A 57,124-nucleotide genomic window follows, 5' to 3' on the forward strand; every position below is an offset into this window, starting at 1 on the left:
ACCGCCGGGCCTGCCATTTGAATGGCCGGGCCGATACCGAGAAACAGGCCGGTACCGATGGCGCCGCCGAGGGCGATTAATTGGATATGGCGGTTTTGTAATCCGCGGTGAAGCGTCGGGATAGCTTCCGACGAGGCATCCGGTTGATTCTGGCTGGATGCTGATGACGCGTTTCTCACGTCTAACCCCTGTAGCATTAATATGAAGGGGCACCTTTTAACACTTAGCGCGGCTTGTCGCAAGGCAATCAGTACCCGTGCCCCAGTAGTAAAAAGCCCCGGAAAGCATCAGCCTCCGGGGCAATACCCCTATATTTGCAATGACTTAGAAGTCGTAGCTTACCGAGAGTTTCAGGGTGCGCGGCTCGCCCTGGAACAGATAGACGCCGGTATCATCCACGCCGGACCAGTACTTCTCGTTGATCACGTTGGTTACACCAACGCGCCATACCAGGTCGTTCTGCTCCTGGTTCAGGTGCATACGGTAGCGCATGCCTAAATCCAGCGTGGTGTAGCTATCGAGCTTCTTGGTGTTGGCGGAATCCGCATACTGTGAGCCGGTATGGTTCACGCGCGCGGTTGCCGTCAGGCCGTCCACCGGTTTGATATCGTATTCGGCACCCAGCACGGCGTAGAAGCGGGAGACGCCGATAGCATCGTTGCCATCGTTGAGGCCGCCTTTCGTTTTGGTCATCTCCGGGTCAATCCATAAAGTGCTGCCGTTCAGGCGCAGGCCAAACATCGGCTCGCCGAAGACGCTCAGCTCAAGGCCGCGGTTGCGCTGTTCACCGTCCATACGGTAGTAGCCGTCACTGTCCAGTACGCCAGACGGTTTCTTAATCTGGAACAGGGACAGCGAGCCGCCCACGCGCTGGTAGTCAACCTTCACGCCCACTTCTTCCTGTTTGGAATGGGCAATACCGATGCTCTGACCAAAGTTTTTCGCCGTGTTCGGTGCGTTGCCGCCCGGCTGCAGCGCTTCAGTATGGTTGGCGTACAGCGACACCGTTTCCCACGGCTTGTAGACCACGCCGAAGGTTGGCATCCAGCGGCTTTCGGTGAAGGTGGCGGTGGTGGTTTCCAGACCAGTCTTGTTGCTGTAGTTACGAATCACCACCTTCTGATTACGCGCGGCAGCGGTAAACAGCAGGCTGTCGTCGAAGAAGCCCAATGTATCGCTGAACAGCCAGCCCTGGGTGCGGTTGCGTGCCGTGGTCAGCGGATCATGGTAGTTACCGCCAACCGAGGTATAAGCAGGCATGTTCACATCGTGGTTATTATAGATATTGACGTTTTTGTTGGTCTTAGCGCTCGACATACGCCAGGCGGTGGCGTCACTGCGCATCTGCGCCGAGTAGCCAATGTTGACTTTGTGCGACACCGCGCCGGTATCAAAGTTGCCGCGAATACCGCCCATCCCACTGAAACTATCGATGATACGGTTAGTATCCATACTACTGATGGTGGCATCGCCGTTGATATTGGTCAGCTTCGGTGCGCCGTAGGTCCCTTCCTCATGCGCATGCTGCGCGCCTAAGGCCGCGTAGGTGGTCCAGTTATCGGTCAGATCGTATTCCGCTTTGGCCATACCGAATTCGTTTTCGATATCGCTGTAGCCCCACTTCTGCCCGGTATTTTTGGTGTTGCTCGGCACCTTCGGCACCTCGCTAATGGCGGCAAAGCCAATCCCCATTTCCCCGCCGTGGAAGGTTTTTTTCTGGTAGCCAAAATCAAAAGAGGAACGGAAGCGATCGCCGCGGTAGTCCAGCCCTATCGAGGCCAGCGTGGTACGCCGATTATCGTTATCGACGCGCCCTTCCCCTTCACGATGCAGCAGGTTCACGCGTGCGCCAAACTGGTTGTCATCGCCAAAGCGACGGCCCAGATCCAGCGAGCCGCCGACCTGTGAGTCACCGGTGTAATCCACGCCAATGCGCGTGGTTGGAATATCTTCGGCCCGCTTCGGTTCTAGGTTAATCATGCCACCGACGCCGGAGCTGGCGGCCCCGTTCACCAGTGCGTTGGCCCCTTTAAAGACCTCGATGCGCTCAAGCATCTGCGTATCCATCACCTGACGCGGCACCACGCCGGACAGGCCGCCCATGGTCATGTCGTCGCCGTCGAGCTTAAAGCCGCGAATGCGGTAGGTTTCCGCAAAGTTGCCGTAACCCTGCACGGCCTGGACGCCAGCATCATTTTTGACCACATCAGCAATGGTTTTCGCCTGTTGATCCTGAACCAATTTAGAGGTGTAACCGATGACGTTAAACGGTACGTCCATCGCTTTTTGCTCGCCCAGCATCCCGATGCGACCACCGTGGGCAATTTGCCCATCAAGGTAAGCCGGGACCAGCTGTTCGCCGCCGGGGGTAAAATCACCGCTTGTCACGCCCTGTACGACCATGGTTTCGGTCTGGTTTTTCTTGGTGGTTGTATCGTCAGCGGTGGCAGCGTAGGCGGCAGGAATGACGGCGCTGATTGCCAGTGCCAGCGTCGAGAGTTTCATCGTCATGGGAGGAGTCCTTGGTATGCAATAAAAATTCACCGATGGTGCCAGCAGGCTTTTTGCAGCGTCTCGCCCCAGAATTCCCCTGTGAAACATCCCTCATTGATTACTGAGCCAGCGGCATCAAGCGGTGAATAAAAAAGAGACTGAGAACTATACTCATTATCTTTTCATGATCAAGCGTAATAAGATGTAACCGCCGCGATGGTCATGATGGCGCAGACAATTGCATGTTTCCTTCAGTGCACAAAACGCGCGTGCGGCAAGCCGCGACCTGCCGCATAATCTCGGCTACCGCTTTAAAAAGGAGCCCTTGTGCTGCTCAAAATTGTTCTCGCGATGGTCGCCTTTGCCGCCAATTCACTGTTATGCCGACTGGCGCTCAAAGGGCTGCATATGGATGCGGTGTCGTTCAGCAGCCTGCGTTTGCTCAGCGGCGCGGTGGCGCTATTTTTGCTGTTACAGCTGCCGGGGATGCGAAGAAAAGCCGAATTTAATTTGTTGAACGCCGCGCTGCTCGCCGTGTACGTTTTCGCCTTCTCACTAGCGTATGTGTCGTTAACCACCGCCGCCGGAGCGCTGCTGCTTTTCGGTACCGTCCAGGTAGTGATGAGTGGTTGGGGGCTTGCGCGCGGGGAGCGGCTAACATGGCTGAAAAGCATCGGCATGCTAGCGGCAATGGGCGGGCTGTCGCTACTGTTGTTACCGGGCGCGGGGCATCCGTCCATCGGCGCGTCTATTTTGATGATGATTTCCGGCGCGGCCTGGGCGGTGTACTGCATTACCGGGAAAAAAGTACGTGATGCCGCGGCTGCAACAGCGGGCAATTTTATGCTGGCGGTGCCGATGGCGTTGCTGATTTTTGCTTTCAGCGGCATGTCGATGAAGGCCGATATCTACGGCGTTCTGCTGGCAATTACCTCCGGCGCGTTGATGTCCGGTGGCGCGTATCTGCTCTGGTATTCACTGTTGCCGAAACTTAGCCCCACCACCGCCAGCACGCTCCAGCTGAGCGTTCCCTGCCTCGCGGCATTCGGTGGTTTGGTCTTTATGGGTGAAGCCCTCGATGGGCGGATGCTGCTGGCGATTGTTATCACCTTATCCGGGATAGGATTGGTGATTGCTGCCGACCGACGTCAATAGCGCACGCTATCGTTTTTCACCGCTGGGCGAGTTCGCTTCCCGCCACAACGACGAGAGCCGGAGCAACGTGTCGTCAATCAATGCACGCTTTTCACTACCCGGGCGCCAGAGGGTCACCATCGTCTGGCTGATGCCTTCATTGCCCACTACCGTTGGAATTGCCGACACATTCTCCCAGCGCGATGCCTGAAAATGGGTCGGTAAAAATCCCCAACCGCACCCGGCCTCAATCAAGCTGCGCAGCATCTCCAGTTCATTAGCCATAATCACATTGCCGGAAATTTGCAGCCGTCGCGCCATCGGGATATCGCTCGCCGAATGCATCACCACCTGCGGCCTCAGGGAAAGATCGAGCAGCGAACACGGACGTACAGCATCGACGAACAGGCTATCGGCGGCAAAAAAGTCCATGTCGATAGCCCCCAGCGCACGCCACTCCATTTCACTGCCCACGCTATGATTATTGGCCTGAAAGAAGCCTAAGTCCGCGTGTCCACTCGCCAGCGCCCGTTCCCCTTCCTCACGCGAGGCGCATCGCAGGCTCAGACGAATATGGCGTGTCGTCATCAGGGCGATTAAAGCCTGTAAAAAACGTCGCGGGGTAAAAGGATCGTAGGCGATGCTCAGCTCCTGGGCCTCAGTGGACGGGACCTGACGAGCAAACTGCTCAAACGCTCGCGCCTGACGCATTAGCAGGTGCGCCTGGCGATGAAGCTGTTCGCCCTGAGGTGTCAGCTGTAGCGCTCGCCCCTGGCGAACAAAAAGCGCATAGCCGAGTCCGTCCTCAAGAAGATCGATAAGATCGCGCAGCGTGGTGCGGTCTTTCTCCAATTTACCGGCGGCCTTCACCAGGCTGCCGCATTCGGCGACGGTGGTGAACGCTTCAAGCTGTGAAAATGAGTAGGACAATGATGCCACACCGGTCTCCTTTGGCTGTTGTTGTGGGGGTTTTCCCCCCATAACGCGTTTGTTATTATAGTGCGCCGATTTTTATACTCAATCCGTCCTACCTCTACGCGGTAGCGGCGAGTCTACGGGTATAACTAAAATCGAGAACACTATGAATAATAAACATAAATCCTTCCCTGCAAAGTCCTGTCTGTTAGCGAGCCTGATGGCCGCAGCCTTTATCTCCGCGCCCGCCATGGCGGCCTGTGAGGGAACAGCGTTGACCGAATGCCCCGCGCCATTTGATGCCAAACTGCCGGATACGCAAAAAATGCTGACCTGGAGCCAGGCCGAGCGCGTTGTCGGTTTTCGTAATGATTACCGCAACTACAAAGGTGATGTCTTCCGCCATGGTAAAGCAACGCCGCTGGTAGCCGCCGATAAACCGCTGACGCAGGCGAGCTATGAGGTAAACGGCAAGCAGTGGAATTTACAGGACTATCTTCAGCGGCAGAACGTCAGCGGAATGCTGGTGCTGAAAGACGGTAAGGTTGCCTTCAAATATCTGGCGGAGGGGAATACGGATACGACGCTTTGGACCTCGCGTTCAGTGGGTAAAGCGGTGGTCTCAATCCTGTTTGGCGTAGCGCTGAAAGAGGGAAAAATCCGCTCAATGGACGACCTGGTGACGCAGTATGAACCGGATCTGAAAGGCACCGCCTGGGACGGCGTCACGCTTAAGCAGTTGATTCAGCACACTTCCGGCGTGGCGTGGAACGAAGATTACACCAACCCACAGTCTGATTTTGCCAAACTGACGCAATGTGAGGCACATCCGGGGGCCTACGAGTGCGTTCGTACGCTGGTATCGGGCCTGAAACGCGCGCATCCGGCGGGCGAAGTCTGGTCTTACTCTTCCGGCGGCGCCTGGCTGCTGGGCGATGTGCTGGAACGCGCAACTGGCATGACGCTCGCTAGCTATCTGGAACAGACCATCTGGCAACCATACGGTATGGCCAACGACGGCGTATGGCATTCCTATACCAAGGGCCAGCACGACGTCGGCGCGCACGGCTTTAACGCCACGCTGGAAGATTGGGGCCGCTTTGGTGAATTCGTCCTGCACAATGGTCAGTTGCCAAACGGCAAACAGATCCTGCCGGATAACTGGGTCGCGCAATCGGCCAACTGGAATACGGCGCAAAAATCGGTATCGGCGGCACACCCTCAGGGAATTTACGGCTACCAGTGGTGGAATAATGAAGTGCCTGCCAATGCAAAAAACGTGGTGCCAACGGCCAGGGATTCGCTGAAAGGTTCGATGTGGGCGCTGGGGATTTTTGGTCAGATGATCATGGTCAACCGCGCAGAAAACCTGGTGATCGTCCAGTGGTCAACCTGGCCGCAGGCGGAGCCATCGTTCAGCGCACAGCCGCTTGAGGCCTCGCTGATGTTCAGCGCTATTGCCAAAACGCTGCGCTAAGCGCCAATTGGTACTTCCTTAGACTCCCTTTAAGGCGTCATAGACCGCAACAGGAATTCGCTGGTAACAACGCCAGAGCCGCCAACGCGCTCTGGCATTTTTCATTACGCTTTCGGCTCTACCGCGACATACATTTCAATATCCCAGTAACCGTCTTCCGCCCCGTTGTTATGGTAAATTTCAAAACAGGGTTTAGCCGCCAACCGGTGCGTTTCATCTTTCAGAACGCTATCGAAAAACTGATACCACGGCGTGGCAAAATCATGGTTTTCGACACGAGCGTGCGCCGCAGCGTACAAGCCTCCGGCCACTTCCGCCGTCATCACGCCGTCACTGTGAGCTGGCACGACAAAGTCATCGGCCACCGAAACTACCGTATCGCAGCGCAGCTTTTCCGCTGGCACTTCGTCCGGGTTGTCATAATAGACGGCAAGCCACTCCTGGGCGGGAATCTGTTGACCGTCAACCCACTTCATCAACTGCTCAAAGCCTTGTTTGACCGTCTGTTCCCACGGCCCAACCATATGAAAACCTGCGATTTTGCGCGGTTTCACCTGCTTAATCTCATAGTCCATACTGCCTCCGTTACCATACTGTAATTTCATACAGTATAATTCTTATTCTCGGGTTTAGACAAACGAACAGTGAACATTATGTGAGCAGATTCGCACTCTTGCCAGGGAGCGTATAACGAGGTGATTGCATTGGGGAAAAATTAAGAAAATGGTGCGCCCTGCAGGATTCGAACCTGCGGCCCACGACTTAGAAGGTCGTTGCTCTATCCAACTGAGCTAAGGGCGCACTGGGGGAAGTCAAAACTTCCTGATGGGGTGAAGCGCGTGGAATTATACGGTCACTGACCGATGAGTCAATCCATTTCCTCGTGAAACCTGCGTTGAATGCGGCAGTGGATAAAGTCGCGTCAACAATCGCTCAACAGTTCAGCAAAAACACTTTCCGTTGAAAACTCGCAAACGATAACTGACAGCGAGCCTCGCATCTGACAAAATATGTACATCCCCCCTTCGTGAATGACAGATGGAATATTTATCCTGATGGCAGCAAAGATTATTGACGGTAAAACGATTGCGCAGCAGGTGCGCTCTGAAGTTGCGGAAAAAGTGAAGGCTCGCGTTGCGGCCGGAAAACGCGCTCCTGGGCTGGCCGTTGTGTTGGTTGGCAGCAATCCCGCATCGCAAATTTATGTCGGCAGCAAGCGCAAAGCCTGCGAAGAGGTGGGCTTCATCTCCCGCTCTTACGATCTGCCGGAAACCACCAGCGAAGCGGAACTGCTGACGCTGATTGATACCCTGAACGCCGATAGCACCATCGACGGCATTCTGGTCCAGCTTCCGCTGCCAGCCGGCATCGATAACGTGAAAGTTCTGGAACGTATCGACCCGGATAAAGACGTAGACGGCTTCCATCCGTACAACGTGGGTCGCCTGTGCCAGCGCGCGCCGCGCCTTCGTCCGTGCACGCCGCGCGGCATCGTAACGCTGCTGGAACGCTACAACATCGACACCTATGGCCTGAACGCCGTGGTGATTGGCGCATCCAACATCGTGGGTCGTCCGATGAGCATGGAGCTGCTGCTGGCTGGCTGCACCACCACCGTCACCCACCGCTTCACCAAAAATCTGCGTCACCACGTGGAAAACGCGGATCTGCTGATTGTGGCAGTCGGTAAACCTGGTTTTATCCCCGGTGAGTGGATTAAAGAAGGTGCCATCGTGATTGATGTCGGGATTAATCGCCTCGAAAGCGGTAAAGTAGTCGGCGATGTGGTGTTTGAAGATGCCGCCGCGCGCGCGTCTTACATCACCCCGGTACCGGGCGGCGTCGGGCCAATGACCGTCGCCACCCTGATTGAAAACACCTTACAGGCGTGTGAAGAGTATCACGACGTGGAGAAGGCATAAGATGGCAACATTTTCTTTGGGTAAGCATCCGCATGTGGAACTCTGTGACTTACTGAAACTGGAAGGCTGGAGCGAAAGCGGCGCACAGGCGAAAATCGCCATTGCCGACGGTCTGGTGAAAGTTGACGGTGCGGTGGAAACCCGCAAGCGCTGCAAAATTGTCGCCGGCCAAACCGTGAATTTTGAAGGCCAGAGCGTAACCGTTACCGCCTAATCCGTACGGTAGAGCGTCTTATTACCCGGCGAAGCCCTGCAACGCCGGGTTTTTATTGGCAAAATTTCAGAATATCCCTCTGCTGCATTCCCTGCGTTTTCCGTTAATACTTTGTTTTTCCTTTCTGTTGACGGACACCCGATGCCAACGATTATCACTCATGCTGCCGTACCGCTGTGCCTTGGTTTAGGACTGGGCACGCGCGTGATTCCCCCGCGCCTACTCTTCGCTGGCGTCGCCCTGGCGATGCTGCCCGATGCTGACGTTCTCGCCTTTAAATTCGGTATTGCCTACGGCAATATTTTCGGCCATCGCGGTTTTACCCACTCGCTGCTGTTTGCCTTGGTGGTACCGCTGATTTGCGTAATCGTCGGCCGACGATGGTTCCGCGCGGGGTTACTACGCTGTTGGCTATTTTTAACGGTTTCGCTGTTGTCGCACAGCCTGCTGGATTCCATCACCACCGGAGGTAAAGGCGTCGGCTGGCTGTGGCCGTGGTCAGATGAACGATTCTTCGCACCGTGGCAGGTTATCAAGGTTGCGCCGTTTGCGCTCTCGCGCTACACCACGCCGTACGGGCATCAGGTGATTATGTCAGAGCTAATGTGGGTATGGCTGCCTGCGGTAATAGTGATGGGATTGCTGTGGTGGCGGCGTCGATAGCACGCGCAGAGAACCAGACATCGCAAAAAGCCGCCGGGCGGCCAAAGTGAAGCACATCACAATTCACAACGCCCGGAGAGCGTGTTTCCGGGCGTTCATAGCAACATCTTATTTGTAATGCATTGAATTACAGTCATTAAATATTAGCCCCATCGCGATTAATTCGATTTAAATATCAATACCGCCAGTTATCGAATTGGATTGGCAATCAACGGCTCCCCAGAATAACGCAAAACATCCCTGATTCTGGAGCCCGTATGTCACCGTCAATTCTTAACAATGCCCCCTATGAAGCGGTCGAAATCCTTCGCGCCGCAAAGCCGGGTTTTAGCCCGCGCATTGCGCTCATCCTCGGTTCAGGTCTTGGTGCGCTGGCCGATGATATGGATGATAAAACCACGCTCTCTTATGAGGATCTACCCGGCTTTCCCGTGAGCACCGTCATCGGCCACGCGGGTGAGATTGTGATGGGGACGCTGCACGGCGTGCCGCTGATCTGCATGAAAGGACGCGGCCACTTCTACGAAGGTTTAGGTATGGGCATCATGACCCAAGCGGTGCGTACCTTTAAGCTGCTTGGCTGCGAATTTATGTTCTGCACTAACGCCGCGGGCTCCCTGAATCCAGCGATTCCCGCCGGCAGCCTGGTGGCATTAAACGACCACATCAATACCATGCCGTCCACGCCGATGGTCGGCCCGAATGACGATCGTTTTGGCCCGCGTTTCTTTAGCCTGGCGAATGCCTACGATAACGCGCTGCGCGCGCAGCTGCATCAAACGGCGAAAGGTCTTGAGATCGCCCTACACGAAGGGGTCTTTATCTCCTATCCGGGGCCAAACTTCGAAACAGCGGCGGAGATCCGCATGATGCAGCGCATGGGCGGCGACGTGGTGGGTATGTCGGTGGTGCCGGAAGTGATCGCTGCGCGCCACTGTGGCCTGAAAGTGCTGGCGGTTTCCGCCATTACCAATATGGCGGAAGGACTGAGCGACGTAGAACTCTCGCACGAACAGACGCTGAAATGCGCGGCGATGGTGACCGGCGACTTTATTCGCCTGATTGGCCAATTCATCAAACAGTATGCCTAACCCCTGATTCATCGGCGGGCAGCTCGCTGCCTGCCCGGAGAGATGTTTATGTCAGACGCTTCATATTCTCGTCATAATTTAAATGCCGTCTCGTATCTGAGCTATTACTTCGTCGGCGCGCTGGTCTCCACTCTCGGCATCGTCCTCGGCCCGCTGTGCGCCGCTTTCAATAAAGATCCCAGCTTTATCGGCCAGGTCTTTACGCTGATGAACATCGGCATGTTTATCCCTATCATGCTGGGCGGCATTCTGATGCGAAAATGGGGGCTGCAAAAGCCGCTGGCGATCGCCGCCGCGCTAACGGTGCTTATCAGTGCGATTCTCTTCGTCGCCCCGACGCTCACCATGTTCAGCTTCGCCGTCGCCGGTATCGGTGCCTGCGGGGGGATTTTTATGACCATCGGCAGTTACCTGGTGGTACGTATTAATCCGGATGAAAAGAGCCGCTCCTCCAGCCTTATTTTTACCGACTTCTTTTTTAGCCTGGCCGGAGCGACGCTCTCTTTCCTGCTGGCATGGCTGTTCCGCATGGTCGCAAGCTGGGTGGCGATGTACGGGATTATGGGCGGTTTAGGGGCGTTGATGCTGGCGCTGACCCTTCGCTGCCGCTTCCCGGCAACCGAAGCCACGGCTGCGCAACAACACAGCGCGACCGCCGCGCGCGAGCCGTGGGGCACGTCAATTTACTTAATCTGTTTTGCCCTGTTCGCCTTCTTGCTGGCGGAGCCTATCTTCACCATGTGGACGCCGGGCTATCTGCAATCTCGTTTCAATATTCAACCGCAGGACGCGGCGCTGTACACCACCGTGTACTGGGTGGCGAAAGCTATAGGTCTGTTCCTCAATCAATTCACCGTGAAGTGGATGAAGCTGCGCACCTTCCTGCTCGGCTGTACCGGCATCGGGCTGATAGCCATTGTTGTCATTGCTAACAGCAGCAATACCACCTTGATTCTGCTGGCCTGCGCCATCTTCGGTTTCTTCAACTCAGGACTGTTTTCCGGTCTGATGAGCTACGGATCACTGCAGGTTAGCCAAAGTTCCCCGACGCTCATCTCCGCGTTGCTGACCTGCGGCACGGTGGGAACGCTGCTGTTCGCCAGCGTATCTTCATTGGTGAACTCGCGCTACGGCCTGCACGGCGCGCTAAATACCGCCACATTCTCTTACGCTGTCCTGCTGGTCGTTCTGGTGGTCGCCATTGTTTGTAGCCGGGCGGAACGCCTGCATTCCCCCGCAAAGGCGGCCGTTTGACAACAAAAAAGGAGGGCGGCATGATGGCCTTCCCTCCTCTTTTTCCCAAACAAACCATGACCGATGCCCTGACGAATAATCGTATTAATATCCGCGCGCTGCGCTATTTTCAGGTGCTGGCCGAAGAGCTGCATTTCGGACGTGCAGCGGCCCGGCTGAACATTTCTCAACCGCCGTTGAGCATCCAAATTAAAGAGCTGGAAGAGACGCTGGAAACCAAACTGTTTGAGCGAACCAGCCGTCGCGTGACGTTAACTCGCGCAGGCCAGGTTTTAAAAACTGAGGTAGACCGCATCCTGAATGCCACAGAACATTCACTCAACTATGTTCGGCAAATTGGTCGTAGCGCAAATCAGCACATCAGTATTGGCATTATCGGCAGCGCACTGTGGGGGACATTACTGACGCGGCTCAAAAGTTTTAAGGCGCGCTATCCTGATGTGGAGTGGAGCCTGCATGAGTTATCGCAGCATAAGCAAATTGCCGCCCTACGAGCCCGTACGATTGATATCGCGATTAACCGTAACGTACTGCCCTATGCCGAAGACCATATTCGTAATCAGCTCATCGCGCATGAATCGGTCGCGCTGGCCGTACCGGAAAACGATCCACTGTGCCAACGGGATAAGGTGCCTTTAACGGCCCTCTCCGGCAGGCCGCTTATCTCACTCGCCTTTCATCAAAGTGACTTTGCCCGCCAACTCCAGGACCACTGCGTGGAAGCCGGCTTTTATCCGCTGATCGCCCATCAGGTGAATGAGCCGCAAACGGCGTTAGCGCTGGTCAGCGCGGGAATGGGATTATCGCTGCTCCCGGAAACCTGCGGGCTGATCCACTGGCCGGGGGTGCGTTTTCTGGCGTTGGAAGAGGCCGTTCCGGCCGATCTTTATGCGTTGTGGTATGACGAACCGCTGTCAGATCTTCTTACGGAGTTTATTGCAGGACTTCAGGGGCGTTAGTGCTGGAGGGAAAGACCCTCTCCCCGATGGAGAGAGGGGAAAATCTTACTTACGGCGCCAGGTGGTGCCCTGCGGGCCATCTTCCAGCACGATACCCATCTCGTTGAGACGGTCACGCGCGGCGTCGGCTGCAGCCCAATCTTTCGCTTTACGCGCATCCAGACGCTGTTGGATAAGCGACTCAATTTCCGCCACTTCGCTATCGTCAGCCTGGGCACCGCTTTGCAGGAACACTTCGGCATCCTGCTCCAGCAGGCCCAGCACGGCGGCGAGCGTACGCAGACAGGTCGCTGCGGAGTTTGCTTCTTCGCTATTGCCCGCCTGTTTGGCGTTATTCACTTCTTTGGCTAAGTCAAACAGCACCGCGTAGGCCACCGGCGTGTTGAAATCGTCATCCATCGCTTCTTTAAAGCGCTCGACGTACTGCGTGCTACGAGCAAATTCAACGTCGGAATGCACCGTGCCGCGCAGCGCGGTATACAGACGCTCCAGCGCTGAACGAGCCTGTTTCAGGTTGTCTTCGCTGTAGTTCAGCTGGCTGCGGTAGTGGCCGGACATCAGGAAGTAACGCACGGTTTCGGCGTCGTAATATTTCAGCACGTCGCGCACGGTAAAGAAGTTGCCCAGCGATTTAGACATCTTCTCGCGGTCAACCATCACCATTCCGGAGTGCATCCAGTAATTAACGTATTCGCCATCGTGCGCGCAGGTAGACTGGGCGATTTCGTTTTCATGATGCGGGAACATCAGGTCTGAACCGCCGCCGTGAATATCAAAATGGTTGCCCAGCTGTTTGCAGTTCATCGCCGAACATTCGATATGCCAACCCGGACGGCCTGCGCCCCACGGGGACGGCCAGCTTGGTTCGCCCTCTTTCGACATTTTCCACAGCACGAAGTCCATTGGGTTACGTTTAACGTCAACCACATCAACGCGGGCCCCGGCCTGCAGCTGGTCCAGATCCTGGCGCGACAGCTTGCCGTAATCCGCATCGGTTGGGACGTCGAACATCACATCGCCATTGTCCGCAACATAGGCGTGACCTTTGGCAATCAGCCGCTCGGTGATTTCGATGATTTCAGCGATGTGGTGGGTTGCACGCGGCTCGCTGTCCGGACGCAGAATATTCAGCGCGTCGAAATCTTTGTGCATCTCAACGATCATGCGGTCGACCAGCGCGACAAAGCTCTCGCCGTTTTCGTTGGCGCGTTTGATGATTTTGTCGTCGATATCGGTGATGTTACGTACATACTTCAGCTTATAGCCGAGAAAACGCAGGTAGCGTGCAACGACGTCAAAAGAGACAAAAGTACGGCCATGGCCAATATGACAGAGATCGTAAACGGTGATACCACACACGTACATGCCGACTTCACCGGCGTGAATAGGCTTAAATTCCTCTTTTTGGCGCGTCATTGTGTTGAAGATTTTTAGCATCGAGAATTCCATGTTTACGTGTGTGAACCGGGCTTTCGCCTGAAACGGCATATTCTACCCGTAATTCAACCCGGAAGCAGCACACAATGCAAGGTGATCGATGTCGTTGGTTATGCTATAACAGGCACCTATATGCCGCTAAACTGCGGGCTAAAGCACCACTCTAATACGGAACAGGATGCAGAAATGGTTACTTTCCACACTAATCACGGCGATATCGTCATCAAAACGTTCGACGACAAAGCGCCGGAAACAGTTAAAAACTTCCTGGACTACTGCCGCGAAGGTTTCTACAACAACACGATTTTCCACCGTGTTATCAATGGCTTTATGATTCAGGGCGGCGGCTTCGAGCCGGGCATGAACCAGAAGACCACCAAAGAAGCTATCAAAAACGAAGCTAACAACGGTCTGAAAAACACCCGTGGTACGCTGGCGATGGCCCGTACTCAGGCTCCGCACTCCGCGACCGCCCAGTTCTTCATCAACGTAGCAGACAACGACTTCCTGAACTTCTCCGGCGAAAGCCTGCAGGGTTGGGGCTACTGTGTCTTCGCTGAAGTCGCAGAAGGCATGGACGTTGTTGATAAAATCAAAGCAGTCTCTACCGGTCGTAGCGGCATGCATCAGGACGTTCCTAAAGAAGACGTTATCATCGAAAGCGTGACCATCAGCGAGTAATTGGTGGCGACACTCTTTATTGCAGATTTGCATCTGCAAACAGAAGAACCGGCGATCACCGCCGGTTTTCTGCGTTTTTTAGCCGGTGAAGCACGCAGCGCCGATGCGTTGTATATTCTGGGCGACCTGTTTGAAGCCTGGATTGGCGACGACGACCCTAACCCGCTACACCGGGAAATCGCGACGGCAATCAAATCATTAGTCGATTCCGGCGTTCCCTGCTATTTCATTCACGGCAACCGTGATTTCCTCGTCGGCAAGCGTTTCGCTCGCGAGAGCGGCATGCAGTTGCTTGCCGAAGAAAAAGTCCTGCATCTCTACGGTCGCGACGTGCTGATTATGCACGGTGACACCCTGTGCACCGACGATCCCGGCTATCTGGCGTTTCGCGCCAAAGTCCACACCCCGTGGATCCAAAAATTGTTCCTTGCCCTGCCGCTGTTTATCCGTCGCCGCATCGCGCAGAAAATGCGTAACGACAGCAAAGCGGCCAACAGCAGCAAGTCGATGGCAATTATGGATGTGAACCCACAGGCGGTCGTGGCGGTGATGGAAAAACATCACGTGCAGTGGCTGATTCACGGGCATACTCATCGTCCGGATATCCATACGCTCAACGCCAACGGCGAAACGGCGCACCGCGTGGTGCTAGGTGCCTGGCATAGCCACGGTTCGATGGTTAAAGTCAGCCAGGACGACGTCGAACTTATCCCCTTCCCGTTTTAATTTTTCCACCTGACGCCCCCTTATCAGGGTGACGCAACCGTTTTCCTTGCCCATTTTCCGTGTTATTCTCTGTGGCCTCTAACGTCGTGTGCAGCACACCCACAGGAGTTTTAAGACGTATGTCTTCCCGCAATAATCCGGTACGTATCGCCATCGTGATGGGGTCCAAAAGTGACTGGGCAACCATGCAGTTCACCGCAGAAATCCTCGATATTCTGAATGTTCCTCACCACGTTGAAGTGGTTTCCGCCCACCGCACCCCCGATAAACTGTTTAGCTTCGCCGAAGAAGCCGAAAGCAATGGTTATCAGGTGATTATTGCTGGTGCCGGTGGTGCTGCGCATTTACCCGGTATGATTGCGGCTAAAACGCTGGTACCGGTGCTGGGTGTTCCGGTACAGAGCGCGGCCCTGAGCGGCGTCGATAGCCTCTATTCTATCGTGCAGATGCCGCGCGGAATTCCGGTTGGCACGCTGGCAATTGGCAAAGCAGGCGCCGCCAACGCCGCCCTGCTCGCCGCACAGATCCTCGCGCAGCACGACGCAGAACTGCATCAACGTCTGCAGGACTGGCGTAAAGCACAAACCGATGAAGTGCTGGATAATCCCGATCCGCGAGGTGCGGCATGAAACAGGTTTGCGTACTCGGCAACGGCCAGCTAGGCCGGATGTTGCGCCAGGCCGGTGAGCCATTGGGCATTGCCGTCTGGCCCGTTGGCTTAGAAGCCGACCCGGCCGCCGTGCCGTTTCAGCAGAGCGTGATTACCGCCGAAATTGAACGCTGGCCGGAAACCGCGCTGAGCCGCGAACTGGCAGAGCATAAAGCGTTTGTTAACCGCGATGTTTTCCCGATTATTGCCGATCGCCTGACGCAAAAATCGCTGTTCGATAAACTTGGCCTCGCCACCGCTCCGTGGCAGCTGCTGGCGAACGCCGGTGAGTGGCCTGCGGTCTTTGACCGTCTGGGCGAGCTGGCGATCGTGAAACGCCGCACCGGTGGCTACGATGGGCGCGGCCAGTGGCGTCTGCGCGCCGACGAAACCGCACAGCTGCCGGACGATTGCTACGGCGAGTGCATCGTTGAGCAAGGTATTAACTTCTCTGGCGAAGTGTCGCTGGTCGGCGCTCGCGCACACGATGGCAGCACCGTGTTCTATCCCCTGACCCACAACCTACATCAGGACGGTATTCTGCGCATGAGCGTGGCCTTCCCGCAGGCAGATGCTCAGCAGCAGGCGCAGGCAGAAACGATGCTTTCCGCCATTATGCAAGAGCTGAACTATGTGGGCGTGATGGCGATGGAGTGCTTCGTAACGCCTGCCGGTCTGCTGATCAACGAGCTGGCTCCGCGTGTGCACAACAGCGGCCACTGGACGCAGAACGGCGCCTCCATCAGCCAGTTCGAACTGCACCTGCGCGCCATTACCGACCTGCCGCTACCGCCGCCGGTGGTCAATAGTCCGTCAGTGATGGTTAACCTGATTGGCACCGACCTGAACTATGACTGGCTGAAGCTGCCGCTGGTGCACCTGCACTGGTATGACAAAGACGTTCGCGAGGGCCGTAAAGTGGGCCACCTGAACCTCAATGACAGCGATACCGGCCGTCTCGCCGCTACGCTGGAAGCGCTGGTTCCGCTGCTGCCAGCCGAGTACGCCAGCGGCATCGCCTGGGCGCAAACCCGGCTGAAATAGGCCTTTAGTGCCGGGGAAAGCAACTTACGCTTCCCCGGCCCCCTCCTTGAAGCGTAAAATCCCGCCGTAACCGCAATACCCCCACTTTGTTCACATAAGGATTTCCCCATGAATAATGGGACGGATTACTGCGCCATTCTGCGCGCGGAAACGCCCATCATTGACGTTCGTGCACCGGTTGAGTTCGCTCAGGGCGCAATGCCCGCCGCCGTTAACCTGCCGTTGATGACCGACGAAGAGCGCGCCGCTGTTGGCACCTGCTATAAACGCGAAGGGGCCGACGCCGCGCTGGCTCTGGGGCATAAGCTGGTTGCCGGCGACACTCGCCAGCAGCGCATTGCGGCCTGGCTGGACGCCTGCCGTGACACACCGAACGGCTACCTGTGCTGCGCTCGCGGCGGGCAGCGTTCGCATATCACGCAAAGCTGGATAAAAGAGCATGGCATCGACTATCCGCTGATCGTTGGCGGCTATAAGGCCCTGCGTCAGGCGGCGATTAAGGCGACCGAAGAACTGGTCCGCCATCCGATAATCCTTATCGGCGGCTGCACCGGTAACGGCAAAACGCCGCTGGTTCGCCAGCAGCCACAGGGAATCGATCTCGAAGGTCTGGCCCATCATCGCGGTTCCTCATTTGGCCGCACGCTCAATGCGCAGTTCTCCCAGGCTACTTTTGAGAACCACCTGGCAACGGCGCTGCTGCAAGGCGCGCATGAACAGGATCGCGTTCGCTGGGTGCTGGAAGATGAGGGCCGGATGATTGGCGCTAACCACCTGCCGGAATGCCTGCGCGAGCGCATGGCGCAGTCGCCTATCGCGGTGGTGGAAGATCCATTTGAGCTGCGCATCGAGCGGCTGCGGGAAGAGTATTTCACCCGTATGCACCACGATTTTTTCACCGCCTACGGTGAAGAACAAGGCTGGCAAGAGTACAGCGCCTATCTGCATCATGGCCTGTTCGCTATCCGCCGCCGTCTGGGGCTACAGCGCTTTGCTGAACTGACCGCCACCCTCGACGAATCACTAGCCGAGCAGCGGCGCAGCGGCTCCACCGAAGCGCATTTCGCCTGGCTGGTACCGCTGCTTAACGAGTATTACGACCCGATGTACCGCTATCAGCTGGAGAAGAAAGCCGACAAGATTGTCTTCCGTGGGACATCAGAAGACGTCGTGAGCTGGCTCTCTTCGCACCCTTAAGCCTTAAATAGCCAGCAGGCCGCAAAGTGGCGCGGAGCTATTTCTCGCATCGGCGGCTCCTGCTGCTGGCACTGCGGCATCACGTGCGGGCAGCGGCTGCAAAAACGGCAGCCGCGCAGTTCCGCCGTAGGGCTGGGGATTTCGCCTTTTAACCCGCCGTCGTCCAACTGCTGAATCCGCGGATCGGCCACCGGTACCGAGGCCAGCAGCGCCTGCGTATACGGATGCGCCGGACGCTGGTACAGCTCGCCCGCTGGCGCTACCTCCACCAACTTACCGAGATACATCACCCCAATGCGGCTGGAAATATGCCGCACCATCGACAGGTCGTGAGCGATAAACAGATAGGTCAGCCCCAGCTCCTGCTGCAGGTCCTGCAAAATGTTCACTACCTGCGCCTGCACCGACACATCCAGCGCCGACAGCGGCTCATCGCACAGCACAAACTCCGGGCGCACCGATAGCGCACGGGCAATGCTGATGCGTTGGCGCTGCCCGCCGCTGAACTCATGGGGGAAACGGGTCAGATGCTCAGGCTTAAGCCCCACTTTGTAGAGCATTTCCTCGGCGCGCTCGCGCTGGGTATGGGCATCATAGCCATGAATTTTCATCGGCTCAGCCACCAGCTGTTGTACCGTCATACCGGGGTTAAGCGACGACCACGGGTCCTGGAAAATAGCCTGCATCCGGCGGCGTAACGGCTTGAGCGTTTTCTCCGATGCCTGCGCAATATCCTGCCCGGCGAATTCAATGTCACCCGAGGTGATATCAAACAGCCGCAGAATCGACCGCCCGACCGTCGATTTACCGCAGCCGGACTCCCCCACCAGGCCGAAGGTTTCGCCCGGCTGAATATCAAAGCTGACGCCATCAACGGCTTTTACCAGCCGTTTTTGGCTGAAGATGCCGCCATTGAGGGCATAATGTTTCCGCACCTCGCGCAGACGAATTAACGGTGCCTCGCTCATGCCGATACCTCCTGTTCTGCCGATAACCAACACGCGACCCGATGGCCTGCGCCACATTGACGAAACGCCGGCTGCGCCGCGCACTGCGGCATACGCAGCGAGCAGCGTTCGGCAAACGGGCAACCCGGCGGCGGGTTCAGCAGCCCCGGCGGGGAGCCTTCAATCGGCGAGAGCCGGTGCTCCGGGTCATCGGCGCGAGGCAGCGAAGCCAGCAGCCCCTGGGTATACGGGTGCGCCGGGCGCAGGAAAATGTCTTCGGCGCTGCCCTCTTCCATCACCAGCCCGCCGTACATCACCACCACGCGGCTGCACATCTGCGCCACCACGCCAAGGTCGTGCGTAATCAGCAAAATCGCCGCCTGGGTTTGCTGCTGCAGCGATTTCAACAGCCGCAGGATTTGCGCCTGAATGGTCACGTCCAGCGCGGTAGTCGGCTCGTCGGCAATCAGCAGCTGCGGGTCACAGGAGAGCGCGATGGCAATCATCACCCGCTGGCGCATCCCGCCGCTGAATTCATGCGGATACTGCTTAAAGCGCCGCGGCGCATCGGCAATACCCACGCTTTCCAGCATCGCCAGCGCCTTTTCGTTGGCGGCTTTGCGGCTTAGCCCTTTATTGCGCATCAGGATTTCCGTCATCTGCCGGCCAATCGTCAGCACCGGATTAAGCGCGGTCATCGGGTCCTGGAAAATCATCGCGATGTCGTTGCCACGGATTTGTCACATTTGCTGCGGCGTTTTCTGCGCCAAATCGTCGCCGCGAAAACGTACGCTGCCGCCGGTGATTTTGCCGTTATTGCCCAGCAGTTGAAGAATCGATTTACAGGTTACGCTTTTGCCGCACCCGGATTCTCCGACGATGCCGACCAGTTCCCCGGCGTTAAGCGCAAAACTGACGCCGCGCACCGCGTGAACTTCCCCATCGCGGGTGAAAAACGAGGTTTGCAGGTTATCAAGCTCAAGTAAGTCAGGCATCGCGGTTGGCCCCCGGTTCGAAGGCGGTGCGGAACACGTCGCCAAGTACGTTAAAGCTAAAGACGGTCAGCAGAATCAAAATGCCCGGGAACATGGCCAGCCAGGAGGCCTCGCCGATATACGACTGGGCGTTGTTGAGCATGCTGCCCCACGATGCGGCGGGCTGCTGGACGCCAAGGCCAAGGAAGCTCAGCGTCGACCCCATGAGAATCGCCGAAGCAATATTGAGCGTCGCGGCCACGATAATCGTCGGCAGCACGCCGGGAATAATATGCCGGGCGATAATACGCAGCGGGCTTTCCCCGGAGGCTCGAGCATAGAGAACGTATTCACGCTCCTTGATAGACAGGGTTTCCGCGCGCACCAGCCGCGACATGTTCATCCACGTCAACAGGCTGATAATCATAATGATGTTGTCCACACCCGGCTTCAGATAGGCGTTCAGCACCAGCAGCAGGAAGAAGGCCGGGATCGCCATCAGAATATCGACAGCGCGCATCATCAGGTTGTCCAGCCAGCCGCCAAAATAGCCGCTGATAGTGCCCACCACGGTGCCAATCAGCGTGGAAAACAGCATCGCCAGAAAGCCAACCATCAGCGAGATGCGACCACCGGAAAGCGCGCGGGTAAAATAGTCGCGGCCATATTCATCGGTGCCAAACCAGTGTGCGCCATCGGGCGGCAGCATGCGGGCGGCCAGCGACATCTGATCCGGATCGTAAGGACTGAAGCCCGCGGCAAGCGCCGCGACCACAAAGATAAACAAAACCAGCAGGGAAAACTGCGCCGGACGATTGCGGCGGAGCTGGTGGCGAACGTTTTGCCAGCGTCGATTCATCGTCGGTTACCTCATTGTACGAATGCGGGGATCGGCAAAGCGATACAGCAGATCGGCCAGCAGATTGCCGACGATCAGCATCAGCGATGACAGCAGGATAATCGCCATGATCAGCGGATAGTCCAGCGAGGTGATCGCCTGGATCCCCAAAAGCCCCATCCCCGGCCAGGAGAAGACGCTTTCGGTCACGTACGCGCCGACCACCAGCTCACCAAACGACAGGCCGAACAGGGTGATCACCGGCAGCAGGACGTTTTTCAGCACGTGACGGAACAAGATCGTGCGATAGGTCGCGCCGTAGGCCAACTGCGTCTGCACATAGTCCGCCGACAGCTGGGTAATGGTGTTAGAACGCACGTAGCGCACGTAGGTCGAGAGGTTATAAAACGTCAGCGCGATACACGGCAGCACACCGTGGCGCATGACATCAAGCCAGCTATCTTCAACGCCAATGGTGCGCATCCCCATGCTGGGAAACCAGTTGAGCTGCACGGCAAAAACGGTAATCAGCAAAATACCAAACCAGAAGATCGGCACGGAGATGCCGATGTAGGCGAACAGGTTCAGCACGTAATCCAGCCAACGATGCTTAAACGCACCGGCCAGCAGCCCCAACGGCACCGCCAGCACAATCGCCAGCAGCAAAGACGCGCCCATCAGACCAAGTGTACGCCAGACGCCCTTCCGGGTAGACCACAAAGTTGAATTTATCGGTTTTGGTCAGACGTGATACGTCCTGTGGGTCGACCATCTTGAGATTGATTTCGCCATTTTGCAGCGCCAGGTTCGCCGAGTTGCTGTCTTTAGCAAAACGGTAGGTCACGGAATCCAGCTTGGCTTTGCCGTTCCAGTAATCGTCAAAACGCGTCAGGGAATAGTACTGACCCGCACGATACTCTTTAAATTTGAACGGACCAGAACCTACTGGCGCGTCGTTTTTGCTGCTCTTTTCCAGATCGCTTTCATTAGCGAACACATGCTGTGGGATCGGGTAGATCTGCACCAGCGTGCCAACAAACGCCGCGCTCACCTGCGGTAGCGTGAACTTCACGGTTAAGTCATCCACCTTGCTAACCTGCACCGGTTTGCCGCCAAACATAAACATGCTGCGGAAGAAGCTGTGCTGTTTTTCGTCCAGCAGCTTATCGAAGGTGAAGACTACGTCAGCGGCGGTGATCGGCTGACCATCCTGCCATTTCAGATTCGGTTTGAGCTTGAGGATATAGCTCAGGTTGTCGGCGGATGGTTCCAGGCTTTCCGCCAGGCCCCACTCAATTTTGCCGTCGTTATAGCTATACAGCGGTGCGTACAGCGCCTGCATGATGGTCAGCGTGGTGCGGTCACTGGCGTAAATCGGATTCACTGCCAGCGGGTCGCCGGAGGTAATGCCAATAATCAGCGAGCCACCGTCTTTTGCCGCGCTGCTGCTGGCTGCCGGGGCATTCGCGGTGTCTTTATTTTTTGCATCGTCACAACCGGTGAGACCCAGCGCCAGTGAAATAAATGCAGCGGGGATAAATAATTTACGCATACGTCATTAACTCCTTACCCTTTTAAATTCTTATTCCTGCAAAGAAATAAACCGACAGACCGGTGTCCAACATTTCTTTCAACAGCGTGGCGCGGGTTGAATACCCGGTTTTATATTTAACTCGGTATATAAGCGCCTTAATCAATAGGTACGCAATTGAATCCCCTTCACCTTGTTAACCGCTTCACAATTCCATACCGGATAGAAAAGTCAGAATTTACAGACAGATAAGGCTCTGCTGTCAACAACATGAAATGAAAAACAGGGATAGTTGAGGAGCGAAATTATAACCAGTTGATGTGTAACAAAAAAGCGGGAATGGTGGCAGAAGCTAGACGTTTTTTAGCTAAGGAAAGTTGAAAATAAACTATGCAAAGGGCGGCCAGCGCCGCCCTTTCATTCACAAAACCCTTCACACTGCCAATGCTGAAACCGCGAGAAGGGTTATGTGTTGACGATTAGAAATCGTAACGCAGACGCACCAGGTTCATATCACCCAGGTCATCGGTGCTGGAGGTAAAGACGTGTTCATAGTCAACACGGAAACCGTAATCCAGCTGGAAGCTGATACCCACGCCGTTATCGATGCGCTGGTAGTTGCGACCATTCACGTATTCGATACGGTCACCCATGAAGTATGGCTGAACGGATTTAAGCGCGTACTGGCCAACCGGGATTTTGTAACCCGCGAAGTATTCCACACCCCATGCATCACCGGCGAAGTAGTCGTGAACGGACGATTTCTTGGTGGTCATGAAGTTCTGGTACCAGCCGCCACCAACGGAGAAGGTCCAGTTGTCAGGCGTCCAGCTCAGTGCGGTACCGAGGATGTTCTGATCGTAGGTTTTGCCGTCGCTGTTGTTGATGTTGCTCATGTCCGCACGGGTATAGTTCCATGCAGTACCCCAGGAAAGATCGTCAGTGATGTGGTAATCCACACCCAGTGAACCGCCGCCTTTACGTTTGTACATCAGGCCGTTGTTCAGGTTCAGGTCGTCGCTGAACAGGTAAGAAGCGTAGAGATCAACATCGCCTACGGTTTTCTTATACTTCAGAGATTTACGGGTACGATAAGAACCATCGTAGTCACCGTTGATACCGTTACCTGATGCCTGACCAATCATGTCATAGTCCCAGATATCGGTTTTCGCACCGACCACATCGTAGTAGATGCTGTTTTGTTGACCGAAGGTCAGCGTACCCCAGGTGTCACTTTTCAGACCGGTGTAGAGCATACGACGAGTGGTGTCGTTTGCGCCTTCGGCGTGGTGGTTATCCCAGTCGAAGACCGCTGGAATGTTGACACCCAGTTCGTAGTAGCTGACCCAGCTAATATCGTCGAATAGGTAGTAATCAGCCGCGAAGCGGAAACGGGTGCCGCCGTCAAAGCCGTTACGCTTGTAGCCGTTTTTACCGTCATCGCCGTTCATGTTTTGGAACTGTGGACGGATACTCCCGCCTACGGTGAAGTTCAGACGGCTCAGCGGATTACCAGCCTGAGGATCCTGCTTAAGCAGGGTAATTTCAGCCTGGGATGCGAAAGACGTCAAAGCCACTGCAGCACCGATCGATAACGCCAGTGCTTTCATTTTTATAGTCATTATTTTTCCTTGATAGATTGCAAGCCAACTATCTGGCTAACAAATATTATCGTTTATTAATAAATTACACCTCGCTGATTTTTAATGAAACGTGCGCTTTAGGTTTCCAGATTTACCGAATGGTGCCGTAAAAAAGGCAATTTGATGAAAGGATGGGCAATTTTATGCGGCCAGGGCGAACTCCCGTGGACAGTTCGTCGGCCAGATGAGCGGTTTACCCTGCGTTCACCCCGCGCAGACGGATGGAGAGAGACGCTTATCCGGCCCGGATAAGCGTCATAATAGGACAATCCTGCGTTAGCTGGAGAACTGGCGGAACAGCGCTCGACCTTTCAGCAATCGCAGCCCCAGCCCGCCGCCGCACAGCGACAGCAATAGCGCCCCGCATACCGGCAACGCCACCCACAGACGCCAGTCCGGCGACCATGGGAAATCAAATACCTTGCTTTGCAACAGAGCCAGCGCGGTTTCCGCCCCGATGGCTGCCACCAGGCCTGAAATCGCCCCGAGCAGCGCGAACTCTGCCCACAGCGTGGCGCGCAGCAGCGATTTGCCAGCACCCAGAGTACGATAGACCACCAGCTCCTGATGACGCTGGCGCATCCCCACCTGTACCTGCGCCAACAGCAGCAGCACGCCACAGGCGGTCACCAGCACCACCATTACTTCCAGCGCCCGGCTGACCTGAGCCAGCACCTGACCGACCTGTTTCAAAATGGCACCGATATCCAGCAGGCTCACCGTCGGGAACTCGCGGTTAAGCTGGGTTAACAGTGACGTATCGCGATCCCAGCGGAAGCTGGTCAGCCAACTCTGTGGCTGCCCGTCCAGCGCGCCGTCAGGGAAGATAAAGAAGAAGTTTGGCCGCAGGCTCTCCCAGTCCACTTTCCGAATACTGCTCACTTTCGCGCTGAAATCCTGAGTATCGCCGGTAAAGGTGACGCTATCGCCGAGGCTAATATTCAGCCGCTGCGCCAGCCCCTCTTCAATCGACACCTCTCCGGGTTTCGGTGGCCAGACGCCCGCCACCAGCGGATTGTGTTCCGGCCTCTGATTTTGCCAGGTTAAGTTCAGCTCACGGTTCAGCGACTCGTCTTTATTACCTTCCGTGCTGTGACCATCAATCTGCGTCAGACGGGCGCGAACAATCGGATAGAACGCGGCCGGGATCACCTGATGATCGGCAAGGAAGGTTTTGACCTCACTCACCTGCTCAGGGGCAATATTAATCAGGAAGTAGTTTGGACTTTCCGGCGGCAACTGCTGCTGCCAGCGATCGAGCAGATCGCCGCGCAGCACCAGCAGCAACGCCAGCAGCATAAACGACAGCGAGAAAGCCGCCAGCTGGCTCAACGTTGACCACGGCTGGCGCAGCAGACGATTAACCGCCAGACGCAACGGCAGCGCGCGCAGAGTCAGCCGTTTAAGCACTTTTAGCAGCAGCCAGCCGACCAGTCCGCACAGCGCCGCCAGCACCACGGCCCCCGCCAGAACCGACCACAGCAGCGGGCTTGCGCCCATCAGCCACGCCAGAAGTGCCACGGTAATCACGCAAACCACCGGCAGATAGATTTTCAGCGGCCAGACGTTGGCTACCATATCCTGGCGCAGCACGCGCAGGGGCTGGGTTGCCAGCAGCAAACGATAGGGGCGCAGGCCGACCAGCAGCGAAATCACCGCCATCGACCCTACGGCCCACAGCCACGGCCAGGCGCTGGCAGCCGGTAACGCCGCTGGCAGCACCGGTTTTAGCAGCGTTAGTAGGATAGACTCAAACAGCAGTCCCATCGCGCCGCCCGCCAGCGCCGACAGTGCCAATAGCAGCAACCACTGGCCGATAATCAACTTGCGTAACTGCGCCCGCCCGGCACCCAGCGTTTTCAGAACAGCCACCAGATCGTAACGGCTGCGGCAATAGTGCCCCATCGCCACGGCAACGGCGGCTACCGCCAGCAGCAGCGTTAACAGCGCCGACAGCAGCAAGAACTGCTGCGAACGTTGCAGCGATTTGCCTAACGCTCCGTCATCCTGATTTGGTCCAATCCAGCGGTGTTCTGGCTTAAGCTGCGGCAGCAGCCAGCTTTCGTAGCTCGCCAGCTGCGCTGGCGTGCCGGCAAACTTGTAGTTCCAGCTCACCCGACTGCCGGGCTGTACCGCCCCGGTTTTCGCCACGTCCGCCAGGTTCATCATCAGGCGTGGCGCCATCTGGAAGGGGTTAAAGCCGCTGTCCGGCTCCTGTACCACCTCACCAGCAATACGCAGCGTGGCATCGCCGACGTCAATGTTATCGCCGGTTTTCAGATTCAGTAGCGCCATCAGCCGCGGTGCCATCAGCACCGTACCGGCCTGCGGTTTGACGTTTGCCGGCAGCGTTTGCAGCTCACCGTACAGCGGATAGCTATCATCCACCGCTTTAACATCCGCCAGCTGCGGCGTGTCGCCCGCCCAGGTCATGGTCGAGAAGTTAATCTGCTCGCCGACCGTCAGACCCAAAGAGCGCGCTTTCTCCAGCCACGCGGGCGGCACTTCACGCGAACTGCGCAGCGCCCGATCGCCAGCCATATAGTCACGACTTTGCTGGTTGAGTCCTTTATCCATACGATCGCTGATGCTGCCCAACGCCAGCACGCAGGCCACCGCCAGGCTTAGCGCCAGCCAAACAATCAGCAGCGACGGCGAACGCCATTCGCGCCAAAACCAGCGTAGGATCATGCTTCCTCCCGCAGTTGCCCATCGACCAGGCGCAGGCGACGATCGCAGCGCGCGGCCAGTTGGGCATCGTGAGTAACCAGAATCAGCGTCGTGCCGTGTTCACGGTTTAAGGAGAACAGCAGGTCAGCAATTTTATCGCCGGTATGACGGTCGAGGTTGCCGGTCGGCTCATCGGCAAACAGCAAATCTGGCTTGCCGTTAAAGGCGCGTGCCAGCGCCACACGCTGCTGTTCACCGCCAGAAAGCTGCGCCGGGAGATGATGCAGGCGCTTGCCCAGCCCCAACTGTTCGAGCAGCGCTTTCGCCCCCTGCCGACTCTGTTTATCACTTTCACCACGTAGCAGCGCGGGCAGCTCAACGTTTTCCAGCGCATTCAGCGTTGGAATCAACATAAACGATTGAAAGACAAAACCGATATGCTGAGCGCGCAGGCGAGCACGCGCCTCTTCATCCATTTTCTCCAGCGGGTGGTCCAGCAGCTTCACCTGGCCGCTGCTACCGTCATCCAACCCGGCTAAGATAGCCAACAGCGTCGACTTTCCGGAGCCAGACTCGCCAATTAAAGCAAGGGTTTGCGCCGGTTTGACAATCAGGTTAACTCCGGTAAGGATGGAAAGCTCATGCTCCCCCTGACCGACGGATTTCTTAAGATGATGAACTTCAAGTACGTTTTCCGCTGGCATTTGCCTGTCCTGTTTTTGATTCTGTTAAGCTTTCGCGCCGCGGCGGCGGACACGCTGTTAGTGCTGGGTGACAGCCTTAGCGCGGGCTATCGTATGGCGGGCAATACCGCCTGGCCTGCCCTGTTGAACGACAAATGGCAGCCGAAAATCAACGTGATCAACGCCAGCATCAGCGGCGACACCGCCCAACAGGGACTGGCTCGCCTGCCCGCTCTGCTCAAGCAACACCAGCCGCGCTGGGTACTCGTGGAGCTTGGCGGTAACGATGGGCTGCGCGGTTTTCCACCGCAGCAGATTGAACAAACTCTGCGCACCATTTTGCAGCAGCTCAAAGCGGCCAACGTCGAACCGTTTTTAATGCAAATTCGTCTGCCCGCAAACTATGGACGCCGCTATAATGAGGCCTTTAGCGCCGTGTATCCGAAGCTTGCCAGCGAGTTCACCGTTCCACTGCTGCCCTTCTTTATGGAAGAGGTTTATCTCAAGCCGCAGTGGATGCAGGATGATGGCATCCATCCCAACCGTGACGCCCAGCCGTTTATTAGCGACTGGATGACGGCACGTCTGGCTCCATTAGTTAATCACGACGCCGGAAAGTAAAGCGGTGTCTTCAGGTAAAGTTATGCAAAAATCGGTCTTAATTACAGGATGTTCCAGTGGGATTGGTCTTGAAAGCGCACTTGAACTAAAACGCCAGGGGTTTCACGTGTTGGCCGCCTGCCGCAAACCTGATGATGTAAAACGCATGGATGGGATGGGGCTGACGGGCATTCTGCTCGACCTCGATAGCCCGGAAAGCGTCGATAACGCCGCCGATCAGGTTATCGCCTTAACCAATAATCGCCTGTTTGGCCTGTTTAATAACGCCGGATATGGCGTTTATGGCCCGCTGGAGAGCATCAGTCGCGCGCAGATGGTGCAGCAATTTTCCGCCAACTTTTTTGGTGTCCACCAACTGACTATGCGCCTGCTGCCCGCTATTGTGCCGCACGGTGAAGGCCGGATCGTGATGACATCATCGGTGATGGGGCTGATTTCTACCCCGGGCCGTGGCGCGTATGCTGCCAGCAAATACGCGCTGGAAGCGTGGTCCGACGCGCTGCGCATGGAGTTACGCCATAGCGGCGTTAAAGTCAGCCTGATTGAGCCAGGTCCGATTCGCACCCGTTTTACCGAAAACGTCAATCAGACCAGCGATAATGCGGTAGAGAACCCGGGGATCGCCGCGCGCTTTACGCTGGGCCCGGATGCGGTGGTAGAGAAAGTGCGCCATGCGTTTATTAGCGATAAGCCCAAGCTGCGCTATCCGGTCACGCTGGTGACACATGCGGTAGGTTGGTTAAAACGCCTGCTGCCGGCTCGACTGATGGACAAAATTCTGCAGGGCTAAGTTGAAGCGCACGCTTTTGCCCCCATCTCGAATACAAACCGATTATAGGGAATGACTTATGTCCGTACAGAGTATCGTAAACATCACCGAAGCTAACCTGCACCAGACCCTGGAGCAATCCGCCTCCATTCCGGTGCTGTTCTATTTCTGGTCTGAACGCAGCCAGCACTGTCTGGATCTGACGCCGGTGCTGGAAAGTCTGGCCACCCAGTACAACGGCCAGTTTATTCTGGCGAAGGTTGACTGTGATGCCGAGCAAATGGTCGCTTCCCAGTTTGGTCTGCGCGCGATTCCAACCGTGTATCTGTTCCAGAACGGTCAGCCGGTCGATGGTTTCCAGGGCCCGCAGCCGGAAGAAGCGATTCGCGCGCTGTTAGATAAAGTGCTGCCGCGTGAAGAAGAGCTGAAGGCTCAGCAGGCGCTGGCGCTGATTCAGGAAGGCAATCACGCCGACGCCCTGCCGCTGCTGAAAGACGCCTGGCAGCTTTCCGGCCAGGATAGCCAGATTGGCCTGCTGCTAGCGGAAACGCAGATTGCGCTTAACCGTTCCGAAGATGCCGAAGCGGTGCTGAAAACCATTCCATTGCAGGATCAGGATACCCATTATCAGGGTCTTTTGGCGCAGATTGAATTACTGAAGAAAGCGGCCGATACACCGGAGATTCAGCAGCTGCAACAACAGGTTGAGCAGAACCCGGAAGATGCCGAGCTGGCCTCTAAGCTGGCATTACAGCTACATCAGGTGGGACGTAATGAAGAAGCGCTGGAGCTGCTGTTCAGCCACCTGCGTAAAGATTTAGGCGCGGCGGATGGTCAGGCGCGCAAAATGCTGCAGGAAATTCTGGCGGCGCTCGGTACCGGCGATGCGCTGGCGTCGAAGTACCGTCGCCAGCTCTATTCCCTGCTGTACTGATTGCTCGTCTGAACGATTACACGTTCATCGCCCGGACGACACATAGTCCGGGCGAAATCCCTCACGCACTCTTCTTCAACTGCGTCACCACCAGCTGGTGGCGAGAGTTGTAAAACTTCCGATAGGTCAGATAGCAGGCGATAATCGTCGACAGGCTAGCGGTAGAAAGCAGCATAAACGTCACCATAATCTGGTATTTAATCGCTTTTACCGGGTCGATACCGGCGAAAATCAGCCCCGACATCATCCCCGGCAGGCTCACCAGGCCCACTGTTTTCGCGGAGTCCACCGTTGGGATAAGCGATGCGCGGATGCTTTCGCGAATAAGCCTTGCCGAGGCCATTTTCGGCGTCGCACCCAGGCTTAACTTTTCCTGAATTTGCTGCTGCTCGGCGCTGAAGCGCTGCCCCAGATTGTTGTAGCACAATCCCACCGCAATCATCGCGTTACCGGCAATCATCCCCGAGATTGGGATCACCTGCATCGGTACAAAGGCGATTGACCCGGAAAACACCAGTACCGCCAGCGTCAGCCCGGCGCCGGTGGTAATGGCGATAAACGAGGAGATAAATGCTTTATCAATGTATTTACTGCGCTTTTGCGCGTTATAGGCGGCGTTAAAGCAGATAAACAGCACCATACACAGCGTCAGGATTGCGTGGTTGACGTTGAAGATGTACTTCAACACATAACCGACGATCACCAGTTGTACCACCGCCCGGCAGATACTCCAGATAATGTCTTTTTCCAGCGCCAGCTTTTCCCGATAACTTACCAGCACCGCAATCAGCACCAACACCATCGACAGCGCTAACGATTCGTTAGTAATAATATGATCATTCATGATGTGCCTCCCGCACGCTTTCTCGATGGGATGGCAGCGTTATTACCTCATCCGCATGGCTAATTTCATCTTTATCGTGCGTCACCCACAGTACCGCCACCTGTTTATCGCGAACGTACTGGTGAATGATGTCGTTAACGTTCTTTTTATTGCTCTCGTCCAGCGCGCTGGTAATTTCATCCAGCAGCAGCACTTTAGGCAGAAATTGCAGATTGCGAATTAATGACACCCGCTGCTTTTCCCCACCCGAGAGTTCGTTTATCGATTTTGACAGCGTCTCTTCCGGCAAACCGAATTGAACCAACTGCGACAGAAAACGATCCGGCTCCGGCTGCTTACCGCGAATTTGCCAGGGAAATATCAGGTTGTCATATACCGTATCGCCAAACAGCGCTGGGGTTTGCGCGCAGTATGAGACCTGCTGACGATAGGCCTCGGGTGAAAGCGCGGTTATCTCTTTACCTTCAAAGAGAATCTCACCGCGGCTCGGTGAAAGCAGCGAAGCGATTATTTTTAATAAGGTGCTTTTCCCACATCCTGAAGGTCCGGTAATGAGTTTAAATTCTCCGCGGGCAATGCCGAGATTAACCGCGTTAAGAATCGTCTGCCCACCAATATCAAAGCCCACATTTTGCAGCTGTAAAATAGCGCTATTTTCCATTGTTGCCATTCCATATCCTGATTTTTTCTTTTGTCCCTACAGTGTAACGCCAATTAATTTCAGGGGGCGAATTTCAGCGTCATAGCCGATATACTTAATGAGGTTACGGACAGTTAAACAGGAGGTTTTATGCTGGTATTTATCCCTATTCTTATCTTCGTCGCGCTGGTGATTGTTGCCGCAGGCGTCAAAGTTGTACCGCAAGGCTATCAATGGACGGTTGAGCGCTTTGGCCGCTATACCAAAACGCTGCATCCCGGCTTAAGCCTGGTAGTGCCGTTTATGGACCGTATTGGCCGTAAGATCAACATGATGGAACAGGTCCTCGACATCCCTTCTCAGGAAGTTATCTCGAAAGACAACGCCAACGTCTCTATTGATGCCGTCTGCTTTATCCAGGTGATTGATGCGCCAAAAGCGGCGTATGAAGTCAGCAACCTTGAGCTGGCGATTATCAACCTGACGATGACCAACATCCGTACCGTGCTCGGCTCGATGGAGCTCGATGAAATGCTCTCCCAGCGCGACAACATCAACACTCGCCTGCTACATATCGTCGATGAAGCCACCAATCCGTGGGGCATCAAAATTACCCGTATTGAAATTCGCGACGTGCGCCCACCGGCGGAGCTGATTGATGCGATGAACGCGCAGATGAAGGCCGAACGAACCAAACGAGCCTACATTCTGGAGGCCGAAGGTATCCGCCAGGCGCAGATAGTCAAAGCTGAAGGTGAAAAACAGGCGCAGATCCTCACCGCAGAAGGTGAGCGTCAGTCGGCGTTCCTGCAGGCAGAAGCGCGCGAACGTTCCGCAGAAGCTGAAGCCCGAGCGACCAAAATGGTCTCTGAGGCAATTGCAGCCGGGGATATCCAGGCGGTGAACTACTTCGTGGCGCAGAAATATACCGACGCGCTGCAGCAAATTGGTTCATCCAGCAACAGTAAAGTGGTGATGATGCCGCTGGATGCCAGCAGCCTGATGGGCTCAATCGCCGGGATCGCCGAGCTGATTAAAGACAGCGCCAGCGAACGGAAATCATCATGATTGCCCTGGTGCTCGCGCACCCGCATATCTTTTGGCTGAGTCTCGGCGGGCTGCTGCTGGCAGCAGAAATGCTCGGCGGTAGCGGCTACCTGCTGTGGAGCGGCGTTGCCGCAGCCGTTACCGGGCTACTGACGTGGATCCTGCCGCTTGGCTGGGAATGGCAGGGTACGCTGTTTGCGGTACTTACGCTGCTGGCAGCCTGGCTGTGGTGGAAGTGGCTAAACCGGCGGGCTAGCGGTCAGCGCCCGGCGGAAAGCCAGCTTAACCAGCGCGATCAACAGCTGCTAGGGCAGCGTTTTACGCTCGACAGTACGCTGATTAACGGCCGCGGCCATATGCGCGTCGGCGACAGTTCGTGGCCGGTTATCGCCGATGACGATCTGCCCGCGGGCAGTAAAGTGGAAGTGGTTGCGGTGGAAGGGATCGTCCTGCGCATCAGGCTCTCCCCTCCTCGCTAAGCATCACGCCTGGGCTTTACGATGGCAGCAGCCGGACAGATTATCAATAATCGGACAGTCGGCGCTGTCATCGCCCGGGCAGGAAGCGGCCAGCGACATTAGCTGGTCGCGCATCGCCTGCAAATCACTGATATGACGTTCAATATCCGCCACTTTTTGCAGCGTATATGCCTTCACATCTGCGCTGTGGCGCTGGGGATCGTTGAACAGATTCACCAGCTCGCCGCACTCTTCCAGATTAAACCCCACCTGTCGCGCCTGGCGCAGCAGCGTAAATTCATCCAGGTGCTTTTGCGTATAGCTACGGTAGCCATTCTCGCTGCGCAGCGGCGGCGTCACCAGCCCTTTCTCTTCATAAAAGCGAATGGCTTTGCTGGTTAACCCGGTTTTTTTGGCAACATCACTGATATTCACTTTTCCCCCTTGACCTTCCCCTTGCTGGAAGGTTTAACCTTCATAACTGTAGACGAAAAGGTGAATTTGGTCACCCTGCAATTAAGGAGAGCATCATGTCTCATACCATCGACCTGACTCTGGACGGCCTGTCCTGCGGTCACTGCGTAAAACGCGTTAAAGAGAGTCTGGAGCAACGTCCCGACGTTGAGCAGGCAGACGTCACTATCGAAGCTGCACACATCACCGGCAGCGCCAGCGCCGAGGCGCTTATCGACACCATTAAACAAGCTGGGTACGGTGCGGAGTTAAGCCACCCAAAGGCTAAACCGCTGGCAGAGTCATCATCCCCGTCGGAAGCACTGACAGCGGCCACCCCTGAGCTTCCGGCAGCACAGGATCTGGATGACAGCCAACAATTGCTGATCAACGGTATGAGCTGCGCCAGCTGCGTTTCCCGGGTACAGAAGGCTTTGCAGGCTGTCCCAGGCGTCGTACAGGCACGGGTAAACCTGGCGGAGCGCACAGCCTTAGTGATGGGCAACGCTTCCGCCGGTGATTTAGTGCAGGCCGTAGAGAAAGCAGGCTACGGCGCAGAAGCGATTGAGGACGATCTCAAGCGCCGCGAACGCCAGCAGGAAACCGCGCTGGCTACCATGAAACGTTTTCGCTGGCAGGCGATAGTCGCCCTGCTGGTCGGTATTCCGGTGATGGTCTGGGGGATGATCGGCGACAACATGATGGTCTCCGATGATAACCGTTCCCTGTGGCTGGTGATTGGCCTTGCCACCCTCGCGGTGATGGTCTTTGCCGGTGGGCACTTCTACAGTAGCGCCTGGAAAAGCCTGAAGAACCGTACCGCCACCATGGACACGCTGGTCGCCCTCGGTACCGGCGTGGCATGGCTCTATTCGATGAGCGTTAACCTGTGGCCGCAGTGGTTCCCGATGGAAGCCCGCCACCTCTATTACGAAGCCAGCGCCATGATTATCGGCCTGATAAACCTCGGCCATATGCTGGAAGCGCGGGCGCGTCAGCGTTCGTCCCGGGCGCTGGAAAAATTACTCGACCTCACGCCGCCGACCGCGCGCGTGGTCACCGATGACGGCGAAAAAACCGTGCCGCTGGCCGACGTGCAGCCGGGTATGACCCTGCGTCTCGCCACCGGCGATCGCGTGCCAGTGGACGGCGAAATTAGCCAGGGTGAAGCCTGGTTTGATGAAGCGATGCTGACCGGCGAGCCTATTCCGCAGCAAAAAGGCGACGGCGATAGCATTCATGCCGGTACCGTGGTGCAGGACGGCTCCGTGCTGTTCCGCGCCAGCGCGGTCGGCAGCCACACCACCTTATCACGCATCATTAAGATGGTGCGTCAGGCGCAGAGCAGCAAGCCGGAAATCGGTCAACTGGCCGACAAAATCTCGGCGGTGTTCGTGCCGGTGGTGGTCGCGATCGCCATTTTCAGCGCCGCTATCTGGTATTTCTTCGGCCCTGCACCGCAGATTGTTTACACCCTGGTAATTGCCACCACGGTGCTGATTATCGCCTGTCCTTGTGCGCTCGGTTTGGCAACACCGATGTCGATAATCTCCGGCGTTGGCCGCGCCGCTGAATATGGCGTACTGGTACGAGATGCCGATGCATTACAGCGTGCCAGCGAGCTGACCACGCTGGTATTTGATAAAACCGGCACCCTGACCGAAGGCAAGCCGCAGGTGGTGGCGGTGAAAACGCTGGGTACCATTAGCGAAGCCACCGCGCTACGTCTGGCCGCTGCGCTGGAGCAGGGTTCAAACCATCCGCTGGCACGCGCTATTTTAGAAAAAGCCGCCGAGAAGTCGTTACCGCAGGTCAATGCCTTCCGTACCCTGCGTGGTCTGGGGGTGAGCGGTGAAGTCGACGGACACCAGCTGCTGCTGGGTAATCAGGCATTAATGCATGAACAGCAGGTCGTCACCCATGAACTCGACGATGAGATGACGCAACAGGCAGCTCAAGGCGCTACCCCGGTGCTGTTAGCCGTTGACGGCTATGCCGCCGCGCTGTTCGCCATTCGCGACCCGCTGCGCAGCGACAGCGTTACCGCACTGCAACGTTTGCACCGGGAAGGTTATCGCCTGGTGATGCTGACCGGCGATAACCCTATCACCGCCAACGCCATTGCCAAAGAGGCCGGAATTGATGAAGTAATTGCTGGCGTCTTACCGGACGGCAAAGCGCAGGCGATTAAAGATCTGCAGGCGCAGGGCCAGAAAGTGGCGATGATCGGCGATGGCATCAACGATGCTCCTGCTCTGGCACAGGCTGAAGTGGGTATCGCCATGGGCGGCGGCAGCGATGTGGCGATTGAAACCGCGGCGATTACCTTGATGCGTCATAGCCTGGTGGGTGTTGCCGATGCGCTGGCTATCTCCCGCGCCACGCTGCGCAACATGAAGCAAAACCTGCTGGGTGCCTTTGTGTACAACTCGCTGGGCATTCCGATTGCCGCTGGGATCCTGTGGCCGCTGACCGGCACATTGCTCAATCCGGTGGTTGCCGGAGCCGCGATGGCGCTCTCCTCTATTACCGTGGTCAGCAACGCCAACCGCCTGCTGCGCTTTAAACCAAAACAGTAACCCCGCCGTCCCTCCCGCCTTCGGGAGGGACGCGTTTGCACCTTTTCCCCCATCGCGCTAGCATGAGATTTTCCTTCCAGGGAGCGCGGATGAGCCTGTTAAATCAACTACAACGCCTGTGGCACGCCCTGCGCGGTTCACCTTATAGCTGGCCTGCGCTGGACGTTTCGCTACCCGGCGGTCGCCATTTACATCTGGTCGGCAGTATTCATATGGGCACTCGCGATATGGCCCCTCTTCCCGCCAGGCTGATTAAAAAGCTGCGCCAGGCCGATGCGCTGATCGTTGAGGCCGATATTTCCGGCAGCGAGACCCCATTCTCTCATCTTCCCGTCTGCCCGCCGCTGGCCGAACGGCTGAGCGAAAAGCAGTTGAGCGAACTGGAGAGTCGGGTCAACGAACAGGGGCTATCGCTGTTTCGCTTTGATAGCCAGCCGCTGTGGCAGATTGCCATGGTGTTGCAAGCGACCCAAGCACAACGACTGGGGCTACGCCCCGACTATGGCATTGACTACCAGCTGCTGACCGCCGCGCGGGCCGTCGAACTGCCGGTGCAGGAGCTGGAAGGCGCTGATAGCCAGGTTGATCTACTGTGTCAGTTGCCCGACGGTGGGATGGCGCTGCTGGATGATACCTTGACCCACTGGCATACCAACGCCCGATTGCTACAGGTGATGATCGGCTGGTGGTTACAGCAGCCGCCGTCAAACGGGCCGGGACCGCTGCCGAATACCTTCAGCCAATCGCTGTATGATGTGTTGATGGTGAAACGCAATGAGGCCTGGCGCGATACGCTGCTGGCGCTTCCGCCGGGACGCTACGTTGTTGCCGTGGGGGCGCTGCATTTATACGGGGAAGGCAATCTGCCGCAGATGTTGAAATAAAAAAATGGCCAATATTTCTATTGGCCCGTCAAAGAGGAATTTCATCATTATTATTATCCCGAAGTTTTCACTCCGGATCCTTCGATTGTCGCTCAAAGTTGCCGCAACTGCCAAGACCTAATGCGCAAGATTATACTATTTTTTAGTCTGTTTCCGGGCGTATGCTGAGTGCATATCCCGTTTGTGGTAAGAAGGAACGTTATGACTCCCGCCGTTAAGTTACTTGAAAAGAACAAAATCCCATTTAGCATCCACACCTACGATCACGATCCGAACGAAACTAACTTCGGGGACGAAGTAGTGCGTAAATTAGGTCTCAATGCCGACCAGGTGTATAAAACGCTGCTGGTTGCGATGAATGGTGATATGAAACAGCTCGCCGTCGCAGTGACGCCGGTTGCCGGGCAGTTGGATCTCAAAAAAGTGGCCAAAGCGCTTGGCGCGAAAAAGGTCGATATGGCCGACCCGATGGTGGCGCAGCGCGTCACCGGGTATCTGGTGGGCGGCATCAGCCCGTTAGGGCAGAAAAAACGTCTGCCGACGGTTATCGACGCCCCGTCTCAGGAATTTGCCTCTATTTTTGTCTCCGGCGGTAAACGCGGATTAGATATTGAACTGGCGGCGGCTGATTTAGCGAAAATCCTCGGCGCGATCTTTGCGGATATCGCGCGCCGGGATTGATCGGTGCGGGTTGTCCCCTCACCCTCTCCCCAAGGGGAGAGGGAATAGAACGTAGCCCGGCCAAGCGCAGCGCCGCCGGGAACGACTCAAAACCTTACTGCCAGCTCACTTCCCCTTTCGGTTCGTAAGCATTTACATCTAGCGGTGAATTCTGTTCGATGTACTGCTTCAATACTTCAGCATCGATAAAGCCGGTATTCACATATCCCGGTTTGCTATCAATCTTCGGATAGCCGTCGCCGCCGGTGGCGTTAAAGCTCAGGGTGGCTAAACGGTAGGTTTTCGCCGGGTCAATCGCCTCGCCTTTGATTTTCAGATCCTGTAGCTGCCCACCTTTCGCCACAAAGCTGACGTTGGCGAACTGCGGATAGGCACCGGAGTCCGGCTTCATCTGCGCCACGGCGGTCAGATATTCAACCACTTCTTTGCCGCTCATATCGGCGTAGACCACTACGTTGCCAAATGGCTGCACCTTCAGCACGCTCTTGTAGGTGATATTCCCGCCCTCAATGGAATCACGAATACCGCCGCCGCTCATCACGCCAAAATCAGCGCTAGTACGCGCCATTTGTGCCGCCAGAATCAGATGCCCCATATTGGTCTGTACAAAGCGTACCTTGCTGCGATCGCCTTCCAGATGCCCGTTGACGCTGCCCACTTTGACATCCAGCTGCGCCTTACCTTTACTCTGGAACGGCGTCAGTAACGACAGCATTTGTGGGTTTTCAGGGATTTGTGGCGTGTAAAGTACGCGCTCACTCTGCCCGTTGTCATAGGTGACTTTCTTCTTCAGGTTGACCGGGATCAGCTGATAGTGCACCAGCTTCAGCTCGCCGTTGCGGAACTCAAAGTCAGCGCGGCCGACGTATTTGCCCCACTCGTGGGCCTGAACAATCCAGATACCATTCTGTTTGTCCGGAGCACACGGGGTGCCAGGCACATAATCGACCTGCTTTTTATTCTCTGAGGCCATGCACACCGGATCTTGTGAGTGGCCACCCACAATCATCGCCAGCGAGCCGGCAGGCAGGCTACGTGCCATCTCGACGTCGCCCGGCGCGTTGGAACCGTGCTCGCCGTTGTCGTAGTGCCCCATATGGGTGGTCGCCAGAATCAGATCCGGCTTCTCATTTTGTTGCAGCTCCTGGATAACCAGCTTCGCCTCTTCCGCCGGCTTGCGGAATTCGATGTCGGTGAAGTATTCCGGGTTACCGATTTTCGCCGTGTCGTCGGTGGTTAAACCAATCACGGCAATTTTCAGATCCTGGCGTTTGAACAGCGCCCAAGGCTTAAACAGGCGTTCACCGGTACTTTTTTGATAAATATTGGCAGAGAGGAACGGGAATTTGGCCCACTTTTCTTGCTGGCGCAGCACGCTCATCGGATTATCGAATTCGTGGTTACCAACGGCCATTGCATCGTAGCCCACCAGGTTCATTCCACGAAAATCAGGCTCGGCGTCCTGGAGGTCAGACTCTGGCACCCCGGTGTTGATATCGCCGCCGGACAGCAGCAGCACGCTCCCGCCCTCTGCCGCCACTTCTTTGCGAATGCCATCCACCAGCGTTTTTTGCGCTGCCAGGCCGTATTCACCGTATTCGCTACGCCAGAAGTGCCCGTGATGATCGTTGGTATGAAGAATAGTTATTTTGTAAGTTTTATCTTGCTGGTAAGCCTGTGCAGAAATGCTGGTTAACGATAAAGCCGCCAGCATCGCCAACGCCACGCCCCGTTTGACGAATCGCATAATTCTCTCCCTGAGTGAATAACAACCGCAGAAATTACAACGCTATGAAATATTAGTCTAATTTGTTTTCAGAAATGAGACTTCCTTCAAACGTCTTAGGCAGGTATCTTAGTCTGATAATTATTATTAAAGCGTTTATCCCCAACATCGCTCGATACAATACAAGTGGAATCTATGGCAATCTCTGAAACTAGCCCTACCCGGCCAGGCCCTTCGACGTCGTCGCAAAAGGGCCGCACCTCATTTGGTATCCTGGGAGCAATCAGCCTCTCCCATCTGCTAAACGATATGATTCAATCGCTGATCCTCGCGATTTACCCGCTGCTCCAGTCGGAGTTTTCGCTGACGTTTGTGCAGATCGGGATGATCACCCTGACCTTCCAGCTTACCTCGTCGCTATTCCAGCCGGTTATCGGTTACATCACCGATAAGCGCTCGATGCCGTGGTCGCTGCCGGTGGGCATGTGCTTTACCCTGACGGGCCTGGTGCTACTGGCGCTGGCCGGAAGTTTCGCTATGGTTTTGCTGGCTGCAGCCCTGGTCGGGACCGGTTCTTCGGTTTTCCACCCGGAATCCTCCCGCGTGGCGCGCATGGCCTCCGGTGGCCGTCACGGGCTGGCGCAATCTATCTTCCAGGTGGGCGGTAACTTTGGCAGCTCGCTCGGGCCATTGCTGGCGGCGGTCATCATTGCGCCGTACGGCAAAGGCAACGTCGCCTGGTTTGTGCTGGCCGCACTGCTGGCGATTGTGGTGCTGGCGCAGGTGAGCCGCTGGTACGCCGCACAGCATCGTATGAACAAAGGGAAACCGAAAGCGCCGATTATTAATCCGCTGCCAAAAAATAAAGTGATTCTCGCCGTTTCCATCCTGTTAATGCTGATTTTCTCGAAATACTTCTATATGGCGAGCATTAGCAGCTATTACACCTTTTATCTGATGCAAAAATTCGGATTATCCGTACAGAATGCGCAGATTCATTTATTTGCCTTCCTGTTCGCGGTGGCCGCAGGCACGGTGATTGGTGGCCCTGTCGGGGATAAAATTGGTCGTAAATATGTAATTTGGGGCTCTATCCTCGGCGTTGCACCGTTTACCCTCCTTTTACCTTATGCAACCCTGTGGTGGACCGGTATTTTAACGGTGATCATTGGATTTATTCTCGCTTCAGCGTTTTCGGCCATCCTGGTGTACGCGCAGGAGCTGTTACCCGGCCGTATCGGCATGGTTTCCGGACTATTCTTCGGTTTCGCCTTTGGCATGGGTGGCTTAGGTGCTGCGGTGTTGGGGCTGATTGCCGACCACACCAGTATTGAATTGGTTTATAAAATATGTGCTTTCCTACCACTTATTGGGATGTTGACCATATTCCTACCTGATAACCGCCAGAAACACTAAGTTATAGGCAGCCAAAGTATCATTTTGGCTGCCGCCATCTCCCTGTAATCTCGCCCCCTACCTAGCCTCCCTTATCTATTTTTCACTTTTGTGCCATTTACCTCTAAAAATTCAATTTTTTAGCTAAATTCAAGAATTATTCACAAACATAATGATGGAAATTGTCATAAACTATTACCAGGCTTTTTGGTTTTCAGGTTGTTTTGACACTCTGCACCAAAAATGGAACCACGCATCACGACGAAAGGAGACGGAATGCATCACGCCACACCGCTTATCACCACCATTGTTGGTGGCCTTGTGCTCGCTTTTTTCCTTGGCATGATTGCCAATAAGTTAAGAATTTCACCACTGGTGGGTTATTTATTAGCGGGCGTGCTGGCCGGACCATTCACTCCAGGATTTGTCGCTGACACTAAGCTTGCGCCGGAACTGGCAGAACTGGGCGTTATTCTGCTGATGTTTGGCGTGGGTCTCCATTTCTCGCTCAAGGATCTGATGGCGGTAAAGTCGATAGCCATCCCCGGAGCGATAGCCCAAATCGCCGTCGCCACCCTTCTCGGGATGCTGCTCTCCACCTTCTTAGGCTGGTCAATAATGACCGGTATCGTCTTTGGTTTATGTCTTTCTACCGCCAGTACCGTGGTGTTGCTGCGTGCCCTGGAAGAACGTCAGCTTATTGATAGCCAGCGGGGGCAAATCGCCATTGGCTGGCTTATTGTCGAAGATCTGGTGATGGTGCTGACGCTGGTTCTGCTGCCAGCCGTTGCCGGAATGATGGAAAAAGAGAATGTTGGCCTTGCCTCGCTGGCAATGGATATGGCCATTACGATTGGTAAAGTTGTGGCGTTTATCGCCATCATGATGCTGGTCGGCCGTCGACTGGTGCCGTGGATCCTCTCACGCAGCGCCGCGACTGGCTCTCGCGAACTGTTTACCTTATCGGTGCTGGCGTTGGCGCTGGGCATCGCCTTTGGTGCCGTTGAGCTTTTCGACGTCTCCTTCGCGCTAGGTGCCTTCTTCGCCGGGATGGTGCTAAACGAGTCCGAACTAAGCCATCGCGCCGCTCACGACACGCTGCCGCTGCGTGATGCTTTTGCGGTGCTGTTCTTTGTCTCCGTCGGCATGCTGTTTGACCCGCTGGTCCTGATTGAACAGCCGCTGGCAGTACTGGCGACGCTGGCCATCATTATCTTCGGTAAGTCTTTGGCGGCATTCGGGCTGGTGCGTCTGTTTGGCCACTCGCAGCGCACCGCGTTGACCATCGCCACCAGCCTCGCGCAGATTGGTGAATTCGCCTTTATTCTCGCCGGTCTGGGTATGGCGCTGGATTTGCTCCCACAGGCCGGGCAAAACCTGGTGCTGGCGGGTGCAATCCTCTCCATTATGCTGAATCCGGTGCTGTTCACAGTGCTTGAGAAATATCTCGAGAAGACGGAAACGCTGGAAGAGCAAACGCTTGAAGAGGCGATGGAAGACGAAAAACAGATCCCGGTGGATATCTGCAACCATGCGCTGCTGGTCGGTTATGGCCGCGTAGGGAGCCTGCTGGGTGAGAAGTTAATGGCTCAGGGCATTCCATTGGTGGTGATTGAAACCTCGCGTACCCGCGTGGACGAGCTGCGTGAGCGCGGTATCCGTGCGGTGCTGGGCAATGCCGCCAATGAAGAGATTATGAATCTCGCGCACCTCGACTGCGCCCGCTGGCTGCTGCTGACCATTCCAAACGGCTACGAGGCCGGGGAAATTGTGGCCAGCGCCCGCGAGAAGTGTCCGCACCTCGAGATTATCGCCCGTGCTCATTACGACGATGAAGTCGCCTATATCAGCGAACGTGGTGCGAATGAAGTGGTAATGGGTGAGCGTGAGATTGCCAAAACCATGCTGGGACTGCTGAGTGAGCCGCCGCTAAAAGAGGCGGTTAGCGGGTAGTTAAAAAAAGCGGGGGCCATTGGCCCCCGCGGTCATATCTCAATTAACGTTCCCAGTACGCCTCTTCGAGGCTATCTTCTTTCTCCGGCAGACCACGCGTCAGGCGCGGTGAATGCTGGTTCAATACCTGATAGCTCACCCTGTTCGCATACTTACACACCTGCGCCAGCGACGAATAGGTCAACCAGCAGTGCTGATGTTTACTGGAGTTTGGCACGTTCGAGCGGTGATAAGCGTTGGCGGTAATATCGTGCAGCAGCGCCGCCAGCGCGCCGTCACCGGCGCCGTTGGTATTCATAATTTTCTCAGGCCCGCCCATAAACGGCGCAATATGAGAATAGATACGCAGCGGATCATGGCAATCTTTATACCGTACCGCGCGGCTGAATTCGTACTGGTTAAATTCGGCAATGGCGCCCGGCAGCAGCGGATGCTGCGTTTTCCGTTTGGCATCATTTTCGGTGAAGCCCGCCATATACAGCCCGGTTGGCCCGGCGGTGCACAGCACCAGATCGACCCAATCCAGCGCTTTATCTGCAGCCTGCAGCGGATCGCTCAATCCGGTCAGCGCTTCAGCCTCTTCTTCATTCATCGCCAGAATCGACACGTGCTCTTTGATAAAGCTCTGCCACCACTCCGGGCTGTCGGCGATAACGAATTTAGTCCCCAGCGTCAGTACCACCGGCACGTCGTATTTTTTGGCGTAGGCAATCGCCTGCATGGTCGCATCCGGCATCGGTTCGCCCGGTTTGCAGCGCACCAGATAAGACGTCAGCACCAGCGCAGATGCCCCGGCAATAACCGACTCAGGGATACTCTCCGGACGCAGCTTATTCATATGCCCAGGGCTGATGGCAAAGGTGCGCTCACCCGCATCGCCGATCAGCGTGAAGCAGCGGCCAATTGGCCCGTCCACGCCCTGCAGATAGTTAAGGTCAGTACGGCTGGAGGTATTACACAGGTAACGATAGGCATAGCCACCAATTTCAATATTGCTGCACATTACGCCAAGCAGGACCGAGCGGTCGTCAGCCAGCACCGAATAGTTGTGCATCGTATTGCCAATGGTCCCGCCAGCAAACTGGTGGGTAATCAGATTTTCGCGCACCAGCTCCTGGTACAGCGCTTCCGCCACATCATCTTCAATCACCAGCGAGTGCCCGGCGCTCAGGCCATAGCGTGCGGTAAACGCATCGTCGACTTTGGCTTCGATATCCACCAACGTCTGGTCTATGCCGACCACCCACGAGACGCTGTTTTCGCTCTCAGGCTGGATCTGTTTTAACAGCGGATCGCGAGCGTCCACCGGGAAATAGTGTTTAGATTTGCGCTTACCGGGAAATTTCATGGTGATTTTTGTGTGGCCGTTAACAGGCGGAGAATAGTAGCACACTCCCCCGCCTGCTTGCGATTAGCGATACGATGCGGTCAGGTTGGCCATCATCGTAATGTGCGCGTCATCGTCGTTCAGCGCCGGAATGTATTCATATTTCTGCCCGCCCGCCTCGAGGAATACTTCGCGGTTTTGTACCGCAATCTCTTCGAGCGTTTCCAGACAATCCGCGGAGAAGCCAGGGCACATCACCTGAATGTGCTTCACCCCTTTTTCACCGAGCATTTTCAGCGTCTCGTCGGTGTACGGTGTCAGCCACGGCTCGCGACCAAAGCGCGATTGATAGGTCATCATCACTCTATCGGGCGAGATGCCTAACGCAGAAACTAACTCGCGGGTGGTGTCGCGGCAACGCTGCGGGTAGTCATCCCCTTCATTGGCGTAACGCTGGGGAATGCCGTGGTAGGAAAGCAGCAGCACTTCCGGTTCGCCGTGGCGTTCAAACGAGGCGCGCGCGCTGGCGGCCAGCGCCTGAATGTAGTCGTGGTTGGTCGCATAGTCACGAATAAACGACACGCTGGGGATCGCGCGCTTGGTCGCCAGAATGCGTGCCAGTTCGTCCCACACCGCCGCAACGGTAGAGCAAGAGTACTGAGGATAGAGCGGCAGAACGATCAGTTGGTCAACGCCCTGCGCTAGCAGCTCATCTACCGCGCTTTGCAGCGACGGCGTGCCATAGCTCATCCCTAATACCACCGGGACTTCCGGCAAACGCGCGGCCAATGCACGTTGCTGTCGGCGGCTGTAAACCATCAGCGGCGAACCCTCTTCCATCCATACGGATTGATACAGTTTCGCCACGCGCGGGGCGCGAATGGGCAGGATCACGCCGCGCAGTAACGGCCACCAGAGCAGTCGCGGGGTATCGACAACGCGTCGGTCGCTAAGAAATTGCAGCAGGTAACGTTTAATTGCGCCCGGCGTCGGCGCGTCAGGGGTGCCGAGGTTAACCAGCAGAATACCGGGTTTCTTATGATGCATTACCGCCTCTTATCGATTCAAATTGTTGATAATTGTAGCGGAAAAGGGGGAAGAAAAACTAATTGCTGTAAGAGGTGGTGTGAGAATTTGCCGGATGGCACTGCACTTATCAGACCTACAGGATAATCAATAGGCCTGATAAGACGTTTACGCCGCCATCCAGCACGCAACGTGCGAGATGGCGTGAAACATTAACCGAGGATTTTCGCCAGTTCAGCGCGTACGTCGGCTACGGCTTTGGTGCCGTCAACTTTCGCGTACTTGGTGTTACCCGCCTGCGCTTCTTTGGAGTAGTAACCGATAAGCGGAGCAGTCATCTGATGGTATTCAACCAGACGTTTACGCACGGTTTCTTCCTGATCGTCTTTACGGGTGCTCAGCTCTTCGCCGGTCACATCATCTTTGCCTTCAACCTTAGGCGGGTTGAATTTGATGTGGTAAACACGGCCAGATGCCGCGTGAACGCGACGACCAATGATACGGTCAACGATCAGTTCATCAGGAACGTCGAATTCCAGAACGTAGTCAACGTTGATACCCGCTTCTTTCATAGCGTCAGCTTGCGGAATAGTACGCGGGAAGCCGTCCAGCAGGAAACCGTTACGGCAGTCTTCCTGGGAGATACGCTCTTTCACCAGCGCGATAACCAGTTCATCAGTAACCAGTTTGCCCGCGTCCATGATGTCTTTAGCTTGTTTGCCCAGCTCGCTGCCAGATTTCACCGCGGCACGCAGCATGTCACCGGTGGAAATTTGCGGAATGCCATATTTCTCCATGATGAACTGTGCCTGAGTTCCTTTCCCCGCGCCCGGAGCGCCAAGCAGAATGATACGCATTGCGAAAATCCCCTCAAAGGTTATCAATATTTTTAAAAAGCGCTAAAAGATACCATCAGAACGGCGATGGCTCAAGGAAGGAGGGTTGGCTGAAACGGTTAATGGTACGATATTTTACCCAACGTGCGGTTTGGTGCCCTCCCCCGGTGGGAGAGGGCTGGTACCCATTATGACCATTTGCACAATCGGTCCCCTCTCCCGATGGGAGAGGGTTAGGGTAAGGGCCTGTCTTATCAGGACACCAGCAGCTGGTTCATGCGGCGAATAAACTGGTTAGGATCTTCCAGCGTACCGCGCTCAGCGAACAGTGCCTGATCGAGCAGCAGCTCAACCCACTCTTTAAACTGCCCTTCGTCCTGAGTATCGGCGGTGCGTTTCACCAGCACGTGATCCGGGTTCAGTTCAAAGATGTACTTCACTTCCGGCGCGGCCTGGCCCGCAGCGGCAAACAGTTTTGCCATCTGGGTGCTCATGTCGTCCGCATCGGTGGTCACGATAGCCGGGGTATCGGTCAGACGGTGAGTCAGACGTACCTCTTTCACGCGATCGCCCAGCAGCGTTTTCACGCGCTCAACGAACGGCGTCAGCGCTTTTTCCGCTTCTTTCGCGCTTTCGTCAACGTCGTCCGCCAGCTTGTCGATAGATTCATCGGCTTTGGCTACGGACTGGAACACCTTGCCGTCGAACTCGGTCAGGTAGTTCATCATCCACTCATCGATGCGGTCAGAAAGCAGCAGCACTTCGATGCCTTTCTTACGCAGCAGCTCCAGATGCGGGCTGCTCTTCGCCGCGGCATAGCTGTCGGCGGTGATGTAGTAAATCTTCTCCTGCCCTTCTTTCATGCGCGAAACGTAGTCGGCCAGCGACACGGTCTGCTCAGAAGAGTCGGTATGAGTCGACGCGAAGCGCAGCAATTTAGCAATTGCTTCCTGGTTGCCGTTGTCTTCTGCCGGGCCTTCTTTCAATACCAGACCGAACTGTTTCCAGAAGGTCAGATATTTCTCTGCATCGTCTTTGGCCAGTTTATCCAGCATCTGCAGTACACGCTTGGTCAGCGCATTACGCAGGTTACGAGTAACCGTGCTGTCCTGCAGAATTTCACGCGACACGTTCAGCGGCAGATCGTTGGAATCTATCAGGCCACGAACGAAACGCAGGTAGTTCGGCATGAACTGCTCAGCATCGTCCATGATGAACACGCGCTGCACGTACAGCTTCAGGCCGTGCTTGTGATCGCGGTTCCACATGTCCCATGGCGCCTGCGATGGAATGTACAGCAGGCTGGTGTATTCCTGCTTACCTTCCACACGGTTGTGGCTCCAGGTCAGCGGATCAGTAAAGTCATGGGCGATGTGCTTGTAGAACTCTTTGTATTCGTCGTCGTTAAGCTCAGCTTTATTACGCGTCCACAGCGCCTGCGCCTTGTTGATTTTCTCCCAGGAGACAACGGTTTCACCGTCTTTTTCTTCCTGTTTTTCAATCTCTACCGGCAGCGCAATATGGTCGGAATATTTGCTGATAACAGAACGCACGCGCCAGTCGTCGAGGAAATCGTCCTCGCCTTCGCGCAGGTGCAGGGTAATTTCAGTCCCGCGATCGGCTTTGGTGATATCGGCAACGGTATACTCGCCTTCACCTTCGGATTCCCAGAACACGCCGTTTTCCGGCTTGTCGCCCGCCGCGCGAGTACGCACGGTGACTTTATCCGCCACGATAAACGCCGAGTAGAAGCCCACGCCGAACTGGCCGATAAGCTGGCTGTCTTTAGCCTGATCGGAGCCCATGGACTCGAGGAACGCTTTGGTGCCGGACTTGGCGATAGTCCCGAGGTGATCGATAACCTCGTCGCGGTTCATACCAATGCCGTTATCGGCAATGGTCAACGTACGCTTATCTTTATCGAAGGAGACGCGGACGCGCAGTTCGCCGTCACCTTCATACAGATCCGGCGTCGACAGCGCACGAAAACGCAGTTTGTCCGCCGCATCCGATGCGTTAGAGATAAGCTCACGCAGGAAGATTTCTTTATTGGAATACAGAGAATGGATCATCAGATGCAGAAGTTGTTTTACTTCTGACTGAAAGCCACGGGTTTCTTGTCCTTTCATTGCAAAATACCTCAATGCTGATTACAAGGTAAAAAAAAGCGATGAGAGGAAAATGGGGATGGAGGAGAGAGATTTCAAGCGAGAGCAGAAAATCCTGCTCTCGATTGATTAAAAACGAATCTTATGGCGCCCGGCCAGGGAGTGCGACAGCGTGGTGCCATCGACCATCTCCAGCTCGCCGCCAACCGGCACGCCGTGGGCGATACGGCTGGCTTCAACGCCTGCCTGTGCGCACAGTTCGGCGATATAGTTGGCGGTTGCCTCCCCTTCCACCGTCGGGTTGGTGGCGAGGATAACCTCGGTGAGCTGCTCCGTTTCCAGACGCTGCTCAAGTCGGTCAAGTCCGATATCGTCCGGGCCGATGCCGTCCAGCGGCGAGAGGTGGCCCATCAGCACGAAGTAGCGGCCAGAGAATTGCCCGGTTTGCTCAATGGCGTAGATGTCCGCAGGACTCTCCACCACGCAAATCTGACCATTCTCCTGGCGACGCGGGTTCGAGCAGATGTTGCACACCTCCTGCTCGGTGAAGGTGCGGCAATCGGCGCAGTGGCCGATTTCCGACATCGCGCGCGTTAATGCCTGCGCCAGACGCATCCCGCCGCTGCGGTCACGCTGCAGCAGGGTAAACGCCATGCGCTGCGCTGACTTCGGGCCAACGCCCGGCAGACAGCGCAGTGCTTCCATCAGCTGAGTTAACAGCGGACTGGTTTGCATCAGAATGGCATCTTAAAGCCTGGCGGCAGCTGCATACCGGAGGAAACGGAAGCCATTTTCTCTTTCTGCGTTTCGTCGATACGACGTGCTGCATCGTTGAAGGCCGCAGCCACCAGATCTTCCAGCATGTCTTTGTCGTCTTCCAACAGGCTTGGGTCGATTTCAACGCGACGGCAGTTATGCGCGCCGTTGATGGTCACTTTAACCAGACCTGCGCCAGACTCGCCGGTCACTTCCAGCTGAGCGATTTCTTCCTGCATTTTCTGCATTTTGTCTTGCATCTGCTGGGCCTGTTTCATCAGGTTACCCAGACCGCCTTTACCACCAAACATAGGCTTCTCTCTCAATAAGTCACGTTAAAGGATGACAATCGTGAGCCAGGCTCACAATCAAATGGGGCGAATACTCTCTTCATCCAAATCCGCATCGAAGAATCGACGCAGAGTCTGAATGTTATTATCCGCGATAATTGACTCGCGCGCCTGCGCAAGCTTCTCTTCGTAAATGGCCTGTCGCCACTCCAGCGGCGTACGCACCGCCGGATTATCATCTTCCACGATGGTCAATTCAACAGGTGCACCGTATAAAGTGCTCATCGCTTCGGCCAGCTTCTGTAGCGCACCGGGCGAATTCAGATGCCGCTGCGTCGGACGCAGATGCAGGCACACCGTTTGACCATCTTGTTCTTTCCACGCGTTCAGCGCGACCTGCTCAACCAGCTTCGGCAGCGCCATCTGGCTGACCTGCGCCGCCCATTCGTCGCGCTCAATAGCCTCTGCCATCAGCTTCTGCGCCAGTTCAGGCGTCTTTTCGTGCTCCAGCGCTTTCTTTAGCGCCTTCGGCGTCGCGACTTCCTCTTTTTTCACCTCTGCGGCAGGCGTCGTCGCTTTCCAGCGATAGGCTTCTTTCTTCGCCGCAGGCTGAGTTTGCGCCGATGAAGCCGGGCGCGCCTGAACGCGCTCGGATACCGATGCCAGTCTTTCCAGCGCAGCGTTATTCACCGGCCGCGCGCGGGAAGCGGCTGCCGGTTCACTCTTTTTTGGTTGGGTTGCTCCCTGGCTGCCCTGCTGTAGCTGGCGACGTGCGGCCAACACCTGATTGGTCGCATCAGGCAGCGAAGCCGACGGTGGCGGCGTCACGGGAGCAGAAGTTGGCATCGATGGCGGCTGTTGCGTTACCGGGGCGCTGACCGGCGCAAAGGTCTGCGGCGGCGCTTGCGGCTCGGGTAGCGGCGCATTCGGGTGGAATGCCAGCGCGCGCAGCAGCGTCATCTCAATGCCCATGCGGCGATCCGGAGCATACGGCAATTCTTTACGGCCAATCAGCAGCGTCTGGTAGTAAAGCTGAACGTCGGTCGGCGGTACCGTCCGCGCCAGGTTACGCATGCGCTGTTCAATCGCCGCCATGTCGCTGCCCAGCGCCGCAGGCGACAGCTGAACCATCGCAATCCGGTGCAGCAGGCTTTGCATTTCGACCAATAGCGCTTCCCAGTCAACGCCGCGCAGCGCGGCATCGTTGACCAGTTCCATGACCCGCTCACCGTTAGCCGCGACCAACGCTTCAATCAGCGACAGCGCCTGATCGTCGTCAAGTGTGCCGAGCATTTCGCTTACTGATGTTGTGGTGAGCTGGCCTTCACCGCTGGCAATCGCCTGATCGGTCAGACTCAGCGCATCACGCAGGCTGCCGTCCGCCGCGCGGGCCAGCAGTTGCAGGGCGCGAGGCTCGTGGCTGATATGCTCTTCATCAAGGATGTGCTCCAGCTGATGGCGAATCTGTTCAACGTCCAGCGCCTTCAGGTGGAACTGCAGGCAGCGTGACAAAATCGTCACCGGCAGCTTTTGCGGATCGGTGGTTGCCAGCAGGAATTTGACGTGCGCAGGCGGCTCTTCCAGCGTCTTCAGCAAAGCATTAAAGCTGTGACGGGAAAGCATGTGCACTTCATCGATCAGATAGACCTTAAAACGGCCGCGCGCGGGCGCATACTGGACGTTATCCAGCAGGTCGCGAGTATCTTCGACTTTGGTTCGCGAGGCGGCATCGATCTCAATCAGATCGACAAAGCGGCCCTGTTCGATTTCCCGGCAATTATCGCAGACGCCGCACGGCGTCGCGGTGATGCCAGTTTCGCAATTGAGTCCTTTCGCCAGTAAACGGGCGATAGACGTTTTCCCCACACCACGGGTGCCGGAAAAGAGATATGCGTGATGAATGCGCCCTAACGATAAGCCATTCGCCAGTGCGGTCAGCACATGTTCCTGGCCGACGACGTCAGCAAAGGTTTGTGGGCGCCATTTTCGGGCTAAGACCTGATAACTCATTGGCTGGCTCTGAAACGCTGGAAGGTGGATTCTGGAAGGGGTAATGCTATCACAGCCCCGCCAGATCGGCGAGGCTATGTATCGGGAAATGCTTAGTGACCCGGGAAATTCACCAGGCTATAGCTGGTGATGCCCTGTTTTTCGAGGCGCTGCTCGCCGCCGAGATCGAACAGGTTGATGATGAATGCCGCATCGTGCACTTCACCACCCAGACGACGAATCAGCTTCACCGTCGCTTCGATAGTGCCACCGGTCGCCAGCAGATCGTCAACTACCAGCACTTTATCGCCGGCTTTAATTGCATCAACGTGGATTTCCAGCTGATCGGTGCCGTATTCCAGCTCGTAGCTTTCGGCAATCGTTTCACGCGGCAGTTTGCGCGGCTTACGTACCGGGACAAAGCCTACGCCCATCGCCAGTGCAACCGGGGCACCAAACAAGAAGCCGCGTGCTTCGGTACCCACCACTTTGGTGATACCGGCATCTTTGTACTTCTCAACCAGCAATTCAATGCTGAGCGCGTAGGCTTTCGGGTCTTCCAGTAAGCTGGTGACATCGCGGAAAAGAATGCCTGGTTTCGGATAATCCTCGATGCTCTGGATGCTGTTCTTCAGATATTCAAGCTGCTGTGCAGTAGCGGTCATAGGTTTGTGCCTAATTAAAACAGTGTTACTCAAGGCGAGCAAAACGGGTTAAAAATTGCGAATGATTAAATTTTAACCGGGCGCGCCTGTGCCCGAAAACGCCAGAATTTACTGGCTAGCCCGTAGAATTGCAACACCATTAATGCGGTTCACGACTTTTGTTGTTCTGCATCAACCACCGGGATCCGCCACATGAAAATTAGCAGCGCGCAGAGAATCACCAGCAAAAGTAGGCGAACCCAGAACATATTAACCAACCACAGGGAGAGACCAAAAGTCAGCAAAATCAGCGCAATCGCCCGTGGTTTCGCCCCCGGTGGCATCGCTTTATAGCGCTGCCAGTGGCGCAGATAGCCGCCAAACCATGAGCGATAGAGCAACCAATCATGGAATTTCGGTGACGAACGGGCAAAGCACCAGGCCGCCAGCAGAATAAACGGTGTCGTCGGCAGCAGCGGCAAAACGACGCCAAGGGTGCCAAGGGCTACCGCCAGCCAGCCAATAATGATTAGAATAGTACGCTGCATAATGCGAATCGTTATCAAATGAGTCTGCTAATGTAGCATAGCCGATATGATTAAAACGGAGAACCTGGTGAAAACGGCCCTGCTTTTACAAACGCTGGAACAACAGCTTGCCCGTCTGCAAGCGCGTATCGCGCCGCAGGCCACGCATGCCACGCTGAGCGCCCGTTTCGATCGTCAGCTTTTTCGCACCCGCAGCACGCAAATGCAGGCCTATCTTGACGAAGCGCAGGCAAATTTTCAGGAGCTCAAACATGCCGTTGAACAGCAGCAGCTGCCGCAGGTCGCGTGGCTTGCCGAGCACCTGGCGGGGCAGATTGAAGCCATCAACCGGGAAAGTGAGGCCTGGTCGTTGCGGGTATGGGACAGCGCCTCCCCAGGGCTGCGCCGTTGGCAGCGCAAACGACTGGAAACGCAGGATTTTGAACGTCGCCTGCAGGAGATGAAGCAGCAACGCCAGCAGCAGTATCTCCAGGCCACCACCCTGGACGACCAGCAGCGTCTGGCGCGCGAAATTACCGCCTTTGACGGCCGTATTGCGCGTTGCCAGCAGGCGCTACAGGAAATTGAACGAGTGCTCGCGCGGATGACGCGCTAACAAGGAGAAGCTATGTCGCTGGAAAACGCCCCGGATGACGTCAAACTGGCGGTCGATATTATCGAGCTTCTGGAGAGCAATAATATCGCCCCGGAAATTGTGCTAAGCGCGCTGGAAATCGTACGGCAAGATTATGTTAACAAGCTAAAAAATGCGGAAAACGCCTCGTAAAATACGCAATTGCCAGCTACCTCGCCGTCATCGTCTATGGCAAATTTTCCGTCACCGTATGGAAAAGGCGATGACGGATTATCATGAAAATTTTCTCGGCGACCCCGCACGACGCCATTTTTAAGCAGTTTTTACACCATACGGCGATCGCCCGCGATTTTCTGGAAGCCCACCTTCCCGCTGGCCTCCTGGCACTTTGCGATCTGGAAACGCTGCAACTGACTTCAGGCAGTTTTGTTGAAGAGGATCTACGAGCCAGCTACTCCGATATTCTCTACGCGCTGCAAACCCGCGATGGACCAGGCTATATCTACGTATTAATTGAACATCAAAGCTCCACTGATAAATTGATGGCCTTTCGCCTGATGCGCTATGCCATCGCCGCGATGCAGCGCCATCTCGATGCAGGCCACGAGACATTGCCGCTGGTGATCCCGATGCTTTTTTATCACGGTAGCGCCAGCCCCTGGCCCTATCGCCTGAACTGGACGGAGCTGTTTGCCGATCCCGCGCTGGCAGCCCAACTGTATACGCACGATTTTCCGCTGGTGGATATCACCGTGATTCCCGATGATCAGATCATGACCCACCGCCGGATGGCAATGCTAGAGCTGTTGTTTAAACATATACGTCAGCGCGATCTCGCGACGTTACTCGACCGCCTGGGGGCGCTGCTGATAGAAAATTGGTTAACTGCTCCACAGTTAGCGGCGCTGATTCACTATATGCTGCAGGCGGGCGGCACGCAGCAGCCGGAACAACTCATCGCCAAACTCGCGGAATATTCACCACAGCATAGGGAGCAGCTAATGACCATTGCGGAATGGCTCGCCGAAAAAGGGCGAAAGCAGGGTGTAGTACAAGGAATGGAGAAAGGCGAAGCGCTTGGTCGTCGGGAAGAGGCCGTTAAGATTGCGCGTAACATGTTAAACGCCGGGCTCTCAGTCACTCTGATAACCCAGTTGACCGGCTTAACCGCCGATGATCTCGCCATTCAGACCGAGTAAAAAAGGGCGACATAATGTCGCCCTTTTTCCGTTAATCCGCAATGAGCGGAGTGCCGTCGTTTTTATTGTCCCGCTTCACTTCCGTCACTTCATCGCCCTTTTCATTGTGCAGATGCACTTCCAGCTGGTTAAAGGCAATGTTGATATCGTTTTCGCGGCACAGGCGATCGATGGTGCGGTTCAGCTCATCGACCGTGTAGCTGCGGTCACGTAGTTCGCGGACGTAAAGACGCAGCTCATGATCCAGCGTGCTGGCGCCGAAGGTGGTGAAGAAGACCGACGGCTCCGGATCGTGCATCACTTTTGGATGGCTGGTTGCGGCTTGCAACAGAACCGCTTTCACTTTATCCAAATCCGAACCATAGGCCACGCCGAGGCGGATAACCACGCGGGTAATGGTATCGCTGAGCGACCAGTTGATCAGGCGTTCGGTGACGAAGGCCTTGTTAGGGATAATGACCTCTTTACGGTCAAAATCGGTAATGGTGGTCGCACGAATACGGATCTTACTGACCGTCCCCGAGAAGGTGCCGATGGTCACGGTATCGCCAATACGCACCGGACGCTCAAACAGAATAATCAGGCCGGACACGAAGTTACCGAAGATCTCCTGCAAACCAAAACCAAGACCAACGGACAGCGCGGCGGCCAGCCACTGCAGCTTATCCCACGATACGCCAAGCGAGCCAAAGACGGTCATGGCCCCGACGGCCAGAATGACGTAGTTAAGGATCTGCGTAATCGCGTAGGAGGCCCCCTGACGCATGTTCAGCCGCGAGAGCACCAGCACTTCCAGCAGCCCCGGTAAGTTGCGAATCAGCGCCCAGGCCACCATCGAGGCGATAATCGCAAACAGCAGGCTGCCCATGGTGACGTTTTTCACCACGCTGGCGCCCGCCTCGGTACCGCTGTAATGCCATAGCGTAATGCTGTCGAGATAGCTAAACACGGTGATCAAATCAGACCAAATCGCCCAGAACACCACGCCAAACAGCGCCACCATCACCAGCATGGTGATACGCAGCGTCTGCTGGTTGATTTGTTCCAGAGCGATGGTCGGTTCTTCCTGCGGTTCGGCCCCTTCGGCGCCCTCTTTCACCATGTTCTGACGACGGGCCACCGCACGGCGGTAAGCGATGCGGCGCGCGGCCACGCTCAGGCCACGCAGTACGGTCTGATACAGCAGGTTCCAGAAAATAACCAGATAAACGGTTTCAATCCAGCGGCCAGAAAGACGCAGCGTGGTATAGAAGTACCCGGTGGCGGTGAGCACCATCAGCCCCACCGGAACCAGCGACAGCACCGTGACGGTGAGCAGACGCAGGCTGTGCGACTCTTTGTCTCGCCAGCTTTCACGACACATCGGCCACGCCAGAATCGCGATAACCAGCAGGTTCAGTAGAATAACAAACTGCCCCAGCACGTCATCCATCAGGTTCAGCGGCGAAAGCTCAGACACCACGGACCAGAAGTGCAGCGGCAGCAGCGCGAGGCTGATACGGACAATCTGACGTCTCCAATGGCTAGTCAACTGTTCCGGCATATTGAAGTGGCGCACGGCCACGCCATTTTTCTCCAGTACCTTCCAGCACAGGCCAAAGACCAGCCAGAAGATTGCCAGCTTTTTACAAAATGCCCACAGCAGTACGCTGATATTCAGCTGCATCGTCAGCAGCACCAGGCCTACCGCCAGAATCAGCAGTACCACCGGCAAGGCGCGGATGAGATCGATCAAAATCGCTTTTGGCGTGTGCAGTTGACTGTCATTGCGCAGGTTACCAACCTGATCGCCAAGCTTATTCTGATAATCACGCAGCCACTGCAGCCGCCAGCGAATCAGCCCGGCAATCAGCAGCAGCGGTAGACCGGCGAGGAAAGCAATAAATACCGCTGGCCACGCCTTCTCCCAGTTCACGGTAATTTTCATTGCCTTAAACTGGTCTTTCAACGCACCAGGGAAGGATTTAATCCAATCCCAGTCCATCGGTCTGTTGCTGTTCACCCAGAAGATTTGCTGAGTCAGAATGGATTTCAAACTTTTCGACACGCTCATCAACTGCTGCTGATTGATTTGCAGGTTGATAGCCATCATCAGCTGGTTGCCGAGCTGTTTGTTGATAAGGTCGAGCATTTCGCGGCGCGCATCCACAATCTGCAGCAGCGCATCATGAACTTCACTATCCACTTCGCTGCTGTGACCTTCTTCCAGCTTGGCGACAAACTCGTCGCTCTGGAACAGCGCATCACGCTGCTGGTTGATTTCAAATTGCTCAAGCCGCAGGTCGGCAATGCGCGTGGTCATATCTTCCAGCTCGTCCGCCGACGGCAGCGTCTGCTGCTGCTGGTAGAGAATACGTGAAAGCAGCAGACTGCCTTTGAGTACGGCGATTTGCTCTTTGACGTTGCTTTCCGATTGCAGCGCGCGATCAAGCCAGGTTTTGACCCGGATATTTTGCTGCACCAGTTGGTTGCCGCTTTCGGTGGCGGTAATCAGCTTCTGGCTCAGCTGATGGTTAATTTCCAGCTCCTGTTTAACCAGCGGGTTCCCCTGAATACGCGCGGTTTCTTCAGGCGAAGCGGTCTCCGCAGCGGTTTTTTCCGACAGCAGCAGACGCTTGCTGTTAACCGCTTCTTGCAGCAGCTGGAGTTGATGTTCAAGGCGGGTACTGTAGGCGGTCACGTAATCACGCTGCTTTTGCAGGGTATCCTGAAGCACCGTGTTGCCCGCAAGGCTTTTACGCTGGAACTCGATTTCAGCATCAAGCAGCGTTTTTTGCACCTGCATCATCGCCTGCTGAGTTGGGCGCAGCGTATCGCCGACGGTGGTACCGTTCAGGCTATTACGCACCTGCAATAGCTGTTGCGACGCAGAATTCATGGCGTTCTGCACGCGTTCCGGCTGCGTTTGCAGCGACACCAGTTGACTGTTGTAGGTGGCCAGATCGTTTTGCGCATTTTGCAGGTCGTCAACGGCCTGCGACACGCGCGCTTCAAGTTGACGAAGCGACAGCGTACTCAGCGTCTTGCGCGTCTCGTCGTCATTATCGACGTCGCTCAGCGCATTCAGATTCTCGGTCGCCTGACGCAGCTTAGCTGGTGCTTGATCCACCTGCTTTTGCAGCTGTGTGGATTCATCCTTCACGCGGTCGATTTTATCCAGCAGCTGGAGCGTTTCGCTCAGGTCCTGTAGCACCAGCTTATCCTGAGGCGTCAGGTCTTTCTTATTATTAAGGGTATTAAGCTGATCCTGAACATCAGCGCGGTCAGGAATATCATTATTGTTTAGCGCGCGAGCTTGCACCGCGGCAATAGAAAAGAAAAAGCAGACAGCAACAATGAAAAATGCAGAGATCGTGGCCCGTGGGCGGATGTTACGCAGCATAATGTTAACACAAGTAGTGGTTAAAGCCGGCAGTAAGCCGGAGGTAAATACCTGTGCAGAATAGCACTTTAGATTACGGGCGAATAGCCGGGAACACCAGGATTCTTCCGGGTCAATAACGCGTAGTTAAACGTCCATTTCCCCACGCAGCGTTGGGCAAAACTGATACATTTCTATCAGAACAGCAACATAGGCTCGTGCCTCTGCCCTGAGATCAAACGAGGTCGGCGCAAACAGCCAGTTTTCCATCAGCCCGGAGATATAACTGCGGGTTAAAATAGCCGCCCGGCGACTTAATAAATTAGCCGGTAAGGCATTT

General features: G+C 55.8%; 53 protein-coding genes, 1 tRNA gene, 1 pseudogene and 1 other annotated feature (2 of these 56 only partly in view). Of the genes and pseudogenes, 26 read left to right on the top strand and 29 right to left on the bottom strand.

Annotated elements, in window-relative coordinates; all coding sequences use genetic code 11:
- A protein-coding gene (gene pheP, locus ABOC97_RS15185; protein WP_234501985.1) for a phenylalanine transporter crosses the window boundary here: on the bottom strand, positions 1-179 show its 5' end (the start). Its footprint begins 1,213 nt before the window's first position; only the first 179 of its 1,392 coding nucleotides appear in the window; it begins with the start codon at positions 177-179; its stop codon lies beyond the left edge, outside the window.
- 145 nt (positions 180-324) lie between these two features.
- On the bottom strand, positions 325-2,511 hold the full coding sequence (locus tag ABOC97_RS15190; protein WP_459253828.1) for a TonB-dependent receptor: 2,187 nt from the start codon (positions 2,509-2,511) through the stop codon (positions 325-327).
- A 309-nt stretch (positions 2,512-2,820) separates the two neighbouring features.
- Between ABOC97_RS15190 and ABOC97_RS15195 the strand changes: the two genes are divergently transcribed.
- Positions 2,821-3,648: a DMT family transporter gene (locus ABOC97_RS15195; RefSeq protein ID WP_349599219.1), complete on the top strand. Its 828-nt coding sequence runs from the start codon at positions 2,821-2,823 to the stop codon at positions 3,646-3,648.
- Between the two features lie 6 nt (positions 3,649-3,654).
- On the opposite strand, the gene ABOC97_RS15200 is transcribed toward ABOC97_RS15195, so the two are convergent.
- Complete coding sequence (locus ABOC97_RS15200) at positions 3,655-4,566, bottom strand: LysR family transcriptional regulator (protein WP_349599221.1); 912 nt, start codon at positions 4,564-4,566, stop codon at positions 3,655-3,657.
- Between the two features lie 196 nt (positions 4,567-4,762).
- Here ABOC97_RS15200 and ABOC97_RS15205 point away from each other — a divergent pair, with 196 nt between their 5' ends.
- Complete coding sequence (locus tag ABOC97_RS15205; protein ID WP_349599392.1) at positions 4,763-6,019, top strand: serine hydrolase domain-containing protein; 1,257 nt, start codon at positions 4,763-4,765, stop codon at positions 6,017-6,019.
- Between the two features lie 104 nt (positions 6,020-6,123).
- On the opposite strand, the gene sbmC is transcribed toward ABOC97_RS15205, so the two are convergent.
- Together sbmC and ABOC97_RS15215 are read right to left on the bottom strand one after the other, a co-directional pair.
- On the bottom strand, positions 6,124-6,594 hold the full coding sequence (sbmC, locus tag ABOC97_RS15210; protein ID WP_349599394.1) for a DNA gyrase inhibitor SbmC: 471 nt from the start codon (positions 6,592-6,594) through the stop codon (positions 6,124-6,126).
- 149 nt (positions 6,595-6,743) lie between these two features.
- A tRNA-Arg gene (locus tag ABOC97_RS15215) sits at positions 6,744-6,820 on the bottom strand.
- Positions 6,821-7,074: 254 nt separating this feature from the next.
- Between ABOC97_RS15215 and folD the strand changes: the two genes are divergently transcribed.
- The 6 genes from folD (at position 7,075) to ABOC97_RS15245 (ending at position 12,122) form a co-directional block, all read left to right on the top strand.
- Positions 7,075-7,941, top strand: coding sequence for a bifunctional methylenetetrahydrofolate dehydrogenase/methenyltetrahydrofolate cyclohydrolase FolD (folD, locus tag ABOC97_RS15220; protein ID WP_349599223.1), 867 nt, complete (start codon positions 7,075-7,077; stop codon positions 7,939-7,941).
- Between the two features lies 1 nt (position 7,942).
- Positions 7,943-8,155 carry a ribosome-associated protein YbcJ gene (gene ybcJ / locus ABOC97_RS15225; RefSeq protein WP_004223130.1) on the top strand — a complete coding sequence of 71 codons (213 nt, stop codon included), beginning with the start codon at positions 7,943-7,945 and terminating at the stop codon, positions 8,153-8,155.
- Between the two features lie 141 nt (positions 8,156-8,296).
- On the top strand, positions 8,297-8,818 hold the full coding sequence (locus ABOC97_RS15230) for a metal-dependent hydrolase (protein WP_349599227.1): 522 nt from the start codon (positions 8,297-8,299) through the stop codon (positions 8,816-8,818).
- Positions 8,819-9,075: 257 nt separating this feature from the next.
- Positions 9,076-9,909 (top strand): xanthosine phosphorylase, encoded by an 834-nt coding sequence (gene xapA, locus ABOC97_RS15235; RefSeq protein ID WP_349599229.1) that lies wholly within the window; start codon positions 9,076-9,078, stop codon positions 9,907-9,909.
- 48 nt (positions 9,910-9,957) lie between these two features.
- Positions 9,958-11,163 (top strand): MFS transporter TsgA, encoded by a 1,206-nt coding sequence (gene tsgA, locus ABOC97_RS15240; RefSeq protein ID WP_349599232.1) that lies wholly within the window; start codon positions 9,958-9,960, stop codon positions 11,161-11,163.
- Positions 11,164-11,186: 23 nt separating this feature from the next.
- Positions 11,187-12,122, top strand: a complete 936-nt coding sequence (locus ABOC97_RS15245) for a LysR family transcriptional regulator (protein ID WP_349599397.1) — start codon at positions 11,187-11,189, stop codon at positions 12,120-12,122.
- A gap of 45 nt (positions 12,123-12,167) precedes the next feature.
- Here the strand turns inward: ABOC97_RS15245 and cysS are convergent, their stop codons facing one another.
- Complete coding sequence (gene cysS, locus ABOC97_RS15250) at positions 12,168-13,559, bottom strand: cysteine--tRNA ligase (RefSeq protein WP_349599235.1); 1,392 nt, start codon at positions 13,557-13,559, stop codon at positions 12,168-12,170.
- A 186-nt stretch (positions 13,560-13,745) separates the two neighbouring features.
- Here cysS and ppiB point away from each other — a divergent pair, with 186 nt between their 5' ends.
- From ppiB to mnmH, 5 genes are all read left to right on the top strand, one after another.
- Positions 13,746-14,240: a peptidylprolyl isomerase B gene (gene ppiB, locus ABOC97_RS15255; RefSeq protein WP_349599238.1), complete on the top strand. Its 495-nt coding sequence runs from the start codon at positions 13,746-13,748 to the stop codon at positions 14,238-14,240.
- A gap of 3 nt (positions 14,241-14,243) precedes the next feature.
- Positions 14,244-14,966, top strand: a complete 723-nt coding sequence (gene lpxH, locus ABOC97_RS15260; RefSeq protein ID WP_349599240.1) for a UDP-2,3-diacylglucosamine diphosphatase — start codon at positions 14,244-14,246, stop codon at positions 14,964-14,966.
- Positions 14,967-15,085: 119 nt separating this feature from the next.
- On the top strand, positions 15,086-15,595 hold the full coding sequence (purE, locus tag ABOC97_RS15265) for a 5-(carboxyamino)imidazole ribonucleotide mutase (protein ID WP_061281976.1): 510 nt from the start codon (positions 15,086-15,088) through the stop codon (positions 15,593-15,595).
- Entirely contained in the window at positions 15,592-16,659 is a 1,068-nt protein-coding gene (gene purK, locus ABOC97_RS15270) for a 5-(carboxyamino)imidazole ribonucleotide synthase (protein WP_349599243.1), read from the top strand. The genes purE and purK overlap by 4 nt, the downstream gene beginning before the upstream one ends.
- 108 nt (positions 16,660-16,767) lie before the next feature.
- On the top strand, positions 16,768-17,856 hold the full coding sequence (gene mnmH, locus ABOC97_RS15275) for a tRNA 2-selenouridine(34) synthase MnmH (RefSeq protein WP_349599246.1): 1,089 nt from the start codon (positions 16,768-16,770) through the stop codon (positions 17,854-17,856).
- On the opposite strand, the gene ABOC97_RS15280 is transcribed toward mnmH, so the two are convergent.
- The 8 genes and pseudogenes from ABOC97_RS15280 to ybbA form a co-directional block, all read right to left on the bottom strand.
- Positions 17,853-18,824 (bottom strand): ABC transporter ATP-binding protein, encoded by a 972-nt coding sequence (locus ABOC97_RS15280; protein WP_349599249.1) that lies wholly within the window; start codon positions 18,822-18,824, stop codon positions 17,853-17,855. The genes mnmH and ABOC97_RS15280 overlap by 4 nt on opposite strands.
- A pseudogene (locus ABOC97_RS15290) lies at positions 18,821-19,798 on the bottom strand (ABC transporter ATP-binding protein). Before ABOC97_RS15290 ends, ABOC97_RS15280 begins: the two are co-directional and overlap by 4 nt.
- Positions 19,791-20,636 (bottom strand): ABC transporter permease, encoded by an 846-nt coding sequence (locus tag ABOC97_RS15295; RefSeq protein WP_349599252.1) that lies wholly within the window; start codon positions 20,634-20,636, stop codon positions 19,791-19,793. The pseudogene ABOC97_RS15290 and the gene ABOC97_RS15295 overlap by 8 nt, the downstream one beginning before the upstream one ends.
- A 6-nt stretch (positions 20,637-20,642) precedes the next feature.
- Positions 20,643-21,293, bottom strand: a complete 651-nt coding sequence (locus tag ABOC97_RS15300) for an ABC transporter permease (protein WP_349599255.1) — start codon at positions 21,291-21,293, stop codon at positions 20,643-20,645.
- Complete coding sequence (locus tag ABOC97_RS15305; RefSeq protein WP_349599258.1) at positions 21,226-22,167, bottom strand: ABC transporter substrate-binding protein; 942 nt, start codon at positions 22,165-22,167, stop codon at positions 21,226-21,228. The genes ABOC97_RS15300 and ABOC97_RS15305 overlap by 68 nt, the downstream gene beginning before the upstream one ends.
- Before the next feature lie 458 nt (positions 22,168-22,625).
- Positions 22,626-23,768 carry a porin gene (locus tag ABOC97_RS15310; RefSeq protein ID WP_349599261.1) on the bottom strand — a complete coding sequence of 381 codons (1,143 nt, stop codon included), beginning with the start codon at positions 23,766-23,768 and terminating at the stop codon, positions 22,626-22,628.
- Between the two features lie 297 nt (positions 23,769-24,065).
- Positions 24,066-26,480 carry a putative ABC transporter permease subunit YbbP gene (ybbP, locus tag ABOC97_RS15315; RefSeq protein WP_349599264.1) on the bottom strand — a complete coding sequence of 805 codons (2,415 nt, stop codon included), beginning with the start codon at positions 26,478-26,480 and terminating at the stop codon, positions 24,066-24,068.
- Positions 26,477-27,163 carry a putative ABC transporter ATP-binding protein YbbA gene (ybbA, locus tag ABOC97_RS15320; protein ID WP_349599267.1) on the bottom strand — a complete coding sequence of 229 codons (687 nt, stop codon included), beginning with the start codon at positions 27,161-27,163 and terminating at the stop codon, positions 26,477-26,479. Before ybbA ends, ybbP begins: the two co-directional genes overlap by 4 nt.
- Here ybbA and tesA point away from each other — a divergent pair.
- From tesA to ABOC97_RS15335, 3 genes are read left to right on the top strand one after another with little or no spacing between them, the layout of a single operon-like run.
- Complete coding sequence (gene tesA, locus ABOC97_RS15325; protein WP_349599270.1) at positions 27,131-27,763, top strand: multifunctional acyl-CoA thioesterase I/protease I/lysophospholipase L1; 633 nt, start codon at positions 27,131-27,133, stop codon at positions 27,761-27,763. The genes ybbA and tesA overlap by 33 nt on opposite strands.
- Before the next feature lie 22 nt (positions 27,764-27,785).
- Positions 27,786-28,553 carry an SDR family oxidoreductase gene (locus tag ABOC97_RS15330; RefSeq protein WP_349599272.1) on the top strand — a complete coding sequence of 256 codons (768 nt, stop codon included), beginning with the start codon at positions 27,786-27,788 and terminating at the stop codon, positions 28,551-28,553.
- A gap of 58 nt (positions 28,554-28,611) precedes the next feature.
- Positions 28,612-29,466: a co-chaperone YbbN gene (locus ABOC97_RS15335; protein ID WP_349599275.1), complete on the top strand. Its 855-nt coding sequence runs from the start codon at positions 28,612-28,614 to the stop codon at positions 29,464-29,466.
- 61 nt (positions 29,467-29,527) lie between these two features.
- Here the strand turns inward: ABOC97_RS15335 and fetB are convergent, their stop codons facing one another.
- The gene (fetB, locus tag ABOC97_RS15340; protein WP_349599278.1) at positions 29,528-30,310 is read right to left on the bottom strand and encodes an iron efflux ABC transporter permease subunit FetB; all 783 of its coding nucleotides are present in this window, start codon (positions 30,308-30,310) and stop codon (positions 29,528-29,530) included.
- A complete protein-coding gene (gene fetA / locus ABOC97_RS15345; protein ID WP_349599403.1) occupies positions 30,303-30,971 on the bottom strand; it encodes an iron efflux ABC transporter ATP-binding subunit FetA in 669 nt (222 codons plus the stop codon). Before fetA ends, fetB begins: the two co-directional genes overlap by 8 nt.
- A gap of 129 nt (positions 30,972-31,100) precedes the next feature.
- Between fetA and ABOC97_RS15350 the strand changes: the two genes are divergently transcribed.
- Both ABOC97_RS15350 and ABOC97_RS15355 read left to right on the top strand, forming a co-directional pair.
- Positions 31,101-32,018, top strand: a complete 918-nt coding sequence (locus tag ABOC97_RS15350) for an SPFH domain-containing protein (protein ID WP_234501960.1) — start codon at positions 31,101-31,103, stop codon at positions 32,016-32,018.
- A complete protein-coding gene (locus tag ABOC97_RS15355; RefSeq protein WP_349599282.1) occupies positions 32,015-32,476 on the top strand; it encodes an NfeD family protein in 462 nt (153 codons plus the stop codon). Before ABOC97_RS15350 ends, ABOC97_RS15355 begins: the two co-directional genes overlap by 4 nt.
- A 3-nt stretch (positions 32,477-32,479) precedes the next feature.
- Here ABOC97_RS15355 and cueR read toward each other — a convergent pair whose 3' ends face one another.
- Positions 32,480-32,890: a Cu(I)-responsive transcriptional regulator gene (cueR, locus tag ABOC97_RS15360; protein WP_234501958.1), complete on the bottom strand. Its 411-nt coding sequence runs from the start codon at positions 32,888-32,890 to the stop codon at positions 32,480-32,482.
- Positions 32,891-32,985: 95 nt separating this feature from the next.
- Between cueR and copA the strand changes: the two genes are divergently transcribed.
- The 3 genes from copA (at position 32,986) to ybaK (ending at position 37,052) form a co-directional block, all read left to right on the top strand.
- Positions 32,986-35,487, top strand: coding sequence for a copper-exporting P-type ATPase CopA (gene copA, locus ABOC97_RS15365; protein ID WP_349599286.1), 2,502 nt, complete (start codon positions 32,986-32,988; stop codon positions 35,485-35,487).
- An 89-nt stretch (positions 35,488-35,576) separates the two neighbouring features.
- Positions 35,577-36,371: a TraB/GumN family protein gene (locus ABOC97_RS15370; RefSeq protein ID WP_349599289.1), complete on the top strand. Its 795-nt coding sequence runs from the start codon at positions 35,577-35,579 to the stop codon at positions 36,369-36,371.
- Positions 36,372-36,572: 201 nt separating this feature from the next.
- The gene (ybaK, locus tag ABOC97_RS15375) at positions 36,573-37,052 is read left to right on the top strand and encodes a Cys-tRNA(Pro)/Cys-tRNA(Cys) deacylase YbaK (RefSeq protein ID WP_349599292.1); all 480 of its coding nucleotides are present in this window, start codon (positions 36,573-36,575) and stop codon (positions 37,050-37,052) included.
- Between the two features lie 94 nt (positions 37,053-37,146).
- On the opposite strand, the gene ushA is transcribed toward ybaK, so the two are convergent.
- On the bottom strand, positions 37,147-38,799 hold the full coding sequence (ushA, locus tag ABOC97_RS15380) for a bifunctional UDP-sugar hydrolase/5'-nucleotidase UshA (protein WP_349599295.1): 1,653 nt from the start codon (positions 38,797-38,799) through the stop codon (positions 37,147-37,149).
- Positions 38,800-38,973: 174 nt separating this feature from the next.
- Here ushA and ABOC97_RS15385 point away from each other — a divergent pair, with 174 nt between their 5' ends.
- Positions 38,974-40,194, top strand: a complete 1,221-nt coding sequence (locus tag ABOC97_RS15385; protein WP_349599298.1) for an MFS transporter — start codon at positions 38,974-38,976, stop codon at positions 40,192-40,194.
- A gap of 255 nt (positions 40,195-40,449) precedes the next feature.
- Entirely contained in the window at positions 40,450-42,126 is a 1,677-nt protein-coding gene (ybaL, locus tag ABOC97_RS15390) for a YbaL family putative K(+) efflux transporter (RefSeq protein ID WP_349599301.1), read from the top strand.
- 43 nt (positions 42,127-42,169) lie between these two features.
- Here the strand turns inward: ybaL and ABOC97_RS15395 are convergent, their stop codons facing one another.
- The 9 genes from ABOC97_RS15395 to ABOC97_RS15435 all read right to left on the bottom strand — a co-directional run bounded on the left by ABOC97_RS15395 (position 42,170) and on the right by ABOC97_RS15435 (position 51,650).
- Positions 42,170-43,474: an inosine/guanosine kinase gene (locus ABOC97_RS15395; protein ID WP_349599303.1), complete on the bottom strand. Its 1,305-nt coding sequence runs from the start codon at positions 43,472-43,474 to the stop codon at positions 42,170-42,172.
- A gap of 63 nt (positions 43,475-43,537) precedes the next feature.
- Positions 43,538-44,500, bottom strand: coding sequence for a ferrochelatase (hemH, locus tag ABOC97_RS15400; RefSeq protein WP_349599306.1), 963 nt, complete (start codon positions 44,498-44,500; stop codon positions 43,538-43,540).
- Between the two features lie 191 nt (positions 44,501-44,691).
- On the bottom strand, positions 44,692-45,336 hold the full coding sequence (gene adk / locus ABOC97_RS15405; protein ID WP_234501950.1) for an adenylate kinase: 645 nt from the start codon (positions 45,334-45,336) through the stop codon (positions 44,692-44,694).
- A 233-nt stretch (positions 45,337-45,569) separates the two neighbouring features.
- The gene (gene htpG / locus ABOC97_RS15410; RefSeq protein ID WP_349599309.1) at positions 45,570-47,444 is read right to left on the bottom strand and encodes a molecular chaperone HtpG; all 1,875 of its coding nucleotides are present in this window, start codon (positions 47,442-47,444) and stop codon (positions 45,570-45,572) included.
- A 108-nt stretch (positions 47,445-47,552) separates the two neighbouring features.
- Positions 47,553-48,158, bottom strand: a complete 606-nt coding sequence (gene recR / locus ABOC97_RS15415) for a recombination mediator RecR (protein WP_052283814.1) — start codon at positions 48,156-48,158, stop codon at positions 47,553-47,555.
- Positions 48,158-48,490: a YbaB/EbfC family nucleoid-associated protein gene (locus ABOC97_RS15420; RefSeq protein ID WP_052283815.1), complete on the bottom strand. Its 333-nt coding sequence runs from the start codon at positions 48,488-48,490 to the stop codon at positions 48,158-48,160. The genes recR and ABOC97_RS15420 overlap by 1 nt, the downstream gene beginning before the upstream one ends.
- Before the next feature lie 57 nt (positions 48,491-48,547).
- Positions 48,548-50,479, bottom strand: coding sequence for a DNA polymerase III subunit gamma/tau (dnaX, locus tag ABOC97_RS15425; protein WP_349599313.1), 1,932 nt, complete (start codon positions 50,477-50,479; stop codon positions 48,548-48,550).
- Positions 49,154-49,218, bottom strand: a sequence feature (DnaX frameshifting element). (Overlaps the previous gene by 65 nt.)
- 92 nt (positions 50,480-50,571) lie before the next feature.
- A complete protein-coding gene (apt, locus tag ABOC97_RS15430; protein ID WP_062773804.1) occupies positions 50,572-51,123 on the bottom strand; it encodes an adenine phosphoribosyltransferase in 552 nt (183 codons plus the stop codon).
- Positions 51,124-51,272: 149 nt separating this feature from the next.
- Complete coding sequence (locus tag ABOC97_RS15435; RefSeq protein WP_349599316.1) at positions 51,273-51,650, bottom strand: DUF454 family protein; 378 nt, start codon at positions 51,648-51,650, stop codon at positions 51,273-51,275.
- Positions 51,651-51,717: 67 nt separating this feature from the next.
- Here ABOC97_RS15435 and priC point away from each other — a divergent pair, with 67 nt between their 5' ends.
- The 3 genes from priC (at position 51,718) to ABOC97_RS15450 (ending at position 53,423) form a co-directional block, all read left to right on the top strand.
- Positions 51,718-52,245 (top strand): primosomal replication protein N'', encoded by a 528-nt coding sequence (gene priC / locus ABOC97_RS15440; RefSeq protein ID WP_349599318.1) that lies wholly within the window; start codon positions 51,718-51,720, stop codon positions 52,243-52,245.
- A gap of 12 nt (positions 52,246-52,257) precedes the next feature.
- Positions 52,258-52,416 (top strand): pleiotropic regulatory protein RsmS, encoded by a 159-nt coding sequence (gene rsmS / locus ABOC97_RS15445; protein WP_349599321.1) that lies wholly within the window; start codon positions 52,258-52,260, stop codon positions 52,414-52,416.
- Positions 52,417-52,499: 83 nt separating this feature from the next.
- Positions 52,500-53,423: an Rpn family recombination-promoting nuclease/putative transposase gene (locus ABOC97_RS15450; RefSeq protein WP_459253829.1), complete on the top strand. Its 924-nt coding sequence runs from the start codon at positions 52,500-52,502 to the stop codon at positions 53,421-53,423.
- Positions 53,424-53,454: 31 nt separating this feature from the next.
- Here ABOC97_RS15450 and mscK read toward each other — a convergent pair whose 3' ends face one another.
- Entirely contained in the window at positions 53,455-56,805 is a 3,351-nt protein-coding gene (gene mscK / locus ABOC97_RS15455) for a mechanosensitive channel MscK (RefSeq protein WP_349599324.1), read from the bottom strand.
- A 126-nt stretch (positions 56,806-56,931) separates the two neighbouring features.
- Positions 56,932-57,124 carry the final stretch of a multidrug efflux transporter transcriptional repressor AcrR gene (acrR, locus tag ABOC97_RS15460; protein WP_349599327.1) on the bottom strand. It continues 452 nt past the right edge of the window, so the window shows 193 of its 645 coding nt (coding positions 453-645); the start codon falls outside the window, past its right edge; the stop codon is at positions 56,932-56,934.

The sequence above is a fragment of the Kluyvera huaxiensis genome (genome assembly GCF_040149365.1).
Taxonomy (GTDB): domain Bacteria; phylum Pseudomonadota; class Gammaproteobacteria; order Enterobacterales; family Enterobacteriaceae; genus Kluyvera; species Kluyvera intermedia_A.

What these genes read in the sequence shown, in the direction of transcription:
- cysS (WP_349599235.1), bottom strand. Translation starts at nt 13,559, where the DNA reads ATGCTAAAAATCTTCAACACAATGACGCGCCAAAAAGAGGAATTTAAG.
- adk (WP_234501950.1), bottom strand. Translation starts at nt 45,336, where the DNA reads ATGCGTATCATTCTGCTTGGCGCTCCGGGCGCGGGGAAAGGAACTCAG.
- fetA (WP_349599403.1), bottom strand. Translation starts at nt 30,971, where the DNA reads ATGGAAAATAGCGCTATTTTACAGCTGCAAAATGTGGGCTTTGATATT.
- purE (WP_061281976.1), top strand. Translation starts at nt 15,086, where the DNA reads ATGTCTTCCCGCAATAATCCGGTACGTATCGCCATCGTGATGGGGTCC.
- ABOC97_RS15385 (WP_349599298.1), top strand. Translation starts at nt 38,974, where the DNA reads ATGGCAATCTCTGAAACTAGCCCTACCCGGCCAGGCCCTTCGACGTCG.
- rsmS (WP_349599321.1), top strand. Translation starts at nt 52,258, where the DNA reads ATGTCGCTGGAAAACGCCCCGGATGACGTCAAACTGGCGGTCGATATT.
- ybaK (WP_349599292.1), top strand. Translation starts at nt 36,573, where the DNA reads ATGACTCCCGCCGTTAAGTTACTTGAAAAGAACAAAATCCCATTTAGC.
- ABOC97_RS15335 (WP_349599275.1), top strand. Translation starts at nt 28,612, where the DNA reads ATGTCCGTACAGAGTATCGTAAACATCACCGAAGCTAACCTGCACCAG.
- ppiB (WP_349599238.1), top strand. Translation starts at nt 13,746, where the DNA reads ATGGTTACTTTCCACACTAATCACGGCGATATCGTCATCAAAACGTTC.
- ABOC97_RS15435 (WP_349599316.1), bottom strand. Translation starts at nt 51,650, where the DNA reads ATGCAGCGTACTATTCTAATCATTATTGGCTGGCTGGCGGTAGCCCTT.
- ABOC97_RS15310 (WP_349599261.1), bottom strand. Translation starts at nt 23,768, where the DNA reads ATGACTATAAAAATGAAAGCACTGGCGTTATCGATCGGTGCTGCAGTG.
- tsgA (WP_349599232.1), top strand. Translation starts at nt 9,958, where the DNA reads ATGTCAGACGCTTCATATTCTCGTCATAATTTAAATGCCGTCTCGTAT.
- ybcJ (WP_004223130.1), top strand. Translation starts at nt 7,943, where the DNA reads ATGGCAACATTTTCTTTGGGTAAGCATCCGCATGTGGAACTCTGTGAC.
- purK (WP_349599243.1), top strand. Translation starts at nt 15,592, where the DNA reads ATGAAACAGGTTTGCGTACTCGGCAACGGCCAGCTAGGCCGGATGTTG.
- ushA (WP_349599295.1), bottom strand. Translation starts at nt 38,799, where the DNA reads ATGCGATTCGTCAAACGGGGCGTGGCGTTGGCGATGCTGGCGGCTTTA.
- ABOC97_RS15190 (WP_459253828.1), bottom strand. Translation starts at nt 2,511, where the DNA reads ATGACGATGAAACTCTCGACGCTGGCACTGGCAATCAGCGCCGTCATT.
- ABOC97_RS15330 (WP_349599272.1), top strand. Translation starts at nt 27,786, where the DNA reads ATGCAAAAATCGGTCTTAATTACAGGATGTTCCAGTGGGATTGGTCTT.
- ABOC97_RS15230 (WP_349599227.1), top strand. Translation starts at nt 8,297, where the DNA reads ATGCCAACGATTATCACTCATGCTGCCGTACCGCTGTGCCTTGGTTTA.
- sbmC (WP_349599394.1), bottom strand. Translation starts at nt 6,594, where the DNA reads ATGGACTATGAGATTAAGCAGGTGAAACCGCGCAAAATCGCAGGTTTT.
- ABOC97_RS15420 (WP_052283815.1), bottom strand. Translation starts at nt 48,490, where the DNA reads ATGTTTGGTGGTAAAGGCGGTCTGGGTAACCTGATGAAACAGGCCCAG.
- dnaX (WP_349599313.1), bottom strand. Translation starts at nt 50,479, where the DNA reads ATGAGTTATCAGGTCTTAGCCCGAAAATGGCGCCCACAAACCTTTGCT.
- ABOC97_RS15205 (WP_349599392.1), top strand. Translation starts at nt 4,763, where the DNA reads ATGGCCGCAGCCTTTATCTCCGCGCCCGCCATGGCGGCCTGTGAGGGA.
- folD (WP_349599223.1), top strand. Translation starts at nt 7,075, where the DNA reads ATGGCAGCAAAGATTATTGACGGTAAAACGATTGCGCAGCAGGTGCGC.
- ABOC97_RS15350 (WP_234501960.1), top strand. Translation starts at nt 31,101, where the DNA reads ATGCTGGTATTTATCCCTATTCTTATCTTCGTCGCGCTGGTGATTGTT.
- hemH (WP_349599306.1), bottom strand. Translation starts at nt 44,500, where the DNA reads ATGCATCATAAGAAACCCGGTATTCTGCTGGTTAACCTCGGCACCCCT.
- ybbA (WP_349599267.1), bottom strand. Translation starts at nt 27,163, where the DNA reads ATGCCAGCGGAAAACGTACTTGAAGTTCATCATCTTAAGAAATCCGTC.
- fetB (WP_349599278.1), bottom strand. Translation starts at nt 30,310, where the DNA reads ATGAATGATCATATTATTACTAACGAATCGTTAGCGCTGTCGATGGTG.
- ABOC97_RS15280 (WP_349599249.1), bottom strand. Translation starts at nt 18,824, where the DNA reads ATGAGCGAGGCACCGTTAATTCGTCTGCGCGAGGTGCGGAAACATTAT.
- apt (WP_062773804.1), bottom strand. Translation starts at nt 51,123, where the DNA reads ATGACCGCTACTGCACAGCAGCTTGAATATCTGAAGAACAGCATCCAG.
- mscK (WP_349599324.1), bottom strand. Translation starts at nt 56,805, where the DNA reads ATGCTGCGTAACATCCGCCCACGGGCCACGATCTCTGCATTTTTCATT.
- ybaL (WP_349599301.1), top strand. Translation starts at nt 40,450, where the DNA reads ATGCATCACGCCACACCGCTTATCACCACCATTGTTGGTGGCCTTGTG.
- xapA (WP_349599229.1), top strand. Translation starts at nt 9,076, where the DNA reads ATGTCACCGTCAATTCTTAACAATGCCCCCTATGAAGCGGTCGAAATC.
- ABOC97_RS15295 (WP_349599252.1), bottom strand. Translation starts at nt 20,636, where the DNA reads ATGAATCGACGCTGGCAAAACGTTCGCCACCAGCTCCGCCGCAATCGT.
- ABOC97_RS15395 (WP_349599303.1), bottom strand. Translation starts at nt 43,474, where the DNA reads ATGAAATTTCCCGGTAAGCGCAAATCTAAACACTATTTCCCGGTGGAC.
- recR (WP_052283814.1), bottom strand. Translation starts at nt 48,158, where the DNA reads ATGCAAACCAGTCCGCTGTTAACTCAGCTGATGGAAGCACTGCGCTGT.
- ABOC97_RS15355 (WP_349599282.1), top strand. Translation starts at nt 32,015, where the DNA reads ATGATTGCCCTGGTGCTCGCGCACCCGCATATCTTTTGGCTGAGTCTC.
- ABOC97_RS15370 (WP_349599289.1), top strand. Translation starts at nt 35,577, where the DNA reads ATGAGCCTGTTAAATCAACTACAACGCCTGTGGCACGCCCTGCGCGGT.
- tesA (WP_349599270.1), top strand. Translation starts at nt 27,131, where the DNA reads ATGATGAACTTCAAGTACGTTTTCCGCTGGCATTTGCCTGTCCTGTTT.
- ABOC97_RS15300 (WP_349599255.1), bottom strand. Translation starts at nt 21,293, where the DNA reads ATGGGCGCGTCTTTGCTGCTGGCGATTGTGCTGGCGGTGCCGTTGGGG.
- ABOC97_RS15245 (WP_349599397.1), top strand. Translation starts at nt 11,187, where the DNA reads ATGGCCTTCCCTCCTCTTTTTCCCAAACAAACCATGACCGATGCCCTG.
- ABOC97_RS15450 (WP_459253829.1), top strand. Translation starts at nt 52,500, where the DNA reads ATGAAAATTTTCTCGGCGACCCCGCACGACGCCATTTTTAAGCAGTTT.
- htpG (WP_349599309.1), bottom strand. Translation starts at nt 47,444, where the DNA reads ATGAAAGGACAAGAAACCCGTGGCTTTCAGTCAGAAGTAAAACAACTT.
- ABOC97_RS15305 (WP_349599258.1), bottom strand. Translation starts at nt 22,167, where the DNA reads ATGCGTAAATTATTTATCCCCGCTGCATTTATTTCACTGGCGCTGGGT.
- ybbP (WP_349599264.1), bottom strand. Translation starts at nt 26,480, where the DNA reads ATGATCCTACGCTGGTTTTGGCGCGAATGGCGTTCGCCGTCGCTGCTG.
- mnmH (WP_349599246.1), top strand. Translation starts at nt 16,768, where the DNA reads ATGAATAATGGGACGGATTACTGCGCCATTCTGCGCGCGGAAACGCCC.
- copA (WP_349599286.1), top strand. Translation starts at nt 32,986, where the DNA reads ATGTCTCATACCATCGACCTGACTCTGGACGGCCTGTCCTGCGGTCAC.